Genomic DNA, 57,087 nt, shown 5'->3' on the forward strand with positions numbered 1-57,087 from the left:
GCTTCTGCGCGGAACCACGGATCTGCGTACCGACCGAAAGCGCCTCGTTGTCCGCGACCTTGCGCGGGCTGACTTGCTTAGACATCAGCGCTTGCCCTTCTTGTCGGCGGAGTGGCCGGGGAAGTAGCGCGTGGGCGCGAACTCACCGAGCTTCATGCCGACCATGTCTTCGTTGACCGAGACGGGCACGAACTTGCGGCCGTTATAGACGTTGAACGTGAGACCCACGAACGACGGCAGGATCGTCGAGCGACGCGACCAAGTCTTGATCGGCGAACGCGCGTTGGTGTCCTGGGCGGTTTCTGCCTTCTTGAGCAGATGAAGGTCCACGAAGGGGCCCTTCCAGACTGAACGAGCCATTTTAGCCCTTCCTCTTCGTCGAATGACGCGACCGGATGATCATCTTGTCGGTCGACTTGTTATGACGCGTGCGCGCACCCTTCGTCGGCTTGCCCCAAGGCGTAACCGGATGACGGCCACCCGAGGTACGGCCTTCACCACCGCCGTGCGGATGGTCGACCGGGTTCTTGGCGACGCCGCGCGTCAGAGGACGGATTCCCATCCAGCGCGAACGGCCTGCCTTGCCCAGGTTCTGGTTCTGGTTGTCGGGGTTCGAGACCGCGCCAACCGTCGCCATGCAATCGCTGCGGATGTAGCGCTGCTCGCCCGAGTTCAGGCGGACCATCACCATGCCCTTGTCGCGACCGACCACCTGCACGTACGTGCCGGCCGAACGGGCGATCTGGCCACCCTTCATCGGCTTCATCTCCACGTTGTGGACGATGGTGCCGACCGGCATCTGACCGAGTTCCATGGCATTGCCTGGCTTCACGTCAGTCTTCTTGGCCGCGAGAACCTTGTCGCCGACGGCCAGACGCTGTGGCGCCAGGATGTAGGCGAGCTCTTCGTCCGGGTACTTGACCAGGGCGATGAACGCGGTGCGGTTCGGATCATACTCGATCCGCTCGACGGTGCCTTCGACGTCCCACTTGCGACGCTTGAAGTCGATGTAGCGGTACTTCTGCTTGTGACCGCCGGCGATGCCGCGCGAGGTCACATGGCCCTTGTTGTTACGACCGCCGGTCTTGTGCTTACCTTCGGTCAGCGCCTTGACGGGGCGGCCCTTCCAGAGCGACGACTTGTCGACCAGGATGAGACCGCGGCGTGCCGGCGATGTCGGATTATAATGCTTGAGTGCCATGGCCTCAGATCCCCGTCGTCACGTCGATGGACTGACCGTCCTTCAACGTCACGATTGCCTTTTTCATGTCGGAGCGCGAGTAGTTCGTGCCCTTCCACTTCTTGGTCTTGCCCTTCTGGACGAGCGTGTTCACGCCGACGACGTTCACGTCGAACAGCGCCTCTACGGCCGCCTTGATCTCGGGCTTCGTGGCATCGTTCGATACCTTGAACACAACCGCGTTGAACTCCGACAGGGTCGTCGTCTTCTCGGTGATGTGCGGGGCCAGGATAACGTCGTAATGACGATTATCGATGCCCGCCTTCTGCTTCTTAGCCATGGAAGCGCGCCTCCAGCTTTTCGACAGCGGCGCGCGTCAGCACCAGCGTGTCATGCTTCAGGATGTCGTAAACGTTCGCGCCGGCAGCCGGCATCACGTTCACTTCGTACAGGTTGCCCGCAGCGAATGCGAAGCTGGTGTCGACCATGTCGCCGTCGATGACGAGCGCACGCTTGCCGAAGCCGAGCTTTGCGAGATCGCCCTGCAGCGTCTTGGTCTTGCCACCCTCGACAGCCAGGCTGTCCATGATGACCAGCGAACCCGCCTTGGCGTGGCTGCTGAGAGCCATCCGCAGGCCGAGCGAGCGAACCTTCTTGTTCAGCGACGGGTTGAAGTCACGGACGCGTGCGCCGTGAGCCTTACCACCACCGATGAACACAGGTGCGCGACGATCGCCGTGACGAGCCGTACCGCCGCCCTTCTGGCGACCGAACTTCTTGCCGGTGCGTGCGACGTCTGCGCGCTCACGGGTGCCACGAGCCGTCTCGCGACGCTTCTCGAGCTGCCAGGTGACGACACGGTGCAGGATGTCGGCGCGCGGATCGAGGCCGAAGACCTCATCGTTGAGCTCGATGTCCGATGCGTCGGTGCCGGCGAAAGATGAAACCTTGATCTTCACGCTCAGCCCTCCTGGCCGTCGGCTGCAGGTGCGTCGGTCGTTTCGGCCGGCGTGTCTGCTGCGGTGTTGCTGTTTGCGGTCTTGAGACCGGCGGGGAACGGTGCGTCGGCGTGGCGCGCGACCTTCACCGAGTCCTTGACGAAGAGCCAGCCGCCCTTTGAGCCAGGAACCGAACCCTTGACGAACAGGAGACCACGCTCGACGTCCGTCGATACGATCTCGAGGTTCTGCTGGGTGCGATACTTGTCGCCCATGTGGCCGGCCATCTTCTTGTTCTTGAAGACCTTGCCCGGATCCTGGCGCTGACCGGTCGAACCGAGCGAACGGTGCGAGACCGACACGCCGTGGGTTGCCCGCAGACCGCCGAAGCCCCAACGCTTCATGCCGCCCTGGAAGCCCTTACCCTGGGTCTTGCCCTGGATATCGACGATCTGGCCTGCGACGTAGTGGTCGGCCGAGATCTCGGCGCCAACGTCGAGCAGGCCGTCTGCGTTCACACGGAACTCATGGACGACAGCCTTAGGCTCCACTTCGGCCTTGCCGAAATGGCCGCGCTGCGGCTTTGCGACATTCTTCGACTTGGCGACACCTGCACCAAGCTGGACGGCAGTGTAGCCGTCACGATCCATTTCGCGAACGGAAACGACCTGATTGCCTTCGAGTGCCAGAACGGTGACCGGCACGTGCCGACCATCTTCCTGGAACAGGCGGGTCATCCCCATCTTCTTCGCGATCACGCCAGTACGCATGATCTTGTCCCTTCCTAGACAGAGGCCCCGTCGGACTATTCCTCGGGGGCTTGCGGACCATGTCCGGAGCGAACTCCATGATGCGTCCACCTGACCCCATCCCCGGCAAAAGCCCTGAATGGAGTCGGTTCAACCCGGTAAATACGAAACGTGCCCCCGTCCCGGGCTGGTGCTTCTGCGAATGCGGAAGCGTGACGGGGGACGCTGCCCCGTCGGTTTGCACCGACGGCGGTATCCCAATGTAGAGCGGCGCGGGACCATTGCTGGTCGACCGCGCCGCGCCAGCCCTTAGGCCAGCTTGATCTCTACGTCCACCCCTGCCGCGAGGTCGAGCTTCATGAGCGCATCGACCGTCTGCGGCGTCGGCTGGACGATATCCAGCATACGCTTGTACGTGCGCACCTCGAACTGCTCGCGCGACTTCTTGTCGATGTGCGGGCCGCGGTTCACGGTGAACTTTTCGATGCGCGTCGGAAGGGGAATCGGACCGCGGATGAGCGCGCCGGTGCGGCGTGCGGTGTCGGCGATGTCGCCAGTGGCCTGATCGAGCACACGGTGATCGAACGCCTTCAGACGAATGCGGATATTGCTGTCCATAGTCCCTACCGATGCGAAAGAGCGGGCCCGTTTCCGGGCTCTTGCTGGTTGATGTTTAAACCGAAGGCGGGCCATTACGGGAGAGTCGGTTGAAATGCAACCGGGGGTTGCGGGTTTTCGCCGGTTACGAGCGAGGAATGGGACATCATCGGACGGTGCCCTATCCTCCCCCTCCGTCGCCTACGGCGCCACCTCCCCCTGGCGGGGGAGGATTGTAGCTATCGACGCTTCGCCGCTAAGATCGCGCCGCTACTTGATCCTCCCCCGCCAGGGGGAGGTGTCGCCAAGGGCGACGGAGGGGGAGGCAAGCGATGCGGCTCAAAGGATCCCTACCCGCTCGCAGCAACGCCAAGCGCCTGCGAAAACAGATGACCCCGCCCGAGATTGCCCTCTGGCTAGCGCTACGAGCTAACGAAGAAGGCCTACGCTTCCGAAAACAACACGCAGCAGGCCCCTACGTCCTAGACCTCTACTGCACCCCAGCCCGACTCGCGATCGAAGTCGACGGTGAATCCCACAATCACGGCAACCGCCCCGAACGAGACGCAACCCGCCACGCATGGCTGATCAACAAGAACATCCAAGTCCTCCGCTACCCAGCTCGCGAAATGCTAGCCAACCTCGACGACGTCGTCCGCCAGATCACATCCATCGCACTCCAACGCCGAACCACCATCGAGAGCTAATCGCCCCCTCCCCCTCCCCCTCCGACGCCGCCGGCGCCACCTCCCCCTAGCGGGGGAGGATTGAGCGGGAAGCTGAATGGCTCAGTTGGGAAGGGAAGCGGAGGGGCTGGCTTGAAGCGTGATACCTTATGGAAGGCCCGTCGCGCATCAAAGCGCCGCCATTGTCAGGTTAAATGTGCGATCACTAACGCGCATTCGGTGCAGCGTAACGACACTATCACCGATCATTTTGCGAATTAACTTCTCGTTTTCGGCCGTGCATTTCGCTCCCAAGGCGATCCCGGTGATGATGCTTCGGTCGAATGGAATGATTGTCCCCGCCTTATCCGCCTTCATCACCCGCCACTCTTGCTCGTAGTGCCAAAAGTCAGCTTTTGTCGCTAACGCGTCGGCAAGTGGGCGCTCCTGTATCGTGGTATGCATGTCAGCGATTACTGGGCGAACAGGTTGATAATCAACTTTCCAGATCGGTAAAAGCTGTTCGGCGTTCCCCCGCTGGAAGTCGAATTGTAACGCGATGCCATAGTGGTTTGCTGCATAATGACTCCACATCAGGACATTGTTTATCGTCTCTGCTAAGCAGAAAACACCCTTCTCCCGCGCATTTGCCGCAGCCGCTTGTTGCAGCTTTTCCCGAAGGAGGGGGATGGGGAGATCATCTAGCGCCGTTTGCGCCTGCGCCTGAATGAACCAAGCGGGGAAATCGCCAGCCATCGCGTCTGCGATACGCCGTGCCATGCCCTGCTTCCAAGCCCATAGATCCGGCTGAGCAGTAGGCACGTCGATATACGGGAGACAATCAAAGGGATCGTTAAAGTCAGCCGCGCTCGAGAGATAACAGTTCCCGTGTAGCAGCATCATCAAACGGTCCTGCCAAGGGGGCGTCTGTGCGAGTGCTAAACTAAGGTATTTGTAAAGGGGCGGGGGGCTAATGCTTATCATGATGCACGGGTCGCCAGCATTGTGTTGTCGGCATATCCTACACTGATCGGCTGGGTGAATGAACGTCCAATGTCTGGAAGCGCTGATGGAAGCCTGAACGTCCGCCGATAGGCGCAAGCGGACCAATCCGAACTAGCTTGTCCGGGTGCTTTTCACCCGCCCACCCCAAACACGAAAAGAGCCCGGCCTCTCTCGCGAGAAGCCGGGCTCTTTTCGATCACCTCCCGAAGGAGAGGATGCTTACTTGTCGATCTGGCTGACGACGCCTGCACCGACGGTACGGCCGCCTTCGCGGATCGTGAAGCGCTGGCCCACGTCCATGGCGATCGGTGCGATCAGCTTGATGCCGAGCGACACGTTGTCGCCTGGCATGACCATCTCGGTGCCCTCAGGCAGCTCGACGGTGCCGGTCACGTCCGTCGTACGGAAGTAGAACTGCGGGCGGTAGTTGGCGAAGAACGGCGTGTGACGGCCACCCTCTTCCTTCGACAGCACGTACACTTCCGAGTTGAAGTCGGTGTGCGGCTTGATCGTGCCTGGCTTGCAGAGCACCTGGCCACGCTCGACTTCGTCGCGTGCAACGCCGCGGATCAGTGCGCCGACGTTATCGCCAGCCTGGCCCTGGTCGAGCAGCTTGCGGAACATCTCGACGCCCGTGACCGTGGTCTTGCGGACGGTCGGATGGATGCCGACGATCTCGACTTCCTCGCCAACCTTGACGATGCCGGTCTCGACGCGGCCGGTGACGACCGTACCACGACCCGAGATCGAGAACACGTCCTCGATCGGCATCATGAACGGCTTGTCGAGCGGACGCTCGGGCTGCGGGATGTAGTCGTCGACGGCCTGCATCAGCTCGGTGACGGCATCGGCGCCGAGCTTCTGGTTCGAACCCGACAGTGCGCAGGTAGCCGAACCCTTGATGACGGGGATGTCGTCGCCCGGGAAGTCGTACGAGCTGAGAAGCTCGCGGATTTCCATCTCGACCAGCTCAAGGATTTCCTCGTCGTCGACGAGATCGACCTTGTTCATGAACACGACCATTGCGGGCACGCCGACCTGGCGTGCGAGCAGGATGTGCTCACGGGTCTGTGGCATCGGGCCATCGGTCGCCGAAACGACGAGGATCGCGCCGTCCATCTGGGCTGCGCCGGTGATCATGTTCTTCACATAATCGGCGTGGCCCGGGCAATCGACGTGCGCGTAGTGACGGTTGGCCGTCTCGTACTCAACGTGTGCGGTCGAGATCGTGATGCCGCGCTCGCGCTCCTCGGGAGCCTTGTCGATGTTTGCGAAGTCGACCGCGGTACCGCCGGTCGTCTCAGCGAGAACCTTCGTGATCGCAGCGGTGAGCGACGTCTTGCCATGATCGACGTGACCGATGGTGCCGATGTTGAGATGCGGCTTGTTCCGCTCAAATTTTGCCTTGGCCATTGTTTCCTACCTTCTGATTCGTATTCCGGTGCCACCCCGGGAACCGCGCGAACGCGGCCCAATAGCGGCTGTTAAAGCGTTGCGCCAGCCCCTGCTTAGGGAGAGGCCGACGCGGAAGTAAATTCCGCGTCGTCGAACTTCGGTCGCTGACCGAAGCCGGCCGGCCTTTCGGCGTCTCCGAGCCAGGAAAACCTGGCTCGGTGCGCCTAGGGCTTACGCCAGCTTAGCCTTCACTTCGTCAGCAACATTCTGCGGCACTTCGTCATAGTGCGAGAACTGCATCGAGTACTGAGCGCGACCCTGCGTGAACGAGCGAAGCGAGTTCACATAGCCGAACATGTTGGCCAGCGGGACCATCGCCTCGACCGTCTGCGCGTTGCCACGGCTGTCGGTGCCCTGGATCTGGCCACGACGGCTGTTCATGTCGCCGATGACGTCGCCCAGATAATCCTCCGGGGTGACGACCTCGACCTTCATGACCGGCTCGAGCAGCGTGATGCCCGACTTCTGCGCCACTTCGCGCATTGCGCCACGGGCACAGATTTCGAACGCCAGTGCCGACGAGTCGACGTCGTGATACGCGCCGTCATACAGCACGATCTCGAAATCGATGATCGGGAAGCCGACCAGCGAACCCGACGCTGCGGTTTCGCGGAAGCCCTTCTCGATCGCCGGCAGATATTCCTTCGGAATGTTGCCGCCCTTGATCTCGTCCTTGAACGTGATGCCCGAACCGCGCTCGCCCGGCGTGACCTTGACCTTCACGCGACCGAACTGGCCGGTACCGCCCGACTGCTTCTTGTGCGTGTAGTCGACGTCGACCGGCTTCTTCAGATACTCGCGATACGCGACCTGAGGAGCGCCGACGTTCGCCTCGACCTTGAACTCGCGCTTCATGCGATCGACCAGGATCTCGAGATGGAGCTCGCCCATGCCCTTGATGATGGTCTGGCCCGACTCGGGGTCCGACGAAACGCGGAACGAAGGATCTTCGCGTGCGAGACGATTGAGCGCGACGCCCATCTTCTCCTGGTCGGCCTTGGTCTTCGGCTCCACCGACAGCTCGATCACGGGCTCGGGGAATTCCATCCGCTCGAGGATGATCGGTGCGTTCATCGCGCAAAGCGTGTCACCGGTCGTGGTATCCTTGAGACCCGCGAGAGCGACGATGTCGCCGGCGAAAGCCTCCTGGATGTCCTCACGGCTGTTCGCATGCATAAGCAGCATGCGACCGACCTTTTCCTTCTTGTCCTTGACCGAGTTGGTGACCTGCGATGCGGTCTCCAGCTTGCCCGAGTAGATGCGGGCGAAGGTCAGCGTACCGACGAACGGATCGTTCATGATCTTGAACGCCAGTGCCGAGAACGGAACGTCGTCCGACGAAGGACGTTCGTCCGGCGTCACGCCGTCGAGCTTCAGACCCTGGATCGCGGGAACGTCGAGCGGCGAAGGCAGATAGTCGACGACGGCGTCGAGCAAAGGCTGAACGCCCTTGTTCTTGAACGCCGAGCCGCAAACGACCGGCACGAACGCCATGCTGAGCGTACCCTTGCGGATCAGCGCCTTGAGGTCGGCGACGCTCGGCTCGTTGCCTTCGAGATACGCCTCCATGAGGGCATCGTCCTGCTCGACGGCCATCTCGATCAGCTCGCTGCGATACTTCGCGGCCTTGTCGGCCAGATCCGCAGGGATCTCGGCATATTCGAACTTCGCGCCGAGCGACTCTTCGAGCCAGATGATCGCGCGGTTCTCGACGAGGTCGACGAGACCCTTGAAGCCGCCTTCCATGCCGATCGGGAGATACAGCACGGCCGGACGCGCGCCGAGGCGCTCGATGATCGAGTTGACGCAGAAGTAGAAATCGGCGCCGGTGCGATCGAGCTTGTTGATGAAGCACATGCGCGGCACGCCGTACTTGTCGGCCTGACGCCACACGGTCTCGGACTGCGGCTCAACGCCGGCAACGCCGTCGAAGCATGCAACCGCGCCGTCGAGCACGCGAAGTGAACGCTCAACTTCGATCGTGAAGTCGACGTGGCCGGGCGTATCGATGATGTTGATAAGGTGCTCTTCGCCCTTACCTTCTTCGGCGCGCCACTTGCAGGTGGTCGCAGCCGACGTGATCGTGATCCCGCGCTCCTGCTCCTGCTCCATCCAATCCATCGTCGCGGTGCCTTCGTGCACTTCGCCGATCTTGTAGGACTTGCCGGTGTAATAGAGGATGCGCTCGGTCGTCGTCGTCTTGCCGGCGTCGATGTGCGCCATGATGCCGATGTTACGGTAACGGTCGAGCGGATGGCTGCGGGCCATGATCGTGCTTCCTTAAGAATATGGGGAGCCGAACGTGCCGGCTCCCCAATATATAGGTGTTTGCGTTACAGGCGAAAGACCGCCTGCATCGCGGTTACCAGCGAACGCCGATAAACACCGCTGTTACCAGCGGTAATGCGAGAATGCACGGTTGGCTTCCGCCATCCGGTGCGTATCTTCACGCTTCTTGACCGCGTTGCCACGGTTGTTGGCGGCGTCCATCAGCTCACCCGACAGCCGTGCGGCCATCGTGTTCTCGCTGCGCGAACGTGCCGCACCGATCAGCCAGCGAATCGCCAGCGCCTGTGCGCGCTCGGGACGAACCTCGACCGGCACCTGGTACGTTGCACCACCGACGCGGCGCGAACGGACTTCGATGCCCGGCTTTACGTTGTTCAGCGCATCGTGGAAAACGCCGATTGGATCGCGCTTTGCGCGCTGCTCGACGGTTTCGAATGCACCGTACACGATCAGCTCTGCGACGGACTTCTTGCCGTCCAGCATGACGCTGTTCATGAACTTCGACAGAACCTCATCCCCGAACTTGGGATCAGGCAGGATGACCCGCTTTTCGGGACGACGACGACGTGCCATTTTGTATTCCTTCTAAACTTCAGCCTTGGTGATCGCAAATATGAGCGATCGGCTTACTTCGGACGCTTGGCGCCGTACTTGGAACGCGACTGACGCCGGTCCTTCACACCCTGTGTATCGAGCACGCCGCGCAGGACGTGATAGCGAACACCAGGAAGATCGCGGACACGACCGCCACGGATCAGGACAACCGAATGCTCCTGAAGATTGTGACCCTCGCCCGGGATGTAGCTGATGACTTCGCGCTGGTTGGTCAGGCGAACCTTGGCCACCTTGCGCAGAGCCGAGTTCGGCTTCTTCGGGGTCGTCGTGTAGACGCGCGTGCAAACGCCACGCTTCTGCGGATTTGCTTCCATCGCAGGGACCTTAGACTTGGCCTTCTGCGGATCGCGGCCCTTGCGGACCAGCTGGTTGATCGTCGGCATTGAAGCCTTCACCTTTCAAGTGGTTACTTTGCTGGAGCCATGAGGCGCCTGAGAATACAAAAAGGACCATCGGGAGCGCGAAACGCCCCTCAGGCCCTGGAATGCATCCAGCAATGTTCAAGCATGCCCGGCGGGAAAGACTCCCGAAGAACAGGGCGCGCCTATAGGTCAGGACGGGGGTGAGGTCAACGGGGCGGAATCGGCTTGGGTGGCAGGCAAAGGATTGGTTTCAGGTGGATACGAACGCCCACGTAAGTCCGTCGACCACCCCTTCTAATCCTCCCCCGCCAGGGGGAGGTGGGACCGAAGGTGACGGAGGGGGAGGAACACGCAACGTCCGTTGCCCTTTCCTCCCCCTCCGTCTGTTATGCGCCAGCCACCTCCCCCTGGCGGGGGAGGATTGGCGACCTCCACTATCGCGGCCTCGTGCGGAGCACGGCGAGCAGGGTCTTCTCGAATCGCGCAGGGTCCTCGACCTGTGGCGAGTGGCCCAGCCCCTCCAGCATCACTAGGTTCGCATTCGGCATCTGCTTCACCGCAGGCTGCGCAACCATCGGGATCGGCTCGAGAAACTTCCGCAGACTCGCCGGCGCCTGCGCACGACCGAACGCGGTCTTGTCGAGCGTCCCGACGATCAGTGTCGTCGAAGGCGTAATCCGGTAGAGTTCGTGCGCGACCGGCTGCGTCTTGATCATCTCGCTGGTCTTCGCCTGCGCGAGCGCAACGGTATCGCGCCCTGCCCCCTGATACATGCCCGCCTGCATCCAGACCCAGCGATCGTAGGACGGCTTCCACACGCTGTGATAATAATTCTCGAGCTGGTACGCCTTGATCGACGCGTAGCTGGTCTTCTTCTCGTTCGCCCAGAGCCTGTCGACGTCGGTATAGGGCACGCCCTCCTCGCCGCGATCCTTCAGGCCGAGCGGATTGACGAGGACGAGCTTCTCGACCGACGCCGGGTAGAGAATAGCGTAGCGCATCGCGAGCATGCCGCCCATCGAATGCCCGACGATCGTCGCCCGCGTGATGCCGCGCGATCCGAGCAGCCGCTTGGTGAACGTCGCCAGCATCTCGAAACTATACTGCGCCGCACGTGGCTTGGACGATTTGCAAAAGCCGATCTGGTCGGGGACGATCACACGGTAGCCGACATCGATCAGCGCCCGCGCCGTGCTGGCCCAGGTCGCGCCGCAGAAGTTCTTGCCGTGCAGCAGAACGACGGTGCGGCCATTGGGCCGCTGTGGCGCGATATCCATGAACGCCATCTGCGCTGGGCTGCCGACGATATCGACTTCCATCGTCTGGACCGGCCAGGGATACGTGAAGCGTTCGAGTTGCGGACCGAGGTCGGGCGCCTGTGGCACCGGCCCCGCGCCCGCAAGCATGAGCGCGGCCGGCAGCGCCGACAGCATCCAATGCGCCTTCATACGAATACACTTTCCTACAGCCACCAATGAGGCTTAGGGTTAACGGGCAAACGCGGCCCCTTGCAACGCATCATCGTCATCATGACGAAATGCACGCGAGACGCTTGCCCTTCTCGAAACGGCTGGGTAAGGGGCGCGTCCGTGTAGGAGTGTAGCTCAGTTGGTTAGAGCGTCGGTCTCCAAAACCGAAGGCCCTCGGTTCGAATCCGAGCACTCCTGCCACCCCCTTTAAATTCCGGTTTCGAACGGCACCGTTTCCCGCGGTGCCTTCGCACGCCCATCACGATTGCAGAAAATGCATTTCATAATGCAATTTTCGCAATTGCTCTATGATGTGCTGCGGCGCACAACGATCAGGCCTTTCAGGCATCCTCTCCTAAAAACTTTCATGGCCGGTCTCGTACCGGCCTTTTTTTTCGTCTGCGATCGGCGTACGCATTGGATGCCTTCGTCAAGCCGAACGATAAATAGAAACCGTGGGAGCGGAGCCGCCGGTGAAACCGGCACCGGCCGGGCGATCGTGCGGGGGATACAGAGCGACCCAAGCGCTCTCCCCCGCCACTTCTCCAAAACCCACCACTTCTCCAAAGACCCCGTTTTCTCCAAAGACGCCTTCTCCAGTGGCAGCGCGCCAAACAGCCCTGCCCGGTGTGCACGCCCGGGCCTCCATCCGACCCGCCGCCTCCGCGCACTTGCTTTCACCTGTGACGGCAGCTATCTGCCGCGCTTCCGACAGCGAGGACGGACCTGACAGCGCTGCTCTTCACAGAGAGCGGCTAGAGGGTCTATGCCTCGCATCCCAAGTTTCTCAATCAGCGGGTTCGAAGAACATCGTGGCGAAGACGTCCCCCCTCGAATTCATCCAGCAGGTCCGCAACGAGACCGCGAAGGTCACGTGGCCGACGCGTCGCGAGACGGTCATGACCGGCGTGATGGTGGTGATCATGACGACGATCCTCGCGCTGTTCTTCCTGGGCGTCGACTCGATCCTGCAAGCGATCGTCTCCGCCCTCCTCAAACTCGCTCAGTAAGCAAGGTTCCGTCATGGCGCGCTGGTACATCATTCACGCCTATTCGGGCTTCGAGGGCAAGGTCCGCGACTCGATCATGGCCGAGGCGACCCGGATGGGTCTCGAACAGCTCGTCGAGCAGATCGAAGTCCCGACCGAAACCACGACGGAAGCCCGTCGCGGCAAGAAGATCGCGGTCGAGCGCAAGTTCATGCCGGGCTATGTGCTCGCCAAGCTGAACATGAACGACGACGTGTATCACCTGGTGAAGAACACGCCGAAGGTCACCGGCTTCCTCGGCAGCATGGGCAAGCCCCAGGCGATCAGCGAGGCGGAAGCCACGCGGATGCTGAACAGCAAGGAAGAAGCCGCCGCTGCGCCCAAGCAGAAGGTCAAGGTCGACTACGAGATCGGCGATCAGGTCAAGGTCCTCGACGGCCCGTTCGCGACCTTCAACGGGCTTGTGGAAGAACTCGACTTCGACCGCAGCCGCGTCAAGGTTTCGGTGTCGATCTTCGGGCGCGCGACCCCGGTCGAGCTCGAGTTCGAGCAGGTCGAAAGAAGCAAGTAAGGCCAAGCCGCACGCGATTAGCCAAGGGCTAATCGCGAGACGGCGTCAGCCCGACCGGCGGGCCATCGGCCCGACCACGACGCGGGATTTACTCCCGCGTCGCGTTTAGGGAACGCCCGGTGTTCCGCACAGTCCCTTCGCGTTCCGGAATCACGGAACTCTGGCCTGCTTCACGCCGGGGGCTGACTTTCGCCTGGATGGCGTGAAGCAACAGACGATCCGCCCAAAGGCATGCTCTTGGATTTAGGAACGCCCGGCCTGCAGAGCCGCGCGCCGAAAACTGCGCTATCCCGCGATCACCGCGCGCATCCGCCCTTGGCTTTATGTAACTGTGAGCGAAGCAGGCGATTTCGACAGAGGCGCCTACTTATCGCCGTTCGCTCGAGCTTCGGCGCTTCCCTATAGCGGTCAGTCATTCAGGTCCGAATTACCAGCGGCAGCGTGTCGTCGCAGAAAGTTACCAACCTCTACCCCCCCAAACCATCGATATCGAGGGTCTAGCGAACGCCGATCGTTGCGTCGGAAGCGCGCCGTCGCCGCTTTATTCTAGAAGCGGCGAGGTTCGTGCCCGATGGCGTCGCACGTGCCACGAAAGCCATAATTGCTCATGCCTTGGACCGTGATACGACCGCTACGCCGATCAACCACAATCTTTGGCTTATTCAAACCGTTCAGGCGATAGCTAGCCCGGATCGTATCAGGGCTTACAGACACGTCGTACAAGTCCCACCATCCCTGATCCCCACGAGAATTGATTGGCGGGATCAGCGATTTGGGCAGTCGTATACGTCCACCACCGGCCCAAGTCTGCACCGTGAGCGAGGCGTCGAAGACCTCTTTTCTGGTTTCGGTGTAGTTGCCAGACTCGTATCGATCACGATCACGGTTCCAATTCCACGTGGTACCGCTGGCGAAACCGGTCTTCGATCCGTCTCCAAAACAAACGAGACCTAGCTCCACGTTTCTTCCATCGACGACCGGTCCTCCCGACGGATAGCCGGCTTGTCCGCTACCGGGACCCGTTGGTGCGCGTCCATATGCGGGATCCGGTTCATAGTCCGGGCGCGGCCGTGACGCAGGCTGACGACCGTAGTTGGGGTCAGGACGAAGGTTCGCGGGTTTTCGGCAGTCGGGCGACGTCGTCGGTTGAATGGAATTATAGCGGCCTTCCATCGTGGCGATGCTGACGCACTGGCGCCGGTCGGCGTTCCACCAATAGGTATAGGCGCGATCGTCACCTTGCTCCCCGCGGATGTTTACATAGCCGCGCCGTTGCAGTTCCATCTCGCCCTGACCGGCACGGGCACCAACCATGTCTTCAAGCCCGGTAGATTGCGCCTGTGCAATCGGCGGAAGCGCAGAAGCTGATAGAAATATGGCCATGATCTTCAACAGGCCTGCTGGACAACGCATCGCGACTCTCCTGTTCGGGGGGAATCAGTTCTTTACCAATACAGCGAGTTTATAAATTAGGAACGATGGCGTCCATAGCCGTCGACAGCCTTCAGGCTCTGGTCACCCCCGGGAACTGGGTAAATCAAGATCGTCCGTCCGGCCAAAGAGGCGCACGCCCGGCGATGGTTTGCAGCACACCCTGCCGCGTCCGTCACATTCTATCTTTACCAACCATTAAGGCCCGACTTTGAGGGAAGCGTGCCATTGCGATCGAAGATGGAATCGAACATGATGCAGCATGGATTTCATGAAGTGGCTCAGTTCGCTCGACGAACTCCTCTACGAGGTCATGAGCTGGCTAATCTTCTTCCCGTTGACGTTATGGCGTGCGGTCTTCCAACCCATCGCTGTGATGGAGCAGGTCGAACGAGAAGCGGCGCTTCCGGATGATCAGCAATATGCTGCCCTAGTTCGGCCACCGCTTTTCCTAGCACTGGCGTTGCTGCTAGCGCACACAGTCAGCGCAGCACTTGGGCAGACCGACAAAATCATCGCTAACACCCATGGGCTTGCCGGACTCGTAAACGATAATACGACGGCGCTGGCCTTCCGGGCTGTAATATTTGCGGCATTTCCTCTTTTTCTTGCCGCTCGAATTGTGCGTTGCCGCGGGGCCAAGTTAGACCGCGGCTCCCTGCGACAGCCCTTCTACGTGCAATGCTATCCCGCTGCGGTTTTCGCGCTCGGGATAAGCCTCAGCGCCGTCCTGATTGATGATAATAACGATCTGATGCCCACGATTGGCCACTGGTTGATGGGTCTTAGCACTTTGAACTACTGGCTCGTGGTGACCGGTAGGTTCGCGAAGGTGCTTGGAACTGGCTATCTGCGTGCCACAGGTAACGTGGCTATAGGAATGTTTGAGGGTGCATTATTTCTCGTTGGCGTTGGTTTCCTATTCACAAGATAGTCTTGCACTGTGCGGCGAATTATCAGGCGACGTTCCCATAGGAGATAGCTCACGCCTGCGTGCAGGCGGCAAGCCGCTTGTTACGGCGGACTGCCAACCGAAGGCCGCCAGTCCGCTTTCCTCCCAAAGATGAGACCGCTATTTCCGTCCCTTCAATCGCCAGCCGCCGAACAGCGCGACATCCGGATCATGCGCAACCTTCGTCGGGTCGGCCTTGCTCCAGCCGGTGACCTGATCGAGCGCCGGCAGGCGTATGGGCTTCGGCGTCGGATACGGGTTTCTCAGCGTCGGTTCGCCGCGTTCGTTGCGGGCGGCTTCGGCGAGGTCGAAGGCTTCGCGGGCGCGGGCTTGGCGGGCTTCGTACATTGCCGTCAGGCGGTAGCTGTGGGCTTCGCTCGATTCACCGCGGCGGCGCTTGATGTGGGGCGGCTCCTCCTGGAGGTGGACCGTCTTGGCGTGCAGGTGGAGGAGTTGCAGCGCCTGGTTCGCGGTCATCGGCGGGATCGGCGGGGGTTCGTTGTGGCGCCACTCGTCATGGTCGTGCGCGCCGGGCAGGGAGCCGGCGAGCAGCGCTGACTCGACCTGTTCGTAGCCGAGTTCCAGCGCGAGGCGCATCTCGCGGGCGAAGGCGGGGCTGGCTTTGCGGCGGGCGTAGAAGGCGGAGTGGCTGAAGCCGGCGGCGGCGGCCGAGAGGCGGATGTTGGCGGTGGCGGAGAGCGCGGTGAGGAAGGCTTGCTCGGCGGCGTGACCCAGGCGGTTGGCGGGCGGGCGACGGAGCTGGAGGCGGCCGTTTGCGGCTCTTGTCGTGGTGGGGGTTCCGGTTGGGATGGCGGCGGTGTTGGCACTCCCCTCCCCCGACCCCTCCCGCAGGCGCGAGGGGAGATTTAGGGCGGCGGAGGCGAAGTCTAGGGCGGCGTCCCACTTGGCGGCGAAGGCGGGGTGGGCGGCGCGGCGCTTGGTGAAGGTGGAGCGGTTGTAGCCTAGCGTGCTGGCGGCTTCGCGGGCGTTGCCGGTGCGGCGGAGGGCGGCGAGGAACACGGCGTTCTGGGCGGCCTGGCGGCGGGTGAACTGGTCGGGGGTGAAGGGGCGCGCCATCGCTAGTGGGTCTGCCTCGATATCCTACATTGCAAGGGGGTTTGTGCTTGGGTGCGGGGTACCCGGCGGCGGCGTCCAAGTTTGTTTCCCCGCGAAGGCGGGGATCCAGACTGGGCTCCCGCCTTCGCGGGAGAACAAAGCGGCGGGCGATGGGAGTCCTAAGGAAGGAATTGTTCACGCGAAGGCGCGAGGGCGCGAAGAGAGTGAGAAGAGAAGTAGATTCGGGGTTCGCGCGGAGGCGCGGAGACGCGGAGGAGAAGGGCGCGGAGAAGAAGGGGGAAGCGGGTGTTGCCGCTTTGCGGGTTTTGGGGTATGCGCACCGGCTTCCATCTTCACTGTTGGAATTGCGGGAGGTTGCCGAGAGGTAGCCGCCATCACCGCTAGACTCACATAAAGAGAGTGACATGGCTAAAAAGATTACCGGATACATCAAGCTGCAGGTGCCTGCAGGCGAGGCAAAGCCGGCGCCGCCGATCGGGCCTGCGCTGGGTCAGCGCGGCGTGAACATCATGGAGTTCTGCAAGGCGTTCAACGCCGGCACGAGCGAACTGAAGAAGGGCATGCCGATCCCGACCGTCATCACGGTCTATGCGGATCGCTCGTTCTCGTTCGAGACCAAGACCCCGCCAGCATCGTACCTGATCAAGGAGGCCGCTGGTCTCAAGTCGGGTTCGAAGGAGCCGGGTAAGGTCGTCGCCGGCAAGATCAAGCGCAGCCAGCTGAGCGAGATCGCCACGACGAAGATGAAGGACCTCAACGCCAACGATATCGACGCTGCGACGAAGATCATCGAAGGCAGCGCCCGCGCAATGGGCCTCGAAGTGGTGGAGGGCTGAGATCATGGCTAAGCTGAGCAAGAAGCAGAAGGCCGTCACGGTCGACCTCGTCAAGCTGCACGGCATCGACGAGGCCATCGGTCTCGCACGGTCGGGCGCCACGTCGAAGTTCGACGAGACGATCGAAGTCGCGCTGAACCTGGGCGTCGATCCGCGTCATGCAGACCAGATGGTCCGCGGCGTGGTCACGCTGCCCAAGGGCACCGGCAAGACCGTCCGCGTCGGCGTGTTCGCCCGCGGCGCGAAGGCTGAAGAGGCTCTCGCAGCCGGCGCGGACGTGGTCGGCGCCGAGGACCTGATGGAAATCATCCAGGGTGGCACGATCGATTTCGATCGCTGCATCGCGACCCCGGACATGATGGGCATCGTCGGTCGCCTCGGTAAGGTGCTGGGTCCCAAGGGCCTGATGCCGAACCCGAAGCTCGGCACGGTGACGATGAACGTCGCCGCCGCGGTTCAGGCAGCCAAGGGCGGCCAGATCGAATACCGCGTCGAGAAGGCCGGCATCATCCATTCGGGCATCGGCAAGGCGTCGTTCCCGGCGGAAGACCTGCGCGCGAACTTCGACGCACTGGTCGACGCGGTGGTCAAGGCCAAGCCGACCGGCGCCAAGGGCAAGTACGTCCAGAAGGTCGCGATCTCGTCGACCATGGGTGCAGGCATCAAGGTCGATACGGCTGAGGTTGCAGGCGCGTAAGCCGCACGTGGCTAGCGCGAGCTAGCCACGAGACGGCGAGCGCCCGGCCGGCGCGGGCAACCGCGACCGACGAGGACGGGATTTACTCCCGTCCCGCCGCTAAGATTTGAGAGGGGCCGGGAGCGATCCCGGCCCTTTTTGCGTGTCCGGTCGATCCTCCCCCGCCAGGGGGAGGTGGCACCGAAGGTGACGGATGGGGAGGACACGGAACAGCCGACGTCGCCTTCCGCCCCCTCCGTCTGGCAAGGGCCAGCCACCTCCCCCTGGCGGGGGAGGATCGTGAGATGGCGTGACGGTCAGGGTTGGAGCGAACGCCCTGCCCCTCACTCCGCCAGCGCGCGCCTGGCATCGAGTGTCGACGCGAACACCGAGACATACTGCGTTACGCGCGCCTCTTCCGCCTCGGCCGCATATGCCGCCGTCATGTCGGGCGCGACGATCCGGCCTTCCACGATGTCGACGAGCGTGCGCGCGAGATCGAACGCGTTGCCGGGCTGGAAAGTGATGCCGACCTCGTCGCCCGCGACCTTCTCCGCCATGCCGCCGATCGCGCTGCACAGGATCGACCGGCCCGCGACCAGCGCCTCCTGGATGACGACGGGGGAGTTCTCCCACCAAATCGAGGGCACGACGATCCAGTCATACTGGCGCATCAACGCGACGACGTCGGTGTTGGCGTAGCGTCCCTTGTTCGCGACCACATCGGCGTTGGCGTCGAGCAACGCGGCGATCTTGGTCCGGAAATCGCCGCCCTGGATATCGAGGTTGGCGCCGTGGATACCGACCGACAGCGACGGACGAAGCGGCTTCGGGACCTGCGACACGGCCTCGAGTAGCACGTCGAGTCCCTTGTAGGGATTGATCTGCCCGAAGAAGCCGATCCGCGTCACGCCATCGTTCGATCGCCCAGGATCGGCCGCCGTCCCTTGCGCGATCAGATCGGGCGACAACGGGTTGTCGATCACCGTGATCCGCGCGCGATCGAGGCCCCAGTCGACGAACCGGTCGGCGAGAAACGTACTCGGCGAGACGAACCGCGCGACGGGCGCGAGCCGCTGGAGGATCATCGCCTTGCGCAGATAGAATTCGCCGGCGCTGTAATGCGGAAAACAGGCGGCGCACGCGGCGGGGGATTCGTCGCGACAGAGCCGGCCGTCGGTCTTGATCATCTGGCCGTCATTGTGACAGATCAGCAGGAACTCGTGCAGCGTCAGTACGACCGGGACGCGCGCACGCACGAGCAGTTCGACGACGTCGAGGCTCCAGTGCGCCAGATGTTCGATATGGACGATGTCGGGCTGGAACCGCTCGAGCAGCTGTCCGATCATCGTTTCGAGCACGGTGAAATGCGTGCTCTCGAGCGAGAAATGCTCCTGGCCCGGCGGATCGGCGAGGATTTCGGTCGGGCTCGCGCCGAACGCGCCGAACGACGCATCGTGACCGATCGCGCTTCGCGGCGCGCGTGCGGCCAGTACCGGGGCGATGTCGTCGCGACCGAGCAACCGCGCATAGAGGGCATGCGCCGCCTGTTCGCCGCCGCCGGTGGAAAACGCCGGATGGCCGTGAGCGAGGATCAGCACGCGCAGGCTCACGCTGCGAGATCCGCGTGCCAGCGCGTGTTGAAGCGGATGCAGTTGAGATAGGTGATCGCGCTGCGTAACGCCTCGCCACCGCTGAGGACGAGCGACTGACGTTCGAGATGCCGCATCCCGCCGCTCCGGACCAGACCGATCGGACGACCGCCCGCGACCGAGCGCATGCACAGATCGGCATCCTCGAAATCGCCGCGGACATAGCCCGGATCGAACCCGCCCAGCGTCTCGTACCAGTCGCGTGCGATCATCATCATCGCCCCGGTGACCGCTGGCACCTCGATCGTCACGGGCTCACCCCGATCGACCGGCCGCGGAGGCAGTCCCTTGCCCGGATGCTCGGCGGCAAACAGGTCGTGGAAATGGCGGCCCCTGCGCAGGACCATGCCGTCATGTTGCAGCGTATCGTCCTCGTACAGCAGCCGAAACCCGACGATCCCGAACCGGCCCTGATCCAGATCGGCGGCCGCCACCGTCAGCGCTTGCCCGTCCTCGATCCACACATCGGAGTTCTGGAACAGCAGTAGCGGCGCGCGTGAAACGCCCACCCCGATCGCGTTCGCGACCGAAAATCCGTAATTGCCGCCGTTGATCACCAGGGTCGTGGGGCGCTCGATCAGGCTGCGCCGATCCTGCAGATAGTTGCGGACGAACAGGTGCTGGCGCGGATCGTCGCTGACGTAGATGAACTCGGTGCCCGCGGGATACGCGGACTGGTTGGCGAGGATCGCGCGCAGCAGGAACGGCCGAGCGTACAGCGGGATGATCACCGACAGCCGTGGCGGCTCCGACACTTCGCACAGCCGTATCACCTCGTGCGTGACCGCATTGGCAGACTGCGCGGTCAACAAGGGTCCGGCATGGCGCAGCATCGTCGCCGGCGCGGGCAGCGCACTGCCACCGAAACAGGTGACAAAGTTGTTCAGCGCGTTCTCGACGCTGTCCACCCGATCGTCGCTCATCGCGAGCGCGCCGAGCGGCGTCGCCGTGCCGCCGCGGTCGGCCAGCACGAAAAGCCGCCGCGTCGCCCGATCGACTTGGCCCAGCGTCGTCAGGAACCCGTGATGGGTGGTATCGATCGCGTTCCCGCGGCGCTGCATCGCTTCGCCGACGTCGGGCCGGTCGAAGGTCGCGATGTCGGACGAGGCACGGACAGCGTCGAGCGTGTCGGTCAGGATCACGACCTGCCGGGTTGCCGCATTCTCGATCCAGCCGCTGATGATCAATCCGCCGCCGACTCGCGCCCAGCTATCCAGGAAGGTATGCGAGGTTTCGCCTATCGTGCCGCCGTTCACGCCCCATCGCACCGCGCGCGCGATCGCCGGTGCAAAGAGCCCATGGTCGTTGATCAGATCGATCGGCCAGCGCTGATCGGCCGCCACCCCGTCCGGCCCGACCACCAGTCGGGCAACTGCGAACTGCTGACTATGGACGGCGTTGCCGGCCGCGCCGAGGACGGTCAACGTGAGGCCCGACTCGAACAGGTCGAGCCCTGCAAACGGCTCGATCGCAACGCCGATCACGTAGCCGACGTCGAGCGACCGGTGACCATACAGCGCCGCGACGTCGGCGCGGTCGAACCGGACGCAGCATTCGACCGCCGCCTCGCCGATGCGGCCGTCCGCTGTCTCCAAGCGGATCGCGACCGGATCGCCCTTCCCCACGGTCCACCCGGCGATGACGAGTTTCCCGGCGACCACGACGCCGGAATCGATAAACATGCTGTCCACGGTCATGGGTAGGACTGCCTCTTCGCGCCACGGATGATGAGCAGGTCGGGCTCGCGATCGGCGGCTGGTCGCCCAGCGGCGCGCCGATACCGAGACCTTACTCTCCCCGCATGCCCGATCAGGCCGGTGAGACGGTTGCCGGAGCAGGCAGCAACGTTGCCGTACCATAGCCGGGCCGGAAGGGCGTGCAAGGGTGTGATCCTTACCGTATCCGAGCGCCGCGTATTGACTGCATCGGCAATGATTGCCAATGCAGCGATATGGATTTCTATACGACAGCAGCGTTCGGTCCCGATTGCTCGCTGGGCTTCCTCGCCCGGCGTATCCATCAGGGGGTTCAGGGTGCGCTGGAGCCGTTGTTCGCCGACGCGGGACCGAGCGTGACGCAATGGTCGGCGATGGTGTCGATCTGGTTCGGTCGCGCGAGTACCTGCGCGGACCTGGCACGCGATCTGGCGCATGACCGGGGAGCGACGACCCGGCTGGTCGATACGCTGGAGCAGCAGGGTTGGGTCACCCGCACCCGCGCGACCGACGACCGCCGCGTCGTGAACCTGATGCTGACCCCGGAAGGGACGGCGGTGACGGTCGAATGTCGCGATCGGGCGATCGCCTATTGGAACCGCGTGCTGGCGGACTGGGATCGCAGCGAGGTCGAGACGATGATTGCGCTGATGCAGAAACTGCGCGGGACGCTCGAGTCCGCGGCGATCGAGGACGGTGAAGCATGACCCGAACTAGGCTGTTGCTGGCCACCACGCTGGCGGGATCGCTGGCGGGATGCGCGGTTCCAGCCTCGAAGGGCATCGTCGAGCCGGTGTCGACCACCGCGCTGGGACTGTCGACGGATGCCGCACCGGTGATCGCGGCCGATTGGTGGCGCGGGTTCGGTGATCCGCAACTGGACCGGCTGGTGAACGACGCGGTGGCGGGCAATCCGTCGCTCGACGCGGCGCTCGCGCGGGTTGCGCAGGCGCAGGCGGTGTTGTCGACAAACCGCGCGGAGAATGGCCCGAACGTCACGCTCGATGCGCAGGAGCAATATGCGCGGTTGAGCGGGCGGTACACGATCCCGCCCCCCTTTGCCGGGTCGACCCGGTTCGTCGGGACGGTTGCGGCGAACCTGTCGTGGAACCTCGATCTGTTCGGGCGGCAGAAGGCGGCGATCGCGGGTGCACGCGCGTCGGTGCGCGCGGCGGCGCTCGACGTGGCGGCGGCGCGGCTGGCGCTGTCGGGGGCGGTGGTACAGACCTATATCGACCTCGAACGCGCCGAGGCGCAGGCGGGGATCGCGACGCGGACGATCGCGACGCGCGAGAATACGCTGCGGCTGGTCAACGTGCGGATCCGCAACAAGCTCGGTAGCAAGCTGGATGCGCAGGCGGCGACGACGCTGCTGGCGCAGGCGCGGCAGGCGCTGGTGCGTGCGCAGGCCGCGCAGGTGCTGGCGAAGAACGCGCTGGCGGAGCTGGCCGGGCGCGGGGTGGATTATCCGGCGACGATCGGCGCGACTGCGCTGAAGCTCGATGCGGTGTTGCCGTTGCCTGCGTCCGTCCCTGCGGACCTGCTCGCGCGGCGGGCGGATATCGGGGCGGCGCAAGCGCGGATCGAAGCGGCGGCGGCGGGGCGTCAGGTGGCACGGCGCGCCTTTTATCCGAACGTGAATCTGGCGGGGTTGGCTGGGTTCCAGGCGGTCGGGCTCGGCAATCTGGTATCGCTCGATGCCGGGACGGTAGGCGTCGGGCCGGCGATTCATTTGCCGATTTTCGACAATGGCCGGCTGAAGGCCGATCTGGCGGGCGCGACCGCGGCGCTCGATCTGGCGACCGCGGATTATAACGACCGCGTGGTCGGCGCAGTGCGCGAGGCGGCGGACGCGGTGGCGCGGATCTCAGCGCTGGACGCCGACCGGCAACGACAACGCGAGGTGGTGCGCGGCTATGCCGAGACCGGGCGGTTGAACGCGATCCGCGTGTCGAGCGGGCTCGATAGCCGGCTCGACCTCGTCGACAACGACGTGCGGTTGCTCGCCGCCGAACAGGCCGATGCCGATCTTGCCGCCAATGCAGCCCAACAGCGCGTCCAGCTGGTGCTGGCACTGGGTGGCGGTTTCGATTTTCAGGATGTGACACGATGACCGATACGCAGACCGATCCGGCACCCGCACCCGCAACTCCTCCCGTACCCGCTGGCAATCCGCAGGCACGCAAGCGGGCGCTGACGATCCTCGGCGTCGTCGTCGTGATCGGCGCGATCGTGTGGGCGGTGTTCCACTTCCTGCTCGCCGCGCCCGAGCAGGAAACCGACGACGCGTATGTCGCGGGCGACGTGGTGGCGATCACCGCGCGCGATCCGGGGCAGGTGACCGCGATCCATGCCGACAACACGCAGGTGGTGAAGGCGGGCCAGCCGCTGATCGATCTCGATGCGGCGACCGCGGATGTCGGCGTCGCCTCGGCCGAGGCGGAATTGGCGCGGGCGGTGCGGTCGACGCGGTCGGACTTCTCGAAGGTGAACGAGACCGGCGCGGCGGTGGTCCAGGCCGAGGCCGAGCTGGCGCGCGCGCGGAACGACCTTGCGCGGCGTCGCGGGGCGGCCGCGGAAGGCGCGATCTCGGGCGAGGAACTGAGCCATGCGGCGGATCAGGTGAAGGTGGCGGCGGCGACGCTGCAACTCGCGCGCAGCCAGCAGGCACAGTCGCGCAGCGGCGTTGCGGGTACGACCGTGTCGAACAACCCGGCGGTGCTGGCGGCGATCGCGGCGTATCGACGCGCGGCGATCACACGCAGCCACATGCATGTGGTCGCACCGATCGACGGCGTGGTGGCGCAGCGGACCGTGCAGCTCGGGCAGCAGGTGTCGGCGGGGATGCCGCTGATGGCGGTAGTGCCGCTCGATCGCGTCTGGGTCGATGCGAACTTCCGCGAGACGCAGTTGCGCGATCTGCGGATCGGGCAGCCGGCGACGGTGACCGCGGACATGTACGGCGACGACCTCGTCTATCACGGGCGTGTCGTCGGGCTGGGCGCGGGCAGCGGCAACGCGTTCGCGCTGTTGCCGCCGCAGAACGCCAGCGGCAACTGGATCAAGATTACCCAGCGCGTGCCGGTCCGGATCGCGCTCGACAAGGGCGAATTGCGGCGCAATCCGTTGCGGGTTGGGCTGTCGGTGAACACGATCGTCGATACCGCGGACAAGTCGGGGACGATGGTCGGGCGGCCGGCGGTGGCGGCGTACAAGGGGCTGGCGACCGGCGCGGGCGATGCTGCGGTCGAGGCGAAGATCCGGCAGATCATTGCGGCGAACCGGTGATGATCGTGCGCGATCGGGGTGTGGTGAGCAAAGAGGGTGTGGCGTGCCTGACTGAATGCGGCATGCCCCTTCTTGTTCTCCCGCGACGGCGGGAGCCCAGACTGGGCTCCCGCCTTCGCGGGAGAACAAGAAGGGGGCGGTTCGCTGTGTTGGGCGCACTACCCCGGCGGAGGCCGGGGCCCAATTGGGGAGGTGGTCGTAATGGAGCGTCGTCCTCTATCAGCAGCGTTTCCCAATTGGGCCCCGGCCTTCGCCGGGGTGGTGCTTGTTATTTTGGCTTCGTGCTTGATCGGAGCGCCGCATAATGGCCGCTCCCTCAGGTCCCGGCCCAGCCCCGCTCGTCGGCGGCTCGCTCGCGCTGACCGCGTTCGCGCTGGCGCTTGGCACGTTCATGCAGGTGCTCGACACCACCATCGCCAACGTCTCGCTGCCGACGATCGCCGGCAATCTCGGTGTCTCCAGCGACAACTCCACCTGGATCGTCACGGCGTTCGCGGTCGCCAACGGCGTCGCGGTGCCGCTGACCGGCTGGCTGATGGGCCGGTTCGGCGTGGTGCGGACGTTCTGCGTGTCCGTCTTCCTGTTCACGATCGCGTCGTTCCTGTGCGGGATCGCGTGGGACCTGCCGTCGCTGATCGGCTTCCGCATTCTCCAGGGCGCGGTGTCGGGGCCGATGATCCCCGGCAGCCAGGCGCTGCTGATCGCGATCTTCCCCGTCCACAAACGCTCTACCGCGCTCGGGATCTGGTCGATGACGACTTTGGTCGCGCCGATCATGGGGCCGATCCTGGGCGGCTACATCTCCGATAATTATCACTGGAGCTGGATTTTCCTGATCAACGTGCCGTTCGGGATGTTCTGCGCGTTCGTGTGCTGGAACAAGCTCGGCAAGCGCGACACCCCGACGCGCAAGCTGCCGATCGACCAGGTCGGGCTGATCCTGTTGGTGGTATGGGTCGGTGCGCTGCAGATCGTGCTCGATCTCGGCAAGAACGACGACTGGTTCGCCGCCGACCGGATCGTCATCGCCGCGGTCGTCGCGACAATCGGCTTTATCGGCTGGATCATCTGGGAGCTGACCGACGCCAATCCGGCGGTGAACCTGTCGCTGTTCAAGAGCCGCAACTTCACTATCGGTACGATCGCGTTCTGCCTCGGCTATGCGGTGTTCTTCGCCAATACGCTGCTGCTGCCGCTGTGGTTGCAGACCCAGCTCGGCTACACCGCGACCTGGGCGGGGCTGGTCGCGGCGCCGTCGGGGGCGGTCGCGGTGCTGCTGACGCCGTTCGTGGCGCGGCTGAGCGGCAAGATCGACGCGCGCATCCTCGCCACCGTGGCGTTCGCGTCGTTCGGCTACTCCTATTATCTGCGCTCGGGCTACACCACGGGGGCGAGCTTCTACGATCTGATGCTGCCGTTGATGGTGCAGGGGATCGCGATGAGCACGTTCTTCTTGGCCATGCTGACGATCTCGCTCGATCGTATCCCGGCGGAGCGGCTGCCGTCGGCGACCGGCATCTCGAACTTCGCGCGCATCACCTCGGGCAGCTTCGCCGCGTCGATCATCACGACGGCGTGGGATCGCCGCGAGACGCTGCACCAGAGTCGGCTGTCGGAGGCGATCGGGACGGGTTCGCCCTACCAGATGGCGCAGGGGGCGTTGACGCGGATGGGGCTGACCGACGTCCAGGCAGCGGGCGCGATCACGCGGCAGATGGTGGCGCAGGCGTATCTGCTCGCATCGACCGACCTGTTCCGCCTGTCGGCCTGGCTGTGTCTGGCGATGGTGATCATCGTCTGGTTCACGCGTCGTGCCAGTCCGCCGCAGGGGCCGATCGCGGCGGACTGAGGCGGGGCGCAACGATCCGCTCCGCCAGGGCAATCACGATCGCCGGGTCAGCATCAGCCGCACGCCGTTGCCGGCGCGCAGCGTCAGCCTGCTGATCGGTTCGGGATCGTCGCCGGGGATCGTCGCAAGATCGAACGCCTGCACGATCCCCGCCAGCGTCAGCAACGCCTCCTGTTGCGCGAAGCCGGCGCCGATGCACATGCGGGGCCCCTTGCCGAACGGGAGATAGGCGTGGCGACAGGCCTGCGCCTGCTCGGGATCGTCGAACCGATCGGGATCGAAGCCGTGCGGTTCGGGGAAATTGTCTTGGTTGCGCTGGATCAGCCATGGCGAGACGACGAGCATGGCATCGGTCTCGATATGCTTGTCGCGCATGTCGACCGGACACGTGGCGCTGCGCACGAGGAAGCTCAGCGGCGGGTAGAGGCGCAGCGTCTCGCGGAAGACGTTGCGCGTGACGTGGAGAGTCCGGAGCGCGTCATAGGTGAGCGGCCCCTCCCCCGCCTCGGCCCGGATCGCGTCCTGCAACGCGGGATCGCGCGCGAGGAGATAGAGCGCCCAGGTGATCGCGCTGGCGGCGGTCTCGTGGCCGGCCAGGAAGATCGTCGAGACCTGTCCCATCACCTCCTGCTCGGTGAACGCTGCGGCAGTCCGCGGATGGCGCGCGTCGATCAGCGATTGGAGGATGTCCTCGCCGCGGTCGCCGCGCGAGTGCGTTGCTGCATAGCGCGTGGCAACGATGTCGGCGAAGACCGCGTGGATCCGCGCGGCGGCACGCTGGGCGCGGGCAAGATAGCCGAGCCCCGGCAGCCGATACAGCTTCAGCATCGAATGGCGCTGCGCCTGCTTCTGATAGTCGTGGAACGCGTCGAAGATCTCGCGCGCGCCTGCCGCATCGAGCGGGCGTGAGAACATCGTGCGAAAGATCACGTCGGCGGCGATGTGCGTCGCGAGCGGGTCGATCGACACCGGCTTCGCCAGGTCGAGCGCGCGCATCGTCGCGAGCAGGTCGTCGACTGCGGCGGCCATCATCGGGAACACGCCCTTGAGTGCGGTATGGCTGAAGGCGGGGTTCACCATCGCCCGCTGGTCGCGCCAGTCCTGGCCGATCGCCGAGAATACCGCGTTGCCGATCAGCGGATCGAGCAGGTCCTGGAGGAAGCGGTGCTTGGGAAATATCTCGGCATCGGTTTCGAGTATGCGGTGGACCAGGGGCAGTTCGTTGGCGATGTAGAACGAGAGCGCGGGAGTATGGATCTCGCCCATCTTCATCGTGTAGCTCTTGTCGAACAGCACATGGATCCACGAGTTCCAGCCGCGCAGGAACCGTTTGAGCAGCGAGGATCTGGTGGCGTGCGGCTGCGGATAGGGCGGCGTGAAGCGGACCGTCATGCAATCGTCCGGAACGCGACCACGGAGGCCTCGATGCCGCGGCCGGAGGCGGTGAGACTGGGCAGGTCGAGCGGACTGACGCGGTCGCCGACGCGCAGATAGTCGAAATGGATCTCGTATTTGTTGCGCCAGCCCTTGTGATAGGTTTCGGGCTCATAGAAGCGGTGGAAACGCGGGCTCAGCAGCTCGATCCGCGGGCTTGGCGACGGCTCCACCAGCAACAGCGGGTTGGCGCCGAAGAACGCCGCGCCGTCGGGCGGCGAGCCGATGTCGATCCAACGGAAATCCTGCCGCGACAGATAGCGGAGGCGCGCGTGAAACCGCACCGCATCGCGGCGGCAGGCGACCAGCGGGATGCAGTGGCCATAGGTGACGAGCACGAAATTGGCGGGCAGCTTGCCGTCGTAGCGCACGAGCAGTCGCGCCATCAGCAGCATCGCGAGGATCGAGCCGTTGCTGTGGCTGATCAGCAGGACCTCGTCATACTCGCCGTGCAGGTCCTGTGCGATCTCCTCGACGAACGCATCGAGCCGGGCTTGCAAGGCGGGCGATCCCTCGCCGTCGCCGAACTCGCCGTTGAACACGAAGAAGCGCAACAGCCACGGCGCCCGGATACCGTTGAGCAACGGGATCGAGGCGGCGGCGCCCAGGACCAGTCCGATCGGCAACGCCAGCCACCAGGGCAGCCACATCAGCGCGATGAGGACCAACGGCACCGCAAGCAGCAACGGCAGCAGGATGCTGAGGATCGGCGGATAGAGCATCGTCACCAGCGGGCCGGTGGCGATTTTCCTGACGGCCGCGAAGTCGAACAGCCGGGCATGATCGGCGTAGACGCGCGCGGCGCGGCGCGCGAGTTGCACCGGATTGCGGATCCAGGCCTGCTGGACGATGTCCTCCCACCGCAGGAAACTATACTCGGTGATCGCGTCGACGGTATCGTTGCGGATCGTCCAGTCGCTGCGGATCGACGAGGCCTTGCGGCGACGCGAAACGGTCACGGCTTCGCCGGTCTTTTCCGCATAACGACCAAGCTGTTCCTTGGCGAGATTGTAATAAAAACGCACACCACGCGGGTCGAACCCACCCAGGTAGAAGACTTTACGCTTGAATGTCGCCACCATCGCCGCCTACTTCCCGTATGCCGCACGACGAGACACTTCCCGCACGCAACTATTGCTACTTCCTGGACCACCGGAAATATAATCGCAATCGCGGCTGTCAATTGCATGACAATGCTTACGGGATTGCCGGCGGTGGCAGAGAATCGTTTCGCCGGGCCTCCGATACTGTCTTGTACCGGACGATGCGTGATCAAGGCGACCCGATGGCGCTCATTGCACTTCTGGCATGTCGCGGTTTCGGTTGGTTTTTCTTCAACTATCACTCTGGCCGGTGGCTGTGGCGCGGCCAGTTGTTACGACGCTTCGTCAAGGATCGATCGTGAGAATCGCGCCGCCGCCCGGTCGTCGCGTGACCGTCGGCGCGGTGACGTTCGCCGCTGACCTGCCGTTCGTCTTCGTCAGCGGGCCGTGCCAGATCGAAACCCGCGACCATAGTCTGCGGCTCGCCGACTATCTGGTCGCAGCGACGCGCGCCGCCGGCGTACCGTTCGTGTTCAAGGCCTCGTACGACAAGGCGAACCGGACCTCGGGGGCGGGACAGCGCGGCATCGGCCTCGACGAAGGCTTACGGATCCTTGCCGATATTCGCGACGCGTTCGGCTGCCCGGTGCTGACGGACGTGCACGCCGTCGACCAGGTCGCGGCCGCGGCGGATGCGGTCGACATCGTCCAGATCCCCGCGTTTCTCTGCCGGCAGACCGACCTGCTGCTGGCGGCAGGCCGATCGGGGCGCGTCGTCAACGTCAAGAAGGGCCAGTTCCTGGCGCCGTGGGACATGGCCGCCGTCGCCGCGAAGATAGCGTCGACCGGCAATACCGACATCATCCTGTGCGATCGCGGTGCGAGCTTCGGCTACAACACGCTGGTGTCGGACATGCGCGCGCTGCCGATCATGGCGCGCACCGGCTATCCGGTGATGTTCGACGCGACGCATTCGGTCCAGGCGCCGGGCGGACGCGGCGACTCCTCGGGCGGCGACCGCGACTTCGCGCCCGTCCTCGCCCGCGCCGCGGTCGCCGCCGGCGTCGCCGCGGTGTTCGCCGAAGCGCACGACGATCCCGCCAACGCGCCCTCGGACGGGGCGATCATGTTGCCGCTCGAGTGGATCGCGCCGTTGTTGGCGACGCTGGTCGCGATCGACGCGGTGGTGAAAGCGTGAAGGCGTAAACACCTTTGGGGATCAGGGCAGTGTCAGTTCGCCGGGGGCGCGTCCTTCTTCGCCAGCGCCGTGATGGTGCTCCCCTCCACGCGCCAGACCTGCGCATCGGGCGTCCGCACGAACACCGGCATGCGCATGCGATACGACGCAAAGACATGGATCTCGGTCGGCATGGGATCGAGCAGGTGATTGACCATGAACCCGACTGGCGTGGCGCCCTTCGGCAATTTGGGTGCGGTCATGGGGAGGCATGACACGCTGTAGGGACGCGACGCGAGAACCGTTCCGTCAGGCGCGACGATGACGCGGTAGTTTCCGCCCATCGGAAACGTGCCCTGCGTCACCTGCGCCGACAGAAGATAGGCCGCCACGGGACCGCCCTTGCGCGATGGCAGCACGACGGTGTTGAACGGCTTTGGCGTACACGGGGTATATCCACGGTCGCGCGCCCGGACTGCGGCGGCGTCGCGCGCGTGGGCAAGGATGGCCTGGTCCGCGGTGAGCGGAACCGGCTGAACGAGGCGGTCTTTGCGGACGACCTTGCCGCGCCGCACATCGGCGACGAAGAACGCATGCGCGGTCGCCGCAGCGCCCCGGTAATAAGTTACGCGCAGGATCTCGTCGTCCAGTGCCTCGACGACATAGCCGCCAAGGCCCGTCGGTATGTCCTGTGCGGCGACCGCCGTCAGGGCATCGGAACTCACCGATGCCGCCTGGTCGAACGTATAGAGCAGGCGGCCGAGATTGGCGGATTCGGCAACTCTCTGGTCCGTCGACCGTGGGGCCGGCGCTTGAGGCGGCGCCGGTGCCGCACCGCTCGACGCCTGAAGTAGCGCCGCAGACCATAAACCGAGCGATGCCAGCATCAACGAAACTCCCTCTCGCCCCTGCACGCTGGACCGCTATCGTCGATCCGGCAAGGTCGATCCGGGACGGAACACGGCATCGCCCGCGATCCGCCAGTCGGACGGGTTACGGCCGCACGTCCCAGGCCACCGCTCGCGGCGGTGCGTTCGCCAGGACGGCGATCATGCCATAGGCACCGGTGCGCAACGGGGTCATGCCGGGTAGCGCAAAGCGGGCATGTCCGCTGCTCGTGACGACCAGCGTCGTGCCCGCCGCATCCGCCAACGCACGCCGCCAGGCGATCCGGCGCGCATCGGCATCGACCCACCACCCGTCGGGCACGGTCGCATCCCGCTTCCAGGCGTCGAGCGCCGGCTGGCCGAGGCGCGCGAGCACCGCAGCTTCGCAGTGATCCTCGTCGGGACCATGGTCGATCTCCCGCAGCCATTCGCCAACGCGCACCGGGCAATCCTGCCCCGCCGCCGCCAGCAGGATTTCGGCGGTCTGTAGGGTGCGGCGCAACGGTCCGCAGTCGACCCGATCGAAGACGATACCGCGCCGCGCGAAATCATGGCCGAGCGCGCGGGCCTGCTCACGGCCGGTGACCACCAGCGGCACATCGGTGCGGCCACCGATCCGGCGCGGCGCGTCGTCCGCCCCGAACGTGTTGCCGTGACGGACGACGAACACGCGGGCCATCACGAATCGTCCAGCGGATCGCCGTGCGCCGCGATCAGCGCTTCGGCGCGGACGATGTCCGCTTCGGTATCGATGCCCGATATGTCGAATCGCGCCGGTGGGATCTCGACCGCGTCGATCGTCAGGCCCAGCTCGAACAGGCGAAGCTGCTCTAGCCCCTCATAGCGCTCGAGGTCGCTTGGCGCCGCCGCCTCGAACGCCTGCAGCGCCGCCAGCCGGTAGGCGTACAATCCGACGTGCCGCCACACCGGTGACAACCCCATCGATGACGACCTGACGGTCGCTTCGTCGCGGATCGCCGGCAGGATCTGCTTCGAGAACCAGAGCGCGCGCCCCGCTGCGGTGCGGACGCAGGTGGTGCCGCTGAACGGCGCGGTGTGCTTGTGGAGACGCAGCGCATCGAGCGCCGACCAGTCGAGCCGCACCACCGACGTCGCGATATCGGCGCTCCCGACCGACAGCGCGGCGATGACCGCGGCAACCGAGGCGGGCGACTGGAACGGCGCATCGCCCTGAAGATTGACGACGATCCCCGGCGCCGGGCCCTTGCCGGCCGGTGTCGCCATCGCCGCTGCGAGCGCGCGCCCCGACCCCGATGTGATCGCCCGCCGCGTCATCACCGCGTCGCACCCGATCGCACGGGCATGCGCGGCGATCTCCGGGGTATCCGTCGCAACGACCAGCGTGGCATCGCCGCGCTGCGCGATCGCCCGGCGACCGAGCCCGATCGTGCGATGCAGCAGGCTGAGACCGGCGATCGTCCGCAACGGCTTCATCGGCAGGCGCGAAGACCCGCCGCGCGCCGGGATGACTACCAGGATGGTCAGGCGATGCCTGCACGCAAGGTATCGTGCATGTGGATGACACCGAGCAGATAGCCGGCGTCGGCGACGAACATCATCGTCACGCTGTTCGCCTGCATCCGCCGCAGTGCTTCGGACGCGAGCTCGTTCGGCGCGATCTTGATCGGACTGCACGTCATCCACGCATCGACGCGCGCGGCCATGCTGCCGCCGCCGGTGATGGTCCGACGCAGGTCGCCATCGGTGAACGCGCCGACCAGCCGGTCCTCGGCATCCACGACCGCCGTGCCGCCGTACCGGGCCCGCGTCATCTCGATGGTAGCATCGAGCAGGCTGGCGGCGGCCCCCACCTTGGGCACGTCGGCGCCGGTCGACATCAGGTCCTGGACCTTGAGCAATTGCGCCCCCAGCCGGCCCTTGGGATGAAACTTGTAGAAATCGTCCGCCGAGAATCCGCGAAGATCGACCAGCGCCATCGCGAGCGCATCGCCGAGCACGAGTTGCAGCGTCGTCGAGGTGGTCGGGGTAAGCTGGATCGGGCAGGCCTCGCGTACGGCGGGCAGGTTGAGAAGCACGTCGGCCGCGCGCCCCGCCATGCTGTGCGCCCGCGACGTGATGGCGGCCATCGGAATGCCGAAGCGCTTGCAATAGGTGATGATCGGCGCGAGCTCGGCGCTCTCGCCCGATAGCGTGATCATCAGCACCAGATCCTTGTCGGTGATCATGCCGAGATCGCCATGGCCCGCTTCGGCGGGGTGCAGGAACATGGCGGGCGTGCCGGTCGAGGTGAGCGTTGCCGTGAGCTTGCGCGCGATGATCCCGCTCTTGCCCATGCCGGTCACGATCACGCGCCCGCCAAGCCGGTAGATCTGCTGCACAAGCCGTTCGAATGCATCGGAAAACGGCCGGTCGGTGAAGCGAACAGGGCCTCGAGCCCTTCCGACGTGATCGCCAACGTGCGCAGCGCCGATGCAGCGGTGCGCGATACGCCTAATGTTCGCACTGCCCCCGCCAGTCGCGTGCCCACGATCCACGCCCCCTATATTACGTATAGTGCCCCCATAACCCCGACGATCATCGTTTCCGACATTATCCATCCGACGGATACCCGCCCGAACACACCGGATGATTTTCCAGATAGGTTTTAGCTGCAATAAACTTGCCCGTATTGTCTTACGACCCACGCGTTATTCGTAACAACAGGTGAAGTTTACAATGCAGGATTGGGAAGTTCGTTTTTGGGACACTCGATTATTTCTCGATCGATATGAGAATCGAAACGATCCCGAAACTTTTTAAGCCTAATGATCCACTTACCAAGTTCAAACGCCTGTGGGGGGCCAGACCTATGATCATCACGACACCCGTTTTGCGGGCCGCCGCTTCATGCCTTTTTCTCATGTCGGCACCAGCGTTCGCCGGAGAGGTGCCGGCGTGCGGCACCATCGCCAGCAAACCACGATTGGTCTGCGACGAAGGCGCGTGCATCCGCGTTCCCTTCAAAGACCTGTGCGACGCCGTCCGCGCCTCGTATCCCGCGCGTGTCGTGGATCCAGCCAAGCGCCGCATCGTCCGACCGAGCCGGATCCAACTGAACCCGGTGCGCGACGAACTGACCCTGCTGATCGCCAGCGTGAGCTAGGCGATCGCAATGTCGGGCAGCATTTCGACTGCCGTGGAAGACGTTATGGCGAGCACGAACGCTGCACCGGGGATGACGCGGTCGATGCCAGAGATGGACGGCGCGAGCCTGCCATCCGGCAGGATATCGCGCTGCGTCACGCGGTGATCGCGTTCATGCGCGACGATGATCCGGTGCTCGTCCTCGATCAGCAGGAAGAACCGTGGCGACTGCCCGCCACTCGCGACATGCTGAAGCAGGGTCGGATGGCCCTGGTCGTCGAGGGCGAAGACCGCAATGCTGTCGTCACCACGGTTCGAGACATATAGCCGGTCGCCCGCGGCGTTCCCGGCGATGTGCGCGACGATCGACCCGGCCGCAGACTGCGTGCTTTCGGTATCGGGGTCGGTATCGGGGTCGGTATCGGGGTCGGTATCGGCTGGCAGGGTCGACAGGGTCGCGCGCGCGTGAAACGTCGAACCCGCGACAGTCAGCGTGATCAACTGGTTGGTCAATTCGCAGGCCAGATAGGCCAGACCCGGTCGTTTCGGGTGCAGGTACAGGTGGCGTGGCCCGGATCCCGGCGGCGCCGCGAACGCGACGATCGGCCGCCCCAGCGTGCCGTCCGCCGCATCGAACGCGAACGCCAGCACCTGATCGGTACCCAGATCGGTCGCGTACAGCCAGCGGTTGTCCGGACTGAATCCGACCCAATGCGCGTGCGGCGATTGCTGTCGAGCGGGGTTCGGACCCGATCCGGTGTTTTCACGCAGTATGGGCGCGTCTATGGGCAAGCCGGTCCCCGCCGCGAGCCGCTGCAGCGATATGCTGCCGCTCGCGTAATTGGCGACGGCGAGCCAGGACTGGCTGTGATCGAGCGCGATATGGCACGGGTCCGCGCCGCCGACCGGGAACCGCGCGAGACAGTGCCAAGGCATGGCCGCGTCGCTGCGATGACGGAACACCCCGACCGTCCCGCCCTGCTCGTCGACCAGATAGTGAAGATCGAACCGCGCGGCATGGACGCCGAACGAACAGTTCCGCGCGAGCGCGACCGGGGCGTCCACGCTCCAGCCATCGGTCGTGCATCGCAGCGGATACAGGCCCTTCCCACCCCCGCCGGCATAGGTCCCGATCCACAGCGATGCGCTGGGCCGGTCAGGGGGCGTTTCGGGATCGTGGCTGGTCATCGCCGCGCCCTTACGCTGTTCCGACCACGACGACAGGGGGAATTGGCCGATTCAAGGTGTTCACTGGGTACGCTAAACCCGACCAGTCGCGGTGCTCTCCCGAAATTCGAGAGCGCACCGCGTCTGGTCAGGCCGATCGACAAAACCGCCCGATGGGCCAGTTAGAAGTGGATCTTCACCGACCCCTTGTACGACTGGTTGGAGACGTCCTTGCGCTCGACGGTCGTGTCGGCCCCGATCGACACGTCGACCCGGTCGCCGACCAGCGTCAGCCCGGCGCTGATCTCACCCCAGTTCTTGTCCTGCCCGGCCAGCCCGAACAGCGCGTTCGGTCCGATCCCGCCGACGAAGTTCGCGCCGAACACGCCCGGCGTCGACTGAAAGTCGTGGACGTAGTTCGCCGCTGCATAGGGCCTGATCGAGCCGCCGCCGCTGAGCGACAGGCCAGCGCGTCCCTGCAGGCTGTCGAAGCTGTCGCGATCGACGAACAGGGCCGGTCCGCCGCCATTCTCGACCGACTTGCCGAAGCCGATATGGCTCGCGCGGAGCGAGACACGTGGGCCGACCTTGAGCATCGACAGGTCGAACGCCTTACCGAGGCCGACCTCGCTGACGACGGTCAACGCGTTGTCGGTGCCACGCAGGCGGTAGTTGGTGCCGACGAAGCCGACTGTGCGATCGGTCTTGGCGACGAACGCGCCCGCGCTGAACTGCGTATCGAGGACGATGCCCGATGCGGTCTCAAGCTTGCCGTACAGCGTACCCTGGAACAGTTCGCCGCGTGCGCGCTGTGCGATGCCAGCGGTCGTGCCGTCGGTGTTGGTGTACGAGAACGAGAAGCCGATCACGCCACCCTCGCCCGCCTGCTTCTCCAGACCCGCCGCCGCGAAATACCCGTCGAACTTGTCGTGCCCGCCAAACGGGTTCGTCCCCGGCATCGAACGGCTCTTGCCGTCGATATAGCCGCCGGCGATGAAGCCGCTCATGTCGTCGGGAAGGCGACCCTGCTGCAACACGGTGCCGCTCGAATCGCTCATCGTGTCCTGCCCGCCGGGAAGGTCGCTCGCCATCAGCGACGCGACCTGGACCGGCTTGCCGATCAGTGCGAGCGTGCCGCCGAGGCCGCCACGCGTATCGATCTGCGCGATGTGATCACGGTAGAAACGCGACATCGTGTCGATCGAGGCGATACCGAGGCTCGACTTGAGCGTTTCGGCCCGCGGCGCGAGACCCTCCAGCGTCGAGCGGATCGTCGCGGCGTTCTGCAGATCCAGCGAACCGTACACCGCACCCAATGCCGCGTAGTTCGACCGGTTCTGGTCGAGCAGTTGCGCATAGGCGCCCTGCACCGGCGTTGCCGCGACAACGTTGCGGTATTGGCCGGCCAGGATCCGCACCTGCACAGCGTTGCTGCTGTAGACATAGCTTGGCGTCAGGATCGCGCTGAGCGGAGTCGCCGCAGCGAACGAACCGCTGATGCCGCCTTGTGCGGTCACGATCGTGTAGAGGTCGTTGTACCGGATCGTCTGGCCCGCGACCGGTGCGAAGCCGACCCGACCGCCGAGGTTGGCAATGCCGTTGGTGGCCACGCCGGCCGCATTGAACGTCGTTGCGACGAAGGCGAGCTTGTCGGAGGTACCGTTCGGCCCGAGATCGACCAGCAGGTTGTTGGCCGAGGCAAGCACGCCGTTGCCCGCGACGGTCAGCGTACCGATCGTCCCCGTGGTACCCGGCGCGATCATGCCCGCGACGCTGGTGAAGAACGGCGTGTTGATCCGGCCCGATCCGGTCAGCAAGCCCGACAGCATGAAGTAATCGCCCGGCGTCGAGATGACGCCATCGTTCTGGACCACACCGGTCACCTGGTTGATCGTCATCAGGCTGGTCAACGACCCCGCCGACGTCACGGCCAGCTTCGCCGTGCTGCCCGCGACCGTGACCTTATCGACCGTCACTGCGGAGCCAAGCGTGGTCGTACCCGCCGCCGACAGCGTCACGTCGTAATAGCGCGCACTGCGCTGGGTCGTGCGGTCCGGATCGATGTTGTTCGGCACGAAGTTGGTCGCGCCCGGCAGGCCGTTGCCCAGCGTGGGCGACAAGACCGCCAATCCGACCGTGTCGCCGGCCGCCTGTGCGACGTCTTCCGCGCCCGGCAACAGGGTCGCGCTGCCCTTGCCCGAATGCGCGACCGTTTCGAGGATCAGCCCCTCGGCCGCCACGCCCTGCGCCGCCACCTTCGTGGCGACGGCCGCCGCCGCCGCCGGTGCGTCCGCGGTCGTGGTGACGGGAACGCCGTTGATCGACTGGACGCCAGTCTTCACGTCGACGCAATCGGCCTGGAAACAGACCTGGCCGAACTTGTTGTCGTCGCCCGCAATCCCCGCGCCGGTGGTCGTCGGCACGCCGTTGACCAACTGGCCGTCGACGATGATCTGGTAGTTGGGATCGAGCGCGGTCACCCAATGCGACGCGTCGGTCCACTGACCGTCGCCGGCCTTGGTCTGCGCATAACGATACGGGTTGTTCGCGGTGATATAGTCGGAAAACAGGTAGAGCGGCTGGTAGAAGCTTTCGGTGCCGTACGCCCCGAACGGCTGCGCGGCGTAGAACCGGCTACCCCCCGACAGCACGCCGATCACGACCTGCTTGGCAAAGGTCCGATCGAGGATCAACGGTCCGCCGGAATCGCCGCCCGCGGTCGTTCCTTCCTTGGGAAGCGCGTCGTCCTTGAACAGGTTGAAGTCGAACGGGCTGGCCGCTGCGGTACCGCGACGGGGATCGTCGAAATCGAGCTGGTAGAGGTTCTGCGGGAGGCCGCTGGTGGAGCCGAAGAGGAACGCGTCACGATCGTCGAACGAGCCGAGGATGCCGATCGTGTTCTCCGCGATACGACGGCGGAAATCGACGCCGTTGGTATCCCCCGTCAGCGTGCCGCCCTGTCCGTTGCGCCCATAGCCGCTGAGCGTGACGTGATAGCCCGTACCGGTCGTCTCGCTGATCGCGGCGGGTGCCGGCAACGCGGACAGCAGCAGCGCCCAGGTCGGGACGTTGGCCGCCGGCGTATCCAGCGTCGCGATGGCGACATCGGCCTGGAGAAAGTTCTGCGACAAGCCCAGCTTCAGCGAGTCGGCATTATAGACGACCTGGTTGACGTTATAGAGAAAATTGGCGGTGCTGGTCTTGAACTGGTTCGGGTTGGCAGCACCGGTGCCGGTGGTCGCCAGCAGCCATGCGCGGATCGCGGGGAGATTGTCCTGGGCGAACCCGAACGAGATCGGAATCCCGCCGCCCTGCGATCCGTAGGCCCAGGCGTCCTGGGCGCCGGTGCCGGCACCGTTCTCGTTGACGCAATGCGCCGCGAAGATGACGGTACGCGGATTGATCAGCGTCCCCGTGCACAGGCCGAGGCCGCCGCCGCCGGTGGAGATCGCCATTTGGCCGATGCCGTTGACGCCGCCCGCCACGTCCTGCGCGGTGGTCGGCGTACCCGGGGCCGAAATGACGATGTTTGGCGCGTTGACCAGATCGGCCGGGTTGAGCGAGCCGCCATAGCCGATCGTCTCGACGCCGGTCGGACGATCCTGCGCGGTCGCGGCGCCCGGCACGAACGCCGATGCCAGCAACGCCGTGGAAGCCAGCAGACCGGTACGCACGTCGCGCGAAATGGAACGCAGGGATGCGGTGTTCATCGAAAGAATTCCCCCAAGTTGCGCCGAACCGTCTGGACCGTGCGCGATGAGCGAGAGGGTATGCACCGCATTTTCAGAACGCAACGAACGAACGCTCGATATTCGACGCAATGTAACAATCCGTCACATTTGCGCTAATTATGCCACAGATCAGACAGATGGAGCGATCCGAGTGACCCGAGCGGGCGCCGCGATTCCGCATGAAACCGCGCGCGCGATCGGCTATGCTCGACCATCGCCTAGGGACGCCCGCGAGCACATGGCGACAGAGAGCCTCGACGCTCCCGCTTGCAGCGCCCGGAGTGCCTGCGATGATGATCGAAACCCGTGAAATCGCCTACAGCGTCATGCGCGAGGCGGCCGAACGCACCGCCTGCCGGCTCGCTACGGATCTGGCCACGAAGTCCGCGCATCGGCGATTGGCCGAACGCTATGCCGATCGAGTCTCGAGTCGCGTCAGGCGAACTCCCGAACCCGATTCCGAATGGTGACGCCCAACAGGGCGATGTCCAAGGCGGCCGCGACGGCGGCGTGCGGCGCGACCACGGCGACGCGGCGGTTTTCGACGGGTTCGCACGACGACGCGATTGGTGCGATCATCTTGCCCCCGCACCCTTCCCCGAAGCCCTCCCCCTTGCTAAGGCCCCTCCGGTAACAGCATTTTTCGCTCGGTCCCCGACGCGCCCGCGTGGCCTATATGGCTGCTTTCCCCTCGGCGCCCGGCGGCCCGACGCCCACGGGAAGGACCCCTATGACTGCCATTGGCCAGGATACCCTCAAGACCCGCACCAGCCTGTCGACCGGCGGCAAGTCGTACGACTATTACAGCCTCGCCAAGGCGTCCGAGCAGCTCGGCGACATCAGCCGCCTGCCGTTCTCGATGAAGGTGCTGCTCGAGAACCTGCTCCGCTTCGAGGACGGCGTGACCGTCACGCGCGAGGATATCCAGGCGATCGTCGACTGGCAGAAGGAGCGTCGCAGCGACCGCGAGATCCAGTATCGCCCCGCGCGCGTGCTGATGCAGGACTTCACCGGCGTCCCCTGCGTGGTCGATCTCGCGGCGATGCGCGACGCGATGACCAAGCTCGGCGGCAACCCCGAGAAGATCAACCCGCAGGTCCCCGTCCATCTCGTCATCGATCACTCGGTGATGGTCGACGAGTTCGGCACCCCGCAGGCGTTCCACGACAACGTCGACCTTGAGTACGAGCGCAACATCGAGCGCTACGAGTTTCTGAAGTGGGGCAGCAAGGCGCTCGACAATTTCCAGGTCGTCCCCCCCGGCACCGGCATCTGCCACCAGGTGAACCTCGAATATATCGGTCAGGCCGTATGGTCGTCGGCGTCGTCGGGTGACCACGGCGACGGCACGATGATCGCGTACCCGGACACGCTGGTCGGCACCGACAGCCACACGACGATGATCAACGGTCTCGGCGTGCTCGGCTGGGGCGTCGGCGGGATCGAGGCCGAGGCCGCGATGCTCGGCCAGCCCGTATCGATGCTGATCCCCGAAGTCGTCGGCTTCAAGCTGACCGGCGCGCTGAACGAGGGCATCACCGCCACCGATCTCGTGCTCACCGTCACGCAGATGCTGCGCGCCAAGGGCGTGGTCGGCCGCTTCGTCGAGTTCTTCGGCCCCGGCCTGTCGTCGATGACGCTCGCCGATCGCGCGACGATCGCCAACATGGCGCCCGAATACGGCGCCACGTGCGGCTTCTTCCCGATCGACGACAAGACGCTCGATTACATGCGCCTCACCGCGCGGTCCGATGAGAATGTCGAGCTGGTCGAGGCCTATGCCAAGGCCAACGGATTCTGGCGCGACGAGAACGCCGAGGATCCGGTCTTCACCGACACGCTCGAGCTCGACATGGGCACCGTCGTCGCCTCGCTTGCCGGCCCGAAGCGCCCGCAGGACCGCGTCAGCCTCAACAAGGTCGACGAGGTGTTCAACAGCGACCTCCACAAGCTCTACCACAAGGAGCAGCCCGCGCGCGTCGCGGTCGAGGGTCGCGAGCATGACATCGGCGACGGCGACGTCGTCATTGCCGCGATCACCAGCTGCACCAACACGTCGAACCCGTCGGTGCTGGTTGCCGCAGGGCTCGTGGCTCGCAAGGCCAACGCGCTCGGCCTCAAGTCGAAGCCGTGGGTGAAGACCTCGCTCGCGCCGGGTTCGCAGGTCGTCACCGACTATCTCGACAAGGCTGGCCTGACCGCGGACCTGAACGCACTCGGCTTCAACCTGGTCGGCTATGGCTGCACCACCTGCATCGGTAACTCGGGGCCGCTGGCGCCCGCGATCTCGGCTGCGATCAACGAGAACGATCTCGTCGCCGCGTCGGTGCTCTCGGGCAACCGCAACTTCGAAGGCCGCGTGTCGCCGGACGTCCGGGCCAACTTCCTGGCAAGCCCGCCGCTGGTCGTTGCCTATGCGATCAAGGGCACCGTCACGACCGACATGATCGAGACGCCGCTGGGCCAGGGTTCGGACGGGCAGGACGTGTATCTGCGCGATATCTGGCCGACCAACGAGGAAGTCCGCACGACGATGGACGCCAACATCGACGCCGGCATGTTCGGTGCGCGCTACGGCGACGTCTATGCGGGCGACGCCAAGTGGCGCGAGATCGACGTGACGGGCTCGGACACCTACGCATGGCGGGCAGGGTCGACCTATGTCGCAAACCCGCCCTATTTCGAGGGCCTCAGCATGACGCCGTCGCCTGTGCAGGACATCATCGACGCCAAGCCGCTTGCGATCCTCGGCGATTCGATCACCACCGATCACATCTCGCCGGCCGGTTCGATCAAGGCCGACTCGCCTGCTGGCCGCTTCCTGCAGGAGCATCAGGTCAGCAAGGCGGACTTCAACAGCTATGGCGCCCGCCGCGGCAACCATGACGTGATGATGCGCGGCACCTTCGCCAACATCCGCATCAAGAACGAGATGGTCCCCGGCGTCGAAGGCGGCATGTCGAAGTACGACGGCGAAGTCATGGCGATCTACGACGCCGCGATGCGCTTCAAGCAGGACGGCACGCCGCTCGTGATCGTCGCCGGCAAGGAATACGGCACCGGCTCGTCGCGCGACTGGGCGGCGAAGGGCACGAACTTGTTGGGCGTCCGCGCGGTCATCACCGAGAGCTTCGAGCGCATCCACCGCTCGAACCTGGTCGGCATGGGCGTGCTTCCGTTGCAGTTCGCTGAAGGCGTGGACCGCAAGACGCTCGGTCTTGATGGCTCGGAGACGTTCACGATCGTCGACGTCGCGAGCATCCGCCCACGTCAGGACGTCACCGTGAAGATGACCCGCGCCGACGGGTCGAGCGAGACGTTCCAGACCAAGTGCCGGATCGATACCGTCAACGAGCTGGAATATTTCCTCAACGGCGGCATCCTCCACTACGTCCTGCGCAAGCTGGCCGCATAAGACTGCTAAATCGTCCCGGAGCGATCCGGGACGACGGACGCGTTGCCGTCCAGACCGTTAGCTACCCGAAACGCCCGTCATCCCGGCGAAAGCTGGGATATCCCCGTGAGGCTCGCGTCGCCCACCACGAGGGATATCCCAGCGTTCGCTGGGATGACGTGTTTTGGCGGATGGGTGTGTTGGCGGATGACGGAAAGACGAGATCTTCGCCTACCGTCGCCATTTTGGTCTGCCGTCGCCGGCCTTCGCCTGCCTTCGCTGGGACGACGCATATTGGCGGACGATGAAGCGTCGATCATGTTCCCAGCCGTCATTCCAGCGAAAGCTGGAATCTCCCGGTTTGGCGAGCGTCGCGCGTTACGAGAGATACCCCAGCTTTCGCTGGGGTGACGGGTATGGCGGATGGGTGTGTCGGCGGATGACGGACAGGCGATACTTTTGCCTTGCCGTCATTCCAGCGGAAGCTGGAATATCCCGGTTTGGCGAACGTCGCGCATTACGAGTGATACCCCAGCTTTCGCTGGGGTGACGGATATGGGGGGCGTGACGGGGAAAGGCAGGCGCGTGGCGCTCGAATGCCATTCGAGCCCTGTCCCTGAACACAAAAAGGCGGGGCGACCGTGATGGTCGCCCCGTAGTTCAGGGAGAAGACCGGGACAGGGGGAGACCCAGTCAAGTCGCCGTCCACAGGGGGAGAGGGAGCGGCGACACACACCCTTTCGTCCCGATATGTTGCAGCGATATGTCGGAATCGACGTGACGATAATTTAATCCGGGGATCGCAGCATGCACCCAGACGGTGGCGCTACTCCGCCTGTTCCCACCCGCCGCCTAGCGCCTTGAACAACGCCACCGTCAGCTGGCGCAACTGTGCGTCGCTCGCGACCAGCTGCTCGCGCGCGGTCAACACGTCCGTCTGCGCGTCCAGCAACGTATTCTGCGCCACGAACCCGGTGCGGTACTGCGACTCCGCCGCCTTCGCACTGCTTTGCGCATCGACGATCGCGCGTTGCAGCGCCGCGTTCCGGCGGCGCTCGGCGGCGATCTGCGCCAATGGGTCCTCGACGTCGCGCAACGCCTGCAACACGGTCGAGCGATAGCGGAGATACGCCTGCTCGCGGTCCTCCTCGCGCGACTTCACGGTCGACTTGCGCCGGCCCCAGTCGAGCAACGGGAACTGCGCCGCCCCACTCGCGGTCAGCTGGAGACTGTCGCCGGAGAACAGATTGCCGAGCGCGGTCGAGATCAGCTGGCTCATGCCGGTAAGGCTGAACTTCGGATACATATCCGCCACCGCAACGCCGATATCCGCGGTAGAGGCAGCCAGATCGCGTTCGGCCGCGCGAATGTCGGGGCGACGACGCAACAGCTCCGAAGGCAACCCAGCCGGGATCGTCGGCACACCGAGCGGCGCGGCCGAAGGTGCGGCCAGTTCGGTCATCAGCGTCGCGGGCGGCTCACCCAGCAGGATCGCCAGCGCGTGCATGCGGACGTCGACATCGGCACGGACCGGCTCGGCGCGCGCCTGGGTCGAGGTGATCGAAGCACGCTGGCGGGTGACGTCGATCGGCGGGACGAGGCCGACCTTGGCGATATTGCCCGCGATCGTCAGCGCGCGTTGCTGATTGGCGATCTCGCCTTCGATCGTCGCGAGCTGCGCCTGATCGAGCCGGAGCGCAAAATACGCCTGCGCGACTTCGGCGGCGAGCGTCACTGCGGCATCGCGCTTCGACCAGACCGCCGCTTCGGTTCGTGCCCGCGCGCCTTCGGTGCTACGCCGGACGCCACCGAACAGGTCGAGCTCCCAGCTCGCATCGAAGCCGACCGAATAGGTCGTGATCCCGCTGCCGGGGAGCGCGATGCCGCCGGTCGAGCCGGTGCCGCCTGCCCCCGTGCCGCCGCTAAAGGCGCGTGCGATCGACGACAGGCCGGCATTCTTGCTGAACTCGATATGGCTCGGGCTGGCGCTCGCGTTGACGCTCGGCAACCCTTGCGAGCGTGCGACGATCTCCTGCAACCGCGCCTGTCGCACGCGCGAGGCGGCGATCGCGATGTCGGGATTGCCTTTCAGCGCGCGTTCGACGAGGCCGTCGAGCTGCGGATCGCCGAACGCCGACCACCAGCGGGCTGGGTCAACCGAAGCACCAACGCTCGCTTGCGGCCCGACGAACGCCGGCGGCACCGCCATCTCGGGCGGCGTGTAATTCGGGCCGACGGTGCACCCCGCGAGCAGGGCTGCGACCGCAACCACCATGAACCGCGCACGCATCAATGCATCCCTCCCGAGGGCGCGCTGCCGGTCTTGCCGGAGCGCATGAATAGAACCAGTGGCGCGACGACCAACACGACCACCATCATCGCGCGGAACACGTCGAGAAACGCGAGCATCGTCGCCTGCCGCTGCATCTGGCTGTAGAGTACGGCCAGCGGCGTGGTCGACGGATCGCCCTGCCCCGCGAATGCGCCGGCCGCCTTCTGCATCCAGTCGTTATAGTTCGGATCGAGCGGGTTGAGCGTCTGCGTCAGTTCCGACTGGTGGCGCTGCAACCCGCCGGCGAGCTGGGTCTGCGCGAAACAGATGCCGATCGTGCCGCCGAGATTGCGCGAGACGTTGAGCAGGCTGGAGGCCTGCGCGGTCTGCGTCTGCTTGAGCCCGACATAGGCGATCGCGTTGATCGGCACGAACAGGAACGGCAACGCCATCGCCTGGAACAGCCGTGCGAACGCCGCATCGGAGAACGCGATGTCGGCGCTGAGATGGCTCATGTTCCACAGCGCGAACGCCTGGACGAGCAACGCCGGGAACAGGAGGAAGCGGACGTCGATGACGCCGCTCAGCCGCCCCGCGAACGGGACCATCACGAGCGTCGCCAAGCCGCCCGCGGTCAGCGCGAGGCCGGCATCGAGCGAGCTGTAGCCGAGCACCTGTTGCAGCATTTGCGGAATGAGCTGGGTCGTGCCGAACAGGATCATGCCGGTGACGCCCATGATGCCGATCGTCAGCGCGAAGTTGCGGTTCTTCATCAGCTTGAGGTCGATCACCGGGTCCTTGTGATTGAGCTCCCAGATGACGAGGCTGACCAGCGACACCGCGGCGATGATCGCCGACATCACGATGAAGCCGCTCGCGAACCAGTCCTCGCGCTCGCCGCGATCGAAGGTGAGTTCGAGGAAGCCAAGTCCCAGCACCACCAGGATGACGCCGATATAATCGATCGTGAGGCCGTTCTTGAACCGCTCGTCACGGTCCTTCTTCACTTGCGCCGGTTCGTCGACGAACGTCTCGACCAGGAACCAGGCGAGGATGCCGACCGGCACGTTGATCAGGAACACCCAGTGCCAGCTCGAATATTCGACGATATAGCCACCCAGCGTCGGCCCGAGTACCGGGCCGACGACGACGACGATCGCGAACGCGGCGAACGCCATGCCGCGTTGCTTGGGGGGGAAGGTGTCGGCGAGGATCGACTGCTCGACCGGCGCGAGCCCGCCGCCGCCGATGCCCTGCAGCACGCGCGCGACCACCAGCGTGCCGATGTTGGGCGCGAGGCCGCACAGGAGGGAGGCGAACGTGAACAGCGCGATCGACAGCAGGAAATAGCGTTTCCGGCCGATCGCGTCGCTGAGCCAGCCCGAGATCGGGATGACGATCGCGTTGGCGACGAGATAGCTGGTCAGCACCCACGTCGCCTGATCGGTGGTGATCGACAGCCCGCCCGAGATATGATCGAGCGCGACGTTGGCGATCGAGGTGTCGAGCACCTCCATGAAGGTCGGGATCGAGATGATCGCGACGATCAGCCACGGGCTGTACTTGCCCGCCGCCGACCGGCTCGGCGACCAGGTATGGCCGCCGCCCGCGTCCGCCTTCGCCCCAGTTTTTCGAGCGGGCGCCTTTGCCACCTCAGCGCACCTTGACGGTCGGCACCACCGACATGCCGGGACCGATCGGATAGCGCTTCGGATCGGGGCCGTTCTTCGCGTCGAACACGATCCGCACGGGCACGCGCTGGACGACCTTAACGTAATTGCCGGTCGCGTTCTGCGGGGGGAGCAAGGCGAACGCCTGGCCTGCGCCACGCTGGATCGAGTCGACATGACCCTTAAAGTCGACACCGGGATACGCGTCGACATGGATGTCGACGGGCTGGCCGATCTTCATCAGCGTGAGCTGCGTTTCCTTGAAGTTGGCGGTCACCCACATCTGGTCGGGGACGATCGCCATCAGCTGCGTGCCGGGCGCGACGTACGAGCCGATATTGACCGAGCGGTTGACGACCTGCCCTGCGACCGGTGCGGTCAGGCGGAGATCGCTGATGCTGACATTGGCCTGATCGACCAGCGCACGCTTGGCGTCGATCACCGACTTCGCGGCGCCGACCTGCTTGCGCGCGACGCTGATCTGGGCGGTAGCGGTGTCGATCTGCTCGCGGGCGGCGGCGGCATCGGCGGCGGTCTGGCGCGCGGTGGCGCGCGCCTGATCGAGCTGCTGGCCCGCGACCGCGCTCGGATCGAGCCGGAGCAGAGCCTCATAACGCGCCAGATCCTGCTGGGCCTTGACCGCGGCCGCCATCGGCACGCGCGCCTGGGCCGCGGCCTGCTGGCGTTGCGCCTCGGCGGCGGTGACCTGCGCCTGCGCCTGCGCGAACTGAGCGCGCGCCTGCGATTCATTCGCCTGCGCCTCGGCGACCTGCGCGTCGCGGCCGGATGCCTTGATGACGGCGAGCAAGCGGCCGGCCTCGACGTGGCGGTTGTCGATGTCCGCGACCTGGACCAGCGTGCCCGCGACCTGTGGCGCAAGGCGGACGATGTGCGTGTCGACGAACGCGTTGTCGGTCGATTCGAACTGCCGTGCGTGCAGCCAGTAGAGCACGCCGCCGGTGATCAGCCCGCCGACGACGATGACGAGGATGATCCAGAACAGCGGCTTCTTGAACACCGACGGCTTCTTGTCGTCGTCGGATTCGTCCTGCCGGTCCGTGTCGGACTGCTGATCCTCGCCGTTCGGGTCGGACTTACGATCCTCATCGTCGTGGTCGGTGTCGGAGTGGTTCGTCTGGTCGGTCATGCCTGGCCCTGTTCTTCAGCACGCATCGAATCGAGAATGGCGTCGATATTGGCGTCGATCCGCGCCTTGATATCGTGGATGTCGGAGGGCTCGAGCGTGTCGCGCTCGAGCAGTTTGAGGCAGGTCGCGCGGCTCGATCGCAGCGCCACCACCTGCCCGAGCAGCGTGATCGTCGCGATCCGGGCGGTGCGGACGTTGCGCAGGCCAGTCGCGATGCAGACGAACTCGCCGAGTCGGCGCACCATCTGTCCCATCACGCCGCCATAGATCCGCTCGAACGCCTCGCTCGGCTTCATCTGTTCGCGCAGGACGAACAGCGTCCAGTCGGCGCTGTCGGCGCTCGCCATCTTGTCCGCGAGACGGCCCAGGATGCGGTGGATCTGCGCGCGCGCACCGGCTGCGTCGTCCGCGGCGATGCCATGGTCGAGCTCGTCCGGGTCGCCCATCACCGCGGTCATGCGCTCGGCGATCCGGTCGGCGGCGGCGAGGTACAGCCCTTCCTTGCCACCGTAATGATAGGTGATCGACGACATCGCGGTGCCGGCCGCAGCGGCGATGCCGCGCGTGCTGGCGCCTTCGAGGCCCTTGGCGCCGAATTCGCTGATCGCGATGTCGAGGAGTCGAGACTGAACCACGCGGCGCGTTTAGTTCGATCGAACGAATGAGCCTAATGAAGAAGATGTCATGTTGCGCGAGTGTCGGCGGGTCGGTGGGTCGGCTTGTCACGCTGATCATCCCGCAATCACTCCGTCATCCTGACGAGAGTCAGGATCCAGGGTAACGGGCGTTGCACTGCATGGCTCTGGGTCCTGACTTTCGTCAGGATGACGGGCGATGTTCGACGGCCTATCGCGCTAATCGGGAGGCCAAAACCGGTGCCAGAAACAGCAACGCCGGCCCCTTCGTGCAAAGGGACCGGCGTAAATCTGGTGGGCGCGGCTGGGATTGAACCAGCGACCCCACCCGTGTGAAGGGTGTGCTCTACCACTGAGCTACGCGCCCGAAACTGGTTCGGAAGCGGGCCTTTAGGCAGACCCTGTCCACCTGTCCAGCCCTTTCGATGGCGATCCCTTCGATCCTCCCCCGCGAGGGGGAGGTGGCGCCAAAGGCGACGGAGGGGGAGGACTACGCAACGAAGGGTGTCGCTTACCGCCCCATCCGTCAGGCTACCGCCTGCCACCTCCCCCTGGCGGGGGAGGATTGAAAGCTTGTCAGTTGACCGCGTCCTTGAGGCCTTTGCCCGCCTTGAACTTCGGCTGGGTCGAGGCCTTGATCGTCATCGGTTCGCCGGTCCGGGGATTGCGGCCGGTCGACGCCTTGCGCTTCGAGATCGAGAACGTGCCGAAACCGACCAGGCGAACCTCGTCGCCCTTCTTCAACGATGCCTCAATCGCGTCGAACACCGCCTCGACGGCCTTGACCGCGTCGGCCTTGACCAGCCCGGACGTGTCGGCAACCGTCGCGATCAGCTCCTGCTTGTTCATCTGTATCCCCCGGAAAACTAGAATCGGCCGCAATGGACTCGCAGCCGCAGTCAGCGCGCAATAATGCGGCGGCTTCGCTTTGTGTCAAACGAAACCGCCGCGTTTAGTCTTTTAGGACCAACGTAGATCAGTGGTGCAGGCCACCCCCGACCGGCGCGATCGGCGCCGGTGGCAGTGCCGCCAGTTCGTCCGCATCGGTCCACTCGATCGCTTCGAGCGGCTCAGTGAGCGCCAGACGGAGCACCTCGTCGACATGCTTGACCGGGATGATCTTCAGCCCCGCCTTGATGTTGGCCGGGATCTCCGCGAGGTCCTTCTCGTTCTCGGCCGGGATCAGCACCGTCTCGATCCCGCCCCGCAGCGCCGCCAGCAGCTTCTCCTTGAGCCCACCGATCGGTAGCACGCGACCACGCAGCGTGACCTCGCCGGTCATCGCCACCTCGCGCCGGATCGGCACGCCGGTCAGCGTCGAGACGATCGACGTGACCATGCCGATCCCCGCCGACGGACCATCCTTCGGCACCGCACCCTCGGGCAGATGGATGTGGATGTCCTTGCGCGCGAACAGGCTCGGCTTGATCCCGTAGCTGGGCGCACGGGCCTTCACATAGCTGAACGCGGTCTCGATCGATTCCTTCATCACGTCGCCGAGCGTACCGGTGAGCTTGGCCTGGCCCTTGCCCGCGACCGTCACGCTCTCGATCGTCAGCAGCTCGCCGCCGACCTCGGTCCAGGCGAGCCCGGTGACCGCACCGATCTGGTTCTCGGTCTCGCTGAGGCCGTGGCGATACTTCTGCACGCCAGCATAGTCGCCGACGTTCTCGGGCGTGATCGTGACGCTGGTGGTCTTGTTCTCGAGGATCTGGCGCAGCGCCTTGCGGCACAGCTTGGCGATCTCGCGCTCGAGCGTACGCACGCCAGCTTCGCGCGTGTATTGCTGGATCAGCGTGCGCAGGCCTTCCTGCGTCAGCGTGAACTCGCCCGGCTTCAGGCCGTGCGCCTCGATCTGCTTCTCGACCAGGTGACGCTCGGCGATCTCGACCTTCTCGTCCTCGGTATAGCCCTCCAGGCGGATGATCTCCATCCGGTCTAGCAGCGCCTGCGGCAGGTTGAGCGAGTTCGCGGTGCACACGAACATCACGTCCGACAGGTCGATGTCGACCTCCAGGTAATGATCCTGGAACTTGCCGTTCTGTTCGGGGTCGAGGACCTCCAGCAGCGCCGAGGCCGGATCGCCGCGGAAGTCCTGGCCGAGCTTGTCGATCTCGTCGAGCAGGAACAGCGGGTTCGACGTGCCGGCCTTTTTCAGGTTCGAGACGATCTTGCCCGGCATTGAGCCGATATAGGTGCGGCGATGGCCGCGGATCTCGGCTTCGTCACGCACGCCGCCGAGCGACTGGCGGATGAACTCGCGCCCGGTCGCCTTGGCGATCGACTTGCCGAGCGAGGTCTTGCCGACGCCTGGAGGGCCGACGAGGCACAGGATCGGCCCCTTCAGCTTGTTGGTGCGCGCCTGCACGGCGAGATACTCGACGATCCGGTCCTTGACCTTCTCGAGCGCGTAATGATCCTCGTCCAGCGTCACCTGTGCGGCGGCGATGTCCTTCTTGATCTTCGACTTCTTGCCCCAGGGGAGCCCGAGCAGCACGTCGAGATAATTGCGCACGACGGTCGCCTCGGCGCTCATCGGTGCCATCGTCTTGAGCTTCTTCAGCTCGGACGTCGCCTTGCCGCGCGCTTCCTTGCTCATCTTGAGCGTCGCGATCTTCTGCGTCAGTTCGGCGATCTCGTCGCCTTCACCCTCGCCATCCTCGTTGCCGAGCTCGCGCTGGATCGCCTTCAACTGCTCGTTGAGGTAATATTCGCGCTGCGTCTTCTCCATCTGGCGCTTGACGCGACTCTTGATCTTCTTCTCGACCTGCAGGACGCCCAGCTCGCCCTCCATCGCCGTCATCGCCATTTCGAGGCGCTTCGACGGGTTGGTCTCGATCAGCATCGCCTGCTTTTCGGCGACCTTGATCTGGACGTTGGCGATCACCGCATCGGAAAGCTTCGACGGCTCGTCGATCTCCGACAGCTGCACCGTCGTTTCAGACGAGAGCTTGCGGTTGAGCTTGGCGTAATTCTCGAACTGCTCGACGACGGAGCGCATCAGCGCGGTAACCTCGGGGCCCTCGACCTCGGCGTCGGCGACCGTCTCGACCGTGGCGGTCAGGAACTCGCCGCTCTCGTCCAGCGTCTCCAGCGTCGCGCGCTGCTTGCCCTCGACCAGCACGCGAACGGTGCCGTCGGGCAGCTTCAACAGCTGCAGGACGGTCGCGGTGACGCCCATCGAATACAGGTCGTCGCGTGCGGGATCGTCCTCGGCGGGATCGACCTGCGCGACGAGATAGATCTCCTTGTCCGCCGCCATCGCCGCTTCGAGCGCGGCAACGGACTTATCGCGGCCGACGAACAGCGGCACGATCATGTGCGGGAAGACGACGATGTCGCGAAGGGGAAGGACGGGGTACTGGGTCATGAACGCTCCGGTGGGTGCCTGCATGGGGGCATAGTCTGTAGCTTATATGGTGAGGATGAAGCGTCCATCAATTGGTTGGCGGTGGTTAGGGGTTTTCGCGCGTTGCCCAAGCGCCAGCGGTTCTCCTGCGAACGCAGGAGTCCAGGGTAACGAGCGGCGGTATTCGTGATCCTGGGCTCCTGCGTTCGCAGGAGAAACGAAGGTACCGGATCGCACTTGTATGCGAGCCGCCCAAGCGCGAGAACGCGACATGATCTTGCGTTTTCTTCTCGCCGCAAGCGCCACCGCGCTCCTCGCCGCCGCGCCACTTCCCAAAAAGGGCGAGCCCGCGATTACTGCGCAGACGCAGCGCTCAGGCGGAATGCTAACTCCCGAGCAGACCGCGCTGCGCTTCGACAGCGCCGATCTCGCGTTCGAGGTGTTGCCCGAGATGGAAAGCCTGAACGGCGTGGCGACCTTGGTCTTCACCGCGAAAGCCCCCCTCACCCGGCTGCCGATCGACCTCGACCGTAACCTACCGGTCAGCGCGATCTCGATCGACGGCGTGCCGCTCGCTCCCTCGGCGTGGACCAATCCCGAAGGCCGGCTGACGATTACGCTGCCAAAGCCCGTCCCGGCCGGCGGGAAAGTCACCGCGAAGATCACCTATGGCGGCACGCCGCACGTCGCGGTGAAGGCGCCGTGGGACGACGGGATGGTCTGGTCGAAGACACCCGATGACCGGACCTGGTTCGCGACGACCGCGGAAGGCTATGGCTGCGACCTGTTCTGGCCGTGCCTCGACTTCCCGACCGGCGAGCCCGCTCTGGTGACGCTGCACATCACTGTGCCGAAGGGGCTGAAGGCGCCCTCGAACGGCGTGCTGCTCGGCGTCGATACGCTGGCGGACGGGCGGACGACGTGGAATTGGCGCGCCAAGCACCCCAACACCTACGGCATCGCGCTGAACGTCGGGCCGTATGAAGAGATCAGCGGCGCCTACAAGAGCCGCTTCGGCAACAGCATCCCGATGTATTACTGGTACCTTCCGGGCGAAAAACCGCAGGCGGAGAAGCTGTTCGCGGAGTTCGCGCCGACGCTCGATTTCTTCGAGAGCATGATCGGCCCCTACCCGTTCGGCGACGAGAAGCTCGGCGTGGTCGAGACGCCGCACAAGGGCATGGAGCACCAGACGATCAACGCCTACGGCAACGGCTATGAGAAGGCGCCGGAGGGGTTCGACTGGCTGTTCCAACATGAGTTTGCGCATGAGTGGTTCGGCAACCAGCTGACCGCGGCGAACTGGGACGATTACTGGCTGCACGAGGGCTATGGCACCTACATGCAGCCGCTTTACGGCCAGTGGCGCGAGGGGCGTGCGCGCTATGCAGCGATGATGCAGACCGAGCGCGCATCGATCATGAACCGCAAGCCGATCACGCAGCAGCGCGTCACCACTGAGGAGGAGGTGTACGAGCTCGACAAGGGCGGGGCTGGGCAGGACATCTATTACAAGGGTTCGTGGATGCTCCACACGCTGCGCGGGCTGATCGGCGACAGGGCGTTCTTCGACGTGACGCGGCTCGCGGTGTACGGGCGCGCGGATCCGAAGCCGGGGAATTTTGCGCCGCGGTTCGGGTCGACGAAGGAATATGAGGCGCTCGTCCGCAAGGTGACGGGAAAGGATTATACGTGGTTCTTCGACGTGTATCTCCGGCAGGCGGCGCTGCCCGAACTGATCGAGACGCGGACCGGGAATACGCTGGCGCTGGCGTGGAAGGTGCCGGGTAATGGGCCTTTCCCGCTGCCGGTTGAGGTGGAGGTCGACGGCAAGACGCGGACTTTGCCGATGACCGGCGGCACAGCCAGCCTGTCGGTGCCGGCCGGCGCGCATGTCGTGGTCGATCCGGATGCACTGGTCCTGCGGCGGAGTGTCGCGCTGGAGGACGTCGCCGCCTGGAAGTCCGCGCAAGCCGCTAAGGGGAAGACGCAATGACTCAGCAGCCGTTCCTCCGCGAAGACGGATTCCAAGCGACACCGCCCGAGACTCCTGGCCTCCTGCATCCGCAGGAGAACGGGCCGTGGCTTTCCCGCGCGGCGGAAATGGCGGCGATCTTCATGGTCGGGGACGGCTTGATCGGCCTGCTCCAGCCGCGCCGGCACGTCGATCTCTGGAAGGACGATGCGCTCGGTACCGAAAAACTGGTTGCGCCGTTCGTCGATCGCCCCGGTCGGCGGCGTCTTTATGCGGTGGTACAGATCGCTGCCGGTCTTGCCTTGGCGGCGCGGCAGAAGCGATGAAGGCGGCGGGCTGGGTTCTGCTGGCGCTCGCGCTGGCCGGATGCGGGTCGGGTCCGGATGCCGCGAGCGACCGGATCGCCGACGGCAAGCGCGTGTTCCGGCGCTGCACCGCGTGTCACACGATCGGCCAATATGCGACCGACACCGACGGGCCTAATCTCTATGGGGTGATGGGCGGCCCGGTCGGCGAGCGGCGTACGCGCTTCTCGTATACCGCCGGACTGAAAGCGCTCGGCGGCACATGGGACGCCGAGCGCATGGATCGATGGCTAGCCAATCCGCGGCGGATGGTGCCCGGTACCACGATGGGGTTCGCGGGCCTGTCCGACCCGAAGGACCGCGCCGACGTCATCGCCTATCTGTCGACGCAAGGCCCCTGAGTTCAGGGCACCACCGTCGTGAACAGGTAGGCGGCGAAGATCACGAGGTGGACGACACCTTGCAGCACTGTCGTCCGCCCGGTGCCGAGCGACAGTGTCGCCACGAACAGCGACAGCGCGAGCAGCGTCATGCTCTTCGCATCGATTCCGAGCGCGATCGGCAGGTCGAGCACTAGCGACACGATCGCCACGCTCGGGATCGTCAGGCCGATGGTGGCCAGCGCAGAACCGAGCGCGAGGTTGAGGCTGGTCTGCAGCCTGTTGCGCCGTGCGGACTTGTACGCAGCGAGACTTTCGGGCGCGAGCACCAGCGCGGCGATTACGACACCGACCACGGTCAGTGGCAGGCCAGCGCCGAGCACCGCGGCCTCGATCGTCGGCGACAGCGTCTTGGCAAGCAGCACCACCGAGACCAGCGCGACCAGCAACGCCGCAAACGCGATTCCCGTCGCGCGCGCCGATGGCGGCGCGGCGTGATCGTCCTTGTCGTCGGTCGATGGCAGGAAATAGTCGCGGTGGCGCACCGTCTGCACCAGCACGAACGTACCGTAGAGGATCAGCGACACCACCGCGACGAACATCAGCTGCGACGCCGCATAGGTCGGCCCCGAGGTCGACGACGTATAGTTGGGCAGGACGAGCGACAGCACCGCCATCGCCGCCAGCACGCCAAGCGCCGCGGTCATGCCCTTCAGCGTAAAGCGCTGCTCATGATGCCGTACCGCGCCCGCGAGCAGGCAGATACCGATGATGAAGTTGAGGATGATCATGATCGCCGCGAACACCGTGTCGCGCGCAAGCGTGGTCGCGTCGCCCGCGTTGGAGAGCATCAGCGAGACGATCAGCGATACCTCAATCACGGTGACGGCGATCGCGAGGACGAGCGTACCGAACGGTTCGCCGACCTTGTGCGCGATCACTTCGGCATGATGGACCGCGGCGAGCACGCTGCCGATCAGCACGATCACGGCGGCGGCGGTGCCGAGCGTGCCCATCTTGGCGAGCCCGACGAGAACCGCGACGAGGCCGAGAACCGGGGCGATCAGCGTCCAGATCGGAAGGGCCATGCGGTCTGGCATTGTTTCTACCACGTGTTCGTTCGGTCGGTCGGCCACTTCGATCGTCATGCATGCTCCCTCGTTCCACTTGGACAACGAATGCGTGAGGGGACGATAAGGGTCCGAGTCGGATCGATTGCGGCGGGGTGAGGATCGGCTAGGTTGCGGCGATGCTGCCGCCCGATCTTCACAAAACGCTGGTCATGGTGGCGGAGGCGACCCGCGACGCGCGGGACCCGTGGTGGGTCATTGCGAGCGCGGCGGTGGCGCTGCACGGGGTGACGCCGGTCGAGGTTGGCGATGTCGATGTTGTTATGAGCGTCGGCGATGCCCGGCGACTGATGGATGCACTCGGCATCACACCGATCGAGGACGGCGCGAGTTCGCTTTTTAGATCGACGCTGTTCGGACGGTGGGAGACGCCACCTCTGGTCGTCGAGATCATGGCGGGGTTTCATGTTGAGACCGCAGGTGGGTGGACAGAGGTTTTGCCAAGGACGCGCGTGCCGATTCGCGTCGAAGGGTGCGCTGTCTATGTGCCAGAGCGCGCGGAGTTAGCCGGGATGCTCAGGCTGTTCGGGCGTCCGAAGGATCTGGAGCGAGTTCGGCTTTTGACCTCGCAGATGTAGTTACAGGGCCGCCCTCACCCTGCCCACGACCAAAGGTGACGACGGGGCGGTCGATCAGACTCGGTAAGAGATCCTCCCCTGTAAGGGGAGGTGGCGCGAAGCGTCGGAGGGGTGATGGCCTACCGATAGCGGGTCACCCCTCCGTCAGCGCCCTGCGCTGCCACCTCCCCTTGCAGGGGAGGATCGAAGCGATCTCAGCCGGGCCGATGCCACCCGTCATCCTGACGAAAGTCAGGATGCGGGGTACAAAGCGCAGGTCTTCTTGGCTCTGGGTCCTGACTTTCGTCAGGATGACGTATCGGGTTTTATGGGCGAGCTTCACCCCAACGGGTGGGGCGTTTGCGTACCGAACGCTCTCACCAAAACCGAAAAAAGGCGCCGATCGCTCGACGCCCTTTCCCTTATCTCAAACGAGCAAAGCCTTAAGCAGCGTCGCCGGTCTTCTTCTTCTCCGCATAAACCCGGATCGGTTCCTTGCGGCCTTCGATCACGTCCTTGTCGATCATCACCTCGTCGACGCCGTCCATGCCGGGCAGGTCGAACATCGTGTCGAGCAGGATGCTCTCCAGGATCGAGCGAAGCCCGCGCGCGCCGGTCTTGCGTTCGATGCCCTTCTTGGCGACCGACACCAGCGCGTCGTCGGTGAAGCCGAGCGCGACGTCCTCCATCTCGAAGAGCTTCTGGTACTGCTTGACCAGCGCGTTCTTCGGCTCCTTCAGGATCTTCACCAGCGCGTCGACATCGAGATCCTCGAGCGTCGCGATCACCGGCAGACGACCGACGAACTCGGGGATCAGACCGAACTTCAGCAGGTCCTCGGGCTCGACCGACTTCAGCGTCTCGCCCGTCTTGCGCTCGTCGGGTCCGGCGACATACGCGCCGAAGCCGATCGACTTGCCCTGGAGGCGATCGCCGATGATCTTCTCGAGACCCGAGAACGCACCACCGCAGATGAACAGGATGTTGGTCGTGTCCACCTGCAGGAATTCCTGCTGCGGATGCTTGCGACCACCCTGCGGAGGAACGCTGGCAGTCGTCCCTTCCATCAGCTTGAGCAACGCCTGCTGCACGCCTTCGCCCGACACGTCGCGCGTGATCGAGGGGTTCTCGGCCTTGCGCGAAATCTTGTCGATCTCGTCGATATAGACGATCCCGCGCTGCGCCCGCTCGACGTTGTAGTCCGACGCCTGGAGCAGCTTGAGAATGATGTTCTCGACATCCTCGCCGACGTAACCCGCTTCGGTCAGCGTCGTCGCATCGGCCATCGTGAACGGCACGTCGAGGATGCGGGCGAGCGTCTGCGCGAGCAAAGTCTTGCCGCAACCGGTCGGACCGACGAGCAGGATGT

At 64.7% G+C, this 57,087-nt stretch carries 51 protein-coding genes and 2 tRNA genes (2 of these 53 only partly in view); 19 read left to right on the top strand and 34 right to left on the bottom strand.

The annotated features are described in order from the left end of the window. The 7 genes from rplV to rpsJ form a co-directional block, all read right to left on the bottom strand. A protein-coding gene (gene rplV, locus SPHN_RS06015) for a 50S ribosomal protein L22 (protein WP_056047621.1) crosses the window boundary here: on the bottom strand, positions 1-85 show its 5' portion. It extends 293 nt beyond the left edge of the window; the window shows 85 of its 378 coding nt (coding positions 1-85); its start codon is at positions 83-85; its stop codon lies beyond the left edge, outside the window. Then, positions 85-360 (bottom strand): 30S ribosomal protein S19, encoded by a 276-nt coding sequence (gene rpsS / locus SPHN_RS06020; protein WP_031393761.1) that lies wholly within the window; start codon positions 358-360, stop codon positions 85-87. Before rpsS ends, rplV begins: the two co-directional genes overlap by 1 nt. Position 361: 1 nt before the next feature. Then, a complete protein-coding gene (rplB, locus tag SPHN_RS06025; RefSeq protein ID WP_055872649.1) occupies positions 362-1,201 on the bottom strand; it encodes a 50S ribosomal protein L2 in 840 nt (279 codons plus the stop codon). Between the two features lie 4 nt (positions 1,202-1,205). Beyond that, entirely contained in the window at positions 1,206-1,520 is a 315-nt protein-coding gene (locus tag SPHN_RS06030) for a 50S ribosomal protein L23 (protein ID WP_056047618.1), read from the bottom strand. Further along, a complete protein-coding gene (gene rplD / locus SPHN_RS06035; protein ID WP_248521944.1) occupies positions 1,513-2,139 on the bottom strand; it encodes a 50S ribosomal protein L4 in 627 nt (208 codons plus the stop codon). Before rplD ends, SPHN_RS06030 begins: the two co-directional genes overlap by 8 nt. A gap of 2 nt (positions 2,140-2,141) precedes the next feature. Further along, a complete protein-coding gene (gene rplC, locus SPHN_RS06040) occupies positions 2,142-2,888 on the bottom strand; it encodes a 50S ribosomal protein L3 (RefSeq protein ID WP_056060507.1) in 747 nt (248 codons plus the stop codon). Between the two features lie 288 nt (positions 2,889-3,176). After that, positions 3,177-3,485, bottom strand: coding sequence for a 30S ribosomal protein S10 (rpsJ, locus tag SPHN_RS06045; protein WP_007406109.1), 309 nt, complete (start codon positions 3,483-3,485; stop codon positions 3,177-3,179). Between the two features lie 368 nt (positions 3,486-3,853). Between rpsJ and SPHN_RS06050 the strand changes: the two genes are divergently transcribed. Continuing rightward, positions 3,854-4,171 (top strand): endonuclease domain-containing protein, encoded by a 318-nt coding sequence (locus tag SPHN_RS06050; protein WP_248522401.1) that lies wholly within the window; start codon positions 3,854-3,856, stop codon positions 4,169-4,171. 147 nt (positions 4,172-4,318) lie between these two features. On the opposite strand, the gene SPHN_RS06055 is transcribed toward SPHN_RS06050, so the two are convergent. The 6 genes from SPHN_RS06055 to SPHN_RS06080 all read right to left on the bottom strand — a co-directional run bounded on the left by SPHN_RS06055 (position 4,319) and on the right by SPHN_RS06080 (position 11,303). Next, on the bottom strand, positions 4,319-4,909 hold the full coding sequence (locus SPHN_RS06055) for a DUF2971 domain-containing protein (RefSeq protein WP_248521946.1): 591 nt from the start codon (positions 4,907-4,909) through the stop codon (positions 4,319-4,321). 444 nt (positions 4,910-5,353) lie between these two features. Then, complete coding sequence (gene tuf / locus SPHN_RS06060; RefSeq protein WP_031393767.1) at positions 5,354-6,547, bottom strand: elongation factor Tu; 1,194 nt, start codon at positions 6,545-6,547, stop codon at positions 5,354-5,356. Between the two features lie 213 nt (positions 6,548-6,760). Beyond that, positions 6,761-8,857 carry an elongation factor G gene (gene fusA / locus SPHN_RS06065; protein WP_248521948.1) on the bottom strand — a complete coding sequence of 699 codons (2,097 nt, stop codon included), beginning with the start codon at positions 8,855-8,857 and terminating at the stop codon, positions 6,761-6,763. Positions 8,858-8,980: 123 nt separating this feature from the next. Further along, positions 8,981-9,451: a 30S ribosomal protein S7 gene (rpsG, locus tag SPHN_RS06070; RefSeq protein WP_055872660.1), complete on the bottom strand. Its 471-nt coding sequence runs from the start codon at positions 9,449-9,451 to the stop codon at positions 8,981-8,983. Between the two features lie 53 nt (positions 9,452-9,504). Beyond that, the gene (gene rpsL, locus SPHN_RS06075) at positions 9,505-9,876 is read right to left on the bottom strand and encodes a 30S ribosomal protein S12 (protein ID WP_010164594.1); all 372 of its coding nucleotides are present in this window, start codon (positions 9,874-9,876) and stop codon (positions 9,505-9,507) included. 413 nt (positions 9,877-10,289) lie between these two features. Continuing rightward, positions 10,290-11,303, bottom strand: a complete 1,014-nt coding sequence (locus SPHN_RS06080) for an alpha/beta fold hydrolase (protein ID WP_248521950.1) — start codon at positions 11,301-11,303, stop codon at positions 10,290-10,292. A 145-nt stretch (positions 11,304-11,448) separates the two neighbouring features. Between SPHN_RS06080 and SPHN_RS06085 the strand changes: the two genes are divergently transcribed. From SPHN_RS06085 to nusG, 3 genes are all read left to right on the top strand, one after another. Then, positions 11,449-11,525 (top strand) — tRNA-Trp (locus SPHN_RS06085). Positions 11,526-12,136: 611 nt separating this feature from the next. Continuing rightward, positions 12,137-12,334: a preprotein translocase subunit SecE gene (gene secE, locus SPHN_RS06090; RefSeq protein ID WP_056047594.1), complete on the top strand. Its 198-nt coding sequence runs from the start codon at positions 12,137-12,139 to the stop codon at positions 12,332-12,334. A gap of 13 nt (positions 12,335-12,347) precedes the next feature. After that, positions 12,348-12,884, top strand: a complete 537-nt coding sequence (gene nusG, locus SPHN_RS06095; RefSeq protein WP_055872668.1) for a transcription termination/antitermination protein NusG — start codon at positions 12,348-12,350, stop codon at positions 12,882-12,884. 546 nt (positions 12,885-13,430) lie between these two features. On the opposite strand, the gene SPHN_RS06100 is transcribed toward nusG, so the two are convergent. Further along, complete coding sequence (locus tag SPHN_RS06100) at positions 13,431-14,267, bottom strand: hypothetical protein (RefSeq protein ID WP_248522403.1); 837 nt, start codon at positions 14,265-14,267, stop codon at positions 13,431-13,433. A 310-nt stretch (positions 14,268-14,577) separates the two neighbouring features. Between SPHN_RS06100 and SPHN_RS06105 the strand changes: the two genes are divergently transcribed. Further along, positions 14,578-15,249 (top strand): hypothetical protein, encoded by a 672-nt coding sequence (locus SPHN_RS06105; RefSeq protein WP_248521952.1) that lies wholly within the window; start codon positions 14,578-14,580, stop codon positions 15,247-15,249. A 138-nt stretch (positions 15,250-15,387) separates the two neighbouring features. Here the strand turns inward: SPHN_RS06105 and SPHN_RS06110 are convergent, their stop codons facing one another. Continuing rightward, positions 15,388-16,344, bottom strand: a complete 957-nt coding sequence (locus SPHN_RS06110) for a hypothetical protein (RefSeq protein ID WP_248521954.1) — start codon at positions 16,342-16,344, stop codon at positions 15,388-15,390. A gap of 404 nt (positions 16,345-16,748) precedes the next feature. Between SPHN_RS06110 and rplK the strand changes: the two genes are divergently transcribed. After that, the gene (gene rplK, locus SPHN_RS06115; RefSeq protein WP_031392847.1) at positions 16,749-17,180 is read left to right on the top strand and encodes a 50S ribosomal protein L11; all 432 of its coding nucleotides are present in this window, start codon (positions 16,749-16,751) and stop codon (positions 17,178-17,180) included. A 4-nt stretch (positions 17,181-17,184) separates the two neighbouring features. Further along, positions 17,185-17,877, top strand: coding sequence for a 50S ribosomal protein L1 (rplA, locus tag SPHN_RS06120; protein WP_136189394.1), 693 nt, complete (start codon positions 17,185-17,187; stop codon positions 17,875-17,877). A gap of 323 nt (positions 17,878-18,200) precedes the next feature. Here the strand turns inward: rplA and SPHN_RS06125 are convergent, their stop codons facing one another. Further along, a complete protein-coding gene (locus SPHN_RS06125; protein ID WP_248521956.1) occupies positions 18,201-19,469 on the bottom strand; it encodes a glycosyltransferase in 1,269 nt (422 codons plus the stop codon). Next, positions 19,466-21,190, bottom strand: a complete 1,725-nt coding sequence (locus tag SPHN_RS06130) for a glycosyltransferase family 2 protein (protein ID WP_248521958.1) — start codon at positions 21,188-21,190, stop codon at positions 19,466-19,468. Before SPHN_RS06130 ends, SPHN_RS06125 begins: the two co-directional genes overlap by 4 nt. Positions 21,191-21,459: 269 nt before the next feature. Here SPHN_RS06130 and SPHN_RS06135 point away from each other — a divergent pair, with 269 nt between their 5' ends. The 4 genes from SPHN_RS06135 (at position 21,460) to SPHN_RS06150 (ending at position 26,360) form a co-directional block, all read left to right on the top strand. Next, positions 21,460-21,930 carry a MarR family winged helix-turn-helix transcriptional regulator gene (locus SPHN_RS06135; protein ID WP_248521960.1) on the top strand — a complete coding sequence of 157 codons (471 nt, stop codon included), beginning with the start codon at positions 21,460-21,462 and terminating at the stop codon, positions 21,928-21,930. Beyond that, positions 21,927-23,336, top strand: coding sequence for an efflux transporter outer membrane subunit (locus SPHN_RS06140; RefSeq protein ID WP_248521962.1), 1,410 nt, complete (start codon positions 21,927-21,929; stop codon positions 23,334-23,336). The genes SPHN_RS06135 and SPHN_RS06140 overlap by 4 nt, the downstream gene beginning before the upstream one ends. Then, positions 23,333-24,511 carry an efflux RND transporter periplasmic adaptor subunit gene (locus SPHN_RS06145; protein WP_248521964.1) on the top strand — a complete coding sequence of 393 codons (1,179 nt, stop codon included), beginning with the start codon at positions 23,333-23,335 and terminating at the stop codon, positions 24,509-24,511. The genes SPHN_RS06140 and SPHN_RS06145 overlap by 4 nt, the downstream gene beginning before the upstream one ends. A 304-nt stretch (positions 24,512-24,815) precedes the next feature. Beyond that, positions 24,816-26,360, top strand: coding sequence for a DHA2 family efflux MFS transporter permease subunit (locus SPHN_RS06150; RefSeq protein WP_248521966.1), 1,545 nt, complete (start codon positions 24,816-24,818; stop codon positions 26,358-26,360). A 33-nt stretch (positions 26,361-26,393) separates the two neighbouring features. Here SPHN_RS06150 and SPHN_RS06155 read toward each other — a convergent pair whose 3' ends face one another. Both SPHN_RS06155 and SPHN_RS06160 read right to left on the bottom strand, forming a co-directional pair. Continuing rightward, the gene (locus SPHN_RS06155; RefSeq protein WP_248521968.1) at positions 26,394-27,752 is read right to left on the bottom strand and encodes a cytochrome P450; all 1,359 of its coding nucleotides are present in this window, start codon (positions 27,750-27,752) and stop codon (positions 26,394-26,396) included. Beyond that, positions 27,749-28,876 carry a hypothetical protein gene (locus tag SPHN_RS06160; protein ID WP_248521970.1) on the bottom strand — a complete coding sequence of 376 codons (1,128 nt, stop codon included), beginning with the start codon at positions 28,874-28,876 and terminating at the stop codon, positions 27,749-27,751. The genes SPHN_RS06155 and SPHN_RS06160 overlap by 4 nt, the downstream gene beginning before the upstream one ends. A 325-nt stretch (positions 28,877-29,201) precedes the next feature. On the opposite strand from SPHN_RS06160, the gene kdsA reads away from it, so the two are divergent. Then, positions 29,202-30,035 carry a 3-deoxy-8-phosphooctulonate synthase gene (kdsA, locus tag SPHN_RS06165; RefSeq protein WP_248522404.1) on the top strand — a complete coding sequence of 278 codons (834 nt, stop codon included), beginning with the start codon at positions 29,202-29,204 and terminating at the stop codon, positions 30,033-30,035. Between the two features lie 32 nt (positions 30,036-30,067). On the opposite strand, the gene SPHN_RS06170 is transcribed toward kdsA, so the two are convergent. From SPHN_RS06170 to SPHN_RS06185, 4 genes are all read right to left on the bottom strand, one after another. After that, positions 30,068-30,901: a hypothetical protein gene (locus SPHN_RS06170; RefSeq protein ID WP_248521971.1), complete on the bottom strand. Its 834-nt coding sequence runs from the start codon at positions 30,899-30,901 to the stop codon at positions 30,068-30,070. A 106-nt stretch (positions 30,902-31,007) separates the two neighbouring features. Next, positions 31,008-31,580, bottom strand: a complete 573-nt coding sequence (locus tag SPHN_RS06175) for a histidine phosphatase family protein (RefSeq protein ID WP_248521972.1) — start codon at positions 31,578-31,580, stop codon at positions 31,008-31,010. Then, positions 31,580-32,398, bottom strand: a complete 819-nt coding sequence (kdsB, locus tag SPHN_RS06180; RefSeq protein WP_282580479.1) for a 3-deoxy-manno-octulosonate cytidylyltransferase — start codon at positions 32,396-32,398, stop codon at positions 31,580-31,582. The genes SPHN_RS06175 and kdsB overlap by 1 nt, the downstream gene beginning before the upstream one ends. Before the next feature lie 5 nt (positions 32,399-32,403). After that, on the bottom strand, positions 32,404-33,261 hold the full coding sequence (locus SPHN_RS06185) for a KpsF/GutQ family sugar-phosphate isomerase (protein ID WP_432715058.1): 858 nt from the start codon (positions 33,259-33,261) through the stop codon (positions 32,404-32,406). A 470-nt stretch (positions 33,262-33,731) separates the two neighbouring features. Between SPHN_RS06185 and SPHN_RS06190 the strand changes: the two genes are divergently transcribed. Continuing rightward, complete coding sequence (locus tag SPHN_RS06190) at positions 33,732-34,025, top strand: hypothetical protein (protein WP_248521976.1); 294 nt, start codon at positions 33,732-33,734, stop codon at positions 34,023-34,025. Here SPHN_RS06190 and SPHN_RS06195 read toward each other — a convergent pair. Then, positions 34,022-35,194, bottom strand: a complete 1,173-nt coding sequence (locus SPHN_RS06195; RefSeq protein ID WP_248521978.1) for a lactonase family protein — start codon at positions 35,192-35,194, stop codon at positions 34,022-34,024. The genes SPHN_RS06190 and SPHN_RS06195 overlap by 4 nt on opposite strands. A gap of 161 nt (positions 35,195-35,355) precedes the next feature. Further along, positions 35,356-38,883 (bottom strand): autotransporter outer membrane beta-barrel domain-containing protein, encoded by a 3,528-nt coding sequence (locus SPHN_RS06200; RefSeq protein WP_248521980.1) that lies wholly within the window; start codon positions 38,881-38,883, stop codon positions 35,356-35,358. A gap of 311 nt (positions 38,884-39,194) precedes the next feature. Here SPHN_RS06200 and SPHN_RS06205 point away from each other — a divergent pair, with 311 nt between their 5' ends. Together SPHN_RS06205 and acnA are read left to right on the top strand one after the other, a co-directional pair. Beyond that, positions 39,195-39,374: a hypothetical protein gene (locus tag SPHN_RS06205; RefSeq protein ID WP_248521982.1), complete on the top strand. Its 180-nt coding sequence runs from the start codon at positions 39,195-39,197 to the stop codon at positions 39,372-39,374. Between the two features lie 260 nt (positions 39,375-39,634). Further along, entirely contained in the window at positions 39,635-42,319 is a 2,685-nt protein-coding gene (gene acnA / locus SPHN_RS06210) for an aconitate hydratase AcnA (RefSeq protein WP_248521984.1), read from the top strand. Positions 42,320-43,124: 805 nt separating this feature from the next. Here the strand turns inward: acnA and SPHN_RS06215 are convergent. The 7 genes from SPHN_RS06215 to lon all read right to left on the bottom strand — a co-directional run bounded on the left by SPHN_RS06215 (position 43,125) and on the right by lon (position 51,392). After that, positions 43,125-44,588, bottom strand: a complete 1,464-nt coding sequence (locus tag SPHN_RS06215; protein ID WP_248521987.1) for an efflux transporter outer membrane subunit — start codon at positions 44,586-44,588, stop codon at positions 43,125-43,127. Further along, positions 44,588-46,222: a DHA2 family efflux MFS transporter permease subunit gene (locus SPHN_RS06220; protein ID WP_248521989.1), complete on the bottom strand. Its 1,635-nt coding sequence runs from the start codon at positions 46,220-46,222 to the stop codon at positions 44,588-44,590. The genes SPHN_RS06215 and SPHN_RS06220 overlap by 1 nt, the downstream gene beginning before the upstream one ends. A gap of 1 nt (position 46,223) precedes the next feature. After that, positions 46,224-47,387 carry an HlyD family secretion protein gene (locus SPHN_RS06225; RefSeq protein ID WP_248521991.1) on the bottom strand — a complete coding sequence of 388 codons (1,164 nt, stop codon included), beginning with the start codon at positions 47,385-47,387 and terminating at the stop codon, positions 46,224-46,226. Further along, positions 47,384-48,022, bottom strand: a complete 639-nt coding sequence (locus SPHN_RS18505) for a CerR family C-terminal domain-containing protein (RefSeq protein ID WP_248521993.1) — start codon at positions 48,020-48,022, stop codon at positions 47,384-47,386. Before SPHN_RS18505 ends, SPHN_RS06225 begins: the two co-directional genes overlap by 4 nt. A 292-nt stretch (positions 48,023-48,314) precedes the next feature. Then, a tRNA-Val gene (locus SPHN_RS06235) sits at positions 48,315-48,389 on the bottom strand. 209 nt (positions 48,390-48,598) lie between these two features. Then, positions 48,599-48,871: an HU family DNA-binding protein gene (locus SPHN_RS06240; protein ID WP_056048186.1), complete on the bottom strand. Its 273-nt coding sequence runs from the start codon at positions 48,869-48,871 to the stop codon at positions 48,599-48,601. Between the two features lie 127 nt (positions 48,872-48,998). After that, the gene (gene lon / locus SPHN_RS06245; protein ID WP_248521995.1) at positions 48,999-51,392 is read right to left on the bottom strand and encodes an endopeptidase La; all 2,394 of its coding nucleotides are present in this window, start codon (positions 51,390-51,392) and stop codon (positions 48,999-49,001) included. 250 nt (positions 51,393-51,642) lie between these two features. Between lon and SPHN_RS06250 the strand changes: the two genes are divergently transcribed. The 3 genes from SPHN_RS06250 to SPHN_RS06260 are packed head-to-tail and all read left to right on the top strand — an operon-like array spanning position 51,643 to position 54,052. Beyond that, on the top strand, positions 51,643-53,367 hold the full coding sequence (locus SPHN_RS06250) for a M1 family metallopeptidase (protein ID WP_248521997.1): 1,725 nt from the start codon (positions 51,643-51,645) through the stop codon (positions 53,365-53,367). Further along, entirely contained in the window at positions 53,364-53,672 is a 309-nt protein-coding gene (locus SPHN_RS06255; protein WP_248521999.1) for a hypothetical protein, read from the top strand. Before SPHN_RS06250 ends, SPHN_RS06255 begins: the two co-directional genes overlap by 4 nt. Beyond that, positions 53,669-54,052: a c-type cytochrome gene (locus SPHN_RS06260; protein ID WP_248522001.1), complete on the top strand. Its 384-nt coding sequence runs from the start codon at positions 53,669-53,671 to the stop codon at positions 54,050-54,052. The genes SPHN_RS06255 and SPHN_RS06260 overlap by 4 nt, the downstream gene beginning before the upstream one ends. 2 nt (positions 54,053-54,054) lie before the next feature. Here SPHN_RS06260 and SPHN_RS06265 read toward each other — a convergent pair whose 3' ends face one another. Then, complete coding sequence (locus tag SPHN_RS06265; RefSeq protein ID WP_248522003.1) at positions 54,055-55,179, bottom strand: calcium:proton antiporter; 1,125 nt, start codon at positions 55,177-55,179, stop codon at positions 54,055-54,057. 101 nt (positions 55,180-55,280) lie between these two features. Between SPHN_RS06265 and SPHN_RS06270 the strand changes: the two genes are divergently transcribed. Then, a complete protein-coding gene (locus SPHN_RS06270) occupies positions 55,281-55,739 on the top strand; it encodes a hypothetical protein (protein ID WP_248522005.1) in 459 nt (152 codons plus the stop codon). A gap of 422 nt (positions 55,740-56,161) precedes the next feature. Here SPHN_RS06270 and clpX read toward each other — a convergent pair whose 3' ends face one another. Next, positions 56,162-57,087, bottom strand: the 3' portion of a protein-coding gene (gene clpX / locus SPHN_RS06275; RefSeq protein ID WP_056048170.1) for an ATP-dependent Clp protease ATP-binding subunit ClpX. It continues 340 nt past the right edge of the window; 926 of the gene's 1,266 nt are visible here — the last part of the coding sequence; its start codon lies beyond the right edge, outside the window; it ends in the stop codon at positions 56,162-56,164.

The organism is Sphingomonas faeni (assembly GCF_023195535.1).
In the GTDB taxonomy this organism is placed as follows: Bacteria; Pseudomonadota; Alphaproteobacteria; order Sphingomonadales; family Sphingomonadaceae; genus Sphingomonas; species Sphingomonas faeni_B.

Excerpts from the sequence above, each read along its gene's own strand:
- SPHN_RS06225 (WP_248521991.1), bottom strand. The coding sequence starts at position 47,387 with ATGACCGACCAGACGAACCACTCCGACACCGACCACGACGATGAGGAT.
- SPHN_RS06080 (WP_248521950.1), bottom strand. The coding sequence starts at position 11,303 with ATGAAGGCGCATTGGATGCTGTCGGCGCTGCCGGCCGCGCTCATGCTT.
- SPHN_RS06105 (WP_248521952.1), top strand. The coding sequence starts at position 14,578 with ATGGATTTCATGAAGTGGCTCAGTTCGCTCGACGAACTCCTCTACGAG.
- SPHN_RS06250 (WP_248521997.1), top strand. The coding sequence starts at position 51,643 with ATGATCTTGCGTTTTCTTCTCGCCGCAAGCGCCACCGCGCTCCTCGCC.
- SPHN_RS06265 (WP_248522003.1), bottom strand. The coding sequence starts at position 55,179 with ATGACGATCGAAGTGGCCGACCGACCGAACGAACACGTGGTAGAAACA.
- rplC (WP_056060507.1), bottom strand. The coding sequence starts at position 2,888 with ATGCGTACTGGCGTGATCGCGAAGAAGATGGGGATGACCCGCCTGTTC.
- lon (WP_248521995.1), bottom strand. The coding sequence starts at position 51,392 with ATGACCCAGTACCCCGTCCTTCCCCTTCGCGACATCGTCGTCTTCCCG.
- SPHN_RS06200 (WP_248521980.1), bottom strand. The coding sequence starts at position 38,883 with ATGAACACCGCATCCCTGCGTTCCATTTCGCGCGACGTGCGTACCGGT.
- SPHN_RS06190 (WP_248521976.1), top strand. The coding sequence starts at position 33,732 with ATGATCATCACGACACCCGTTTTGCGGGCCGCCGCTTCATGCCTTTTT.
- SPHN_RS06140 (WP_248521962.1), top strand. The coding sequence starts at position 21,927 with ATGACCCGAACTAGGCTGTTGCTGGCCACCACGCTGGCGGGATCGCTG.
- SPHN_RS06175 (WP_248521972.1), bottom strand. The coding sequence starts at position 31,580 with ATGGCCCGCGTGTTCGTCGTCCGTCACGGCAACACGTTCGGGGCGGAC.
- acnA (WP_248521984.1), top strand. The coding sequence starts at position 39,635 with ATGACTGCCATTGGCCAGGATACCCTCAAGACCCGCACCAGCCTGTCG.
- SPHN_RS06205 (WP_248521982.1), top strand. The coding sequence starts at position 39,195 with ATGATGATCGAAACCCGTGAAATCGCCTACAGCGTCATGCGCGAGGCG.
- rpsJ (WP_007406109.1), bottom strand. The coding sequence starts at position 3,485 with ATGGACAGCAATATCCGCATTCGTCTGAAGGCGTTCGATCACCGTGTG.
- SPHN_RS06135 (WP_248521960.1), top strand. The coding sequence starts at position 21,460 with ATGGATTTCTATACGACAGCAGCGTTCGGTCCCGATTGCTCGCTGGGC.
- SPHN_RS06050 (WP_248522401.1), top strand. The coding sequence starts at position 3,854 with ATGACCCCGCCCGAGATTGCCCTCTGGCTAGCGCTACGAGCTAACGAA.
- rpsG (WP_055872660.1), bottom strand. The coding sequence starts at position 9,451 with ATGGCACGTCGTCGTCGTCCCGAAAAGCGGGTCATCCTGCCTGATCCC.
- tuf (WP_031393767.1), bottom strand. The coding sequence starts at position 6,547 with ATGGCCAAGGCAAAATTTGAGCGGAACAAGCCGCATCTCAACATCGGC.
- SPHN_RS06030 (WP_056047618.1), bottom strand. The coding sequence starts at position 1,520 with ATGGCTAAGAAGCAGAAGGCGGGCATCGATAATCGTCATTACGACGTT.
- SPHN_RS06145 (WP_248521964.1), top strand. The coding sequence starts at position 23,333 with ATGACCGATACGCAGACCGATCCGGCACCCGCACCCGCAACTCCTCCC.
- rpsS (WP_031393761.1), bottom strand. The coding sequence starts at position 360 with ATGGCTCGTTCAGTCTGGAAGGGCCCCTTCGTGGACCTTCATCTGCTC.
- SPHN_RS06195 (WP_248521978.1), bottom strand. The coding sequence starts at position 35,194 with ATGACCAGCCACGATCCCGAAACGCCCCCTGACCGGCCCAGCGCATCG.
- SPHN_RS06055 (WP_248521946.1), bottom strand. The coding sequence starts at position 4,909 with ATGGCACGGCGTATCGCAGACGCGATGGCTGGCGATTTCCCCGCTTGG.
- SPHN_RS06240 (WP_056048186.1), bottom strand. The coding sequence starts at position 48,871 with ATGAACAAGCAGGAGCTGATCGCGACGGTTGCCGACACGTCCGGGCTG.
- SPHN_RS06150 (WP_248521966.1), top strand. The coding sequence starts at position 24,816 with ATGGCCGCTCCCTCAGGTCCCGGCCCAGCCCCGCTCGTCGGCGGCTCG.
- SPHN_RS06155 (WP_248521968.1), bottom strand. The coding sequence starts at position 27,752 with ATGACGGTCCGCTTCACGCCGCCCTATCCGCAGCCGCACGCCACCAGA.
- rplB (WP_055872649.1), bottom strand. The coding sequence starts at position 1,201 with ATGGCACTCAAGCATTATAATCCGACATCGCCGGCACGCCGCGGTCTC.
- SPHN_RS06215 (WP_248521987.1), bottom strand. The coding sequence starts at position 44,588 with ATGCGTGCGCGGTTCATGGTGGTTGCGGTCGCAGCCCTGCTCGCGGGG.
- SPHN_RS06110 (WP_248521954.1), bottom strand. The coding sequence starts at position 16,344 with ATGGCGCGCCCCTTCACCCCCGACCAGTTCACCCGCCGCCAGGCCGCC.
- SPHN_RS06255 (WP_248521999.1), top strand. The coding sequence starts at position 53,364 with ATGACTCAGCAGCCGTTCCTCCGCGAAGACGGATTCCAAGCGACACCG.
- SPHN_RS06260 (WP_248522001.1), top strand. The coding sequence starts at position 53,669 with ATGAAGGCGGCGGGCTGGGTTCTGCTGGCGCTCGCGCTGGCCGGATGC.
- SPHN_RS06270 (WP_248522005.1), top strand. The coding sequence starts at position 55,281 with ATGCTGCCGCCCGATCTTCACAAAACGCTGGTCATGGTGGCGGAGGCG.
- SPHN_RS06130 (WP_248521958.1), bottom strand. The coding sequence starts at position 21,190 with ATGTTTATCGATTCCGGCGTCGTGGTCGCCGGGAAACTCGTCATCGCC.
- SPHN_RS06100 (WP_248522403.1), bottom strand. The coding sequence starts at position 14,267 with ATGGCCATATTTCTATCAGCTTCTGCGCTTCCGCCGATTGCACAGGCG.
- SPHN_RS06170 (WP_248521971.1), bottom strand. The coding sequence starts at position 30,901 with ATGCTGGCATCGCTCGGTTTATGGTCTGCGGCGCTACTTCAGGCGTCG.
- rpsL (WP_010164594.1), bottom strand. The coding sequence starts at position 9,876 with ATGCCGACGATCAACCAGCTGGTCCGCAAGGGCCGCGATCCGCAGAAG.
- fusA (WP_248521948.1), bottom strand. The coding sequence starts at position 8,857 with ATGGCCCGCAGCCATCCGCTCGACCGTTACCGTAACATCGGCATCATG.
- rplA (WP_136189394.1), top strand. The coding sequence starts at position 17,185 with ATGGCTAAGCTGAGCAAGAAGCAGAAGGCCGTCACGGTCGACCTCGTC.
- SPHN_RS06160 (WP_248521970.1), bottom strand. The coding sequence starts at position 28,876 with ATGGTGGCGACATTCAAGCGTAAAGTCTTCTACCTGGGTGGGTTCGAC.
- rplK (WP_031392847.1), top strand. The coding sequence starts at position 16,749 with ATGGCTAAAAAGATTACCGGATACATCAAGCTGCAGGTGCCTGCAGGC.
- nusG (WP_055872668.1), top strand. The coding sequence starts at position 12,348 with ATGGCGCGCTGGTACATCATTCACGCCTATTCGGGCTTCGAGGGCAAG.